The sequence below is a fragment of the Pseudokineococcus lusitanus genome, from assembly GCF_003751265.1.
Lineage (GTDB): Bacteria > Actinomycetota > Actinomycetes > Actinomycetales > Quadrisphaeraceae > Pseudokineococcus > Pseudokineococcus lusitanus.
In genome coordinates this window covers 1-57,671 of record NZ_RJKN01000004.1, presented here as the reverse complement: position 1 = coordinate 57,671, position 57,671 = coordinate 1, and the positions used below count along the sequence as shown (strand labels likewise).

General features: G+C 77.1%; 53 protein-coding genes (1 of these 53 running past the window's edge). 45 read left to right on the top strand and 8 right to left on the bottom strand.

Annotation, left to right across the window (positions count from 1 at the left end; all coding sequences use genetic code 11):
* The 17 genes from murD to EDC03_RS08350 form a co-directional block, all read left to right on the top strand.
* On the top strand, positions 1-1,578 hold the 3' portion of the coding sequence (gene murD / locus EDC03_RS08430; protein WP_123379801.1) for a UDP-N-acetylmuramoyl-L-alanine--D-glutamate ligase. Its footprint begins 39 nt before the window's first position; only the last 1,578 of its 1,617 coding nucleotides appear in the window; its start codon lies off the left edge, out of view; it ends in the stop codon at positions 1,576-1,578.
* 3 nt (positions 1,579-1,581) lie between these two features.
* Positions 1,582-2,868, top strand: coding sequence for a putative lipid II flippase FtsW (gene ftsW / locus EDC03_RS08425; protein ID WP_199720077.1), 1,287 nt, complete (start codon positions 1,582-1,584; stop codon positions 2,866-2,868).
* Positions 2,865-3,989: an undecaprenyldiphospho-muramoylpentapeptide beta-N-acetylglucosaminyltransferase gene (gene murG, locus EDC03_RS08420; protein ID WP_241967103.1), complete on the top strand. Its 1,125-nt coding sequence runs from the start codon at positions 2,865-2,867 to the stop codon at positions 3,987-3,989. The genes ftsW and murG overlap by 4 nt, the downstream gene beginning before the upstream one ends.
* A complete protein-coding gene (murC, locus tag EDC03_RS08415; protein ID WP_123379800.1) occupies positions 3,986-5,494 on the top strand; it encodes a UDP-N-acetylmuramate--L-alanine ligase in 1,509 nt (502 codons plus the stop codon). Before murG ends, murC begins: the two co-directional genes overlap by 4 nt.
* Before the next feature lie 74 nt (positions 5,495-5,568).
* Positions 5,569-6,594 (top strand): cell division protein FtsQ/DivIB, encoded by a 1,026-nt coding sequence (locus tag EDC03_RS08410; RefSeq protein ID WP_148058040.1) that lies wholly within the window; start codon positions 5,569-5,571, stop codon positions 6,592-6,594.
* Between the two features lie 304 nt (positions 6,595-6,898).
* Positions 6,899-8,149, top strand: coding sequence for a cell division protein FtsZ (gene ftsZ / locus EDC03_RS08405; RefSeq protein ID WP_123379798.1), 1,251 nt, complete (start codon positions 6,899-6,901; stop codon positions 8,147-8,149).
* Between the two features lie 92 nt (positions 8,150-8,241).
* A complete protein-coding gene (gene pgeF / locus EDC03_RS08400; RefSeq protein ID WP_123380069.1) occupies positions 8,242-8,976 on the top strand; it encodes a peptidoglycan editing factor PgeF in 735 nt (244 codons plus the stop codon).
* Complete coding sequence (locus tag EDC03_RS08395; protein ID WP_123379797.1) at positions 8,973-9,743, top strand: YggS family pyridoxal phosphate-dependent enzyme; 771 nt, start codon at positions 8,973-8,975, stop codon at positions 9,741-9,743. Before pgeF ends, EDC03_RS08395 begins: the two co-directional genes overlap by 4 nt.
* A gap of 145 nt (positions 9,744-9,888) precedes the next feature.
* Entirely contained in the window at positions 9,889-10,488 is a 600-nt protein-coding gene (locus tag EDC03_RS18405; protein ID WP_123379796.1) for a cell division protein SepF, read from the top strand.
* A 6-nt stretch (positions 10,489-10,494) separates the two neighbouring features.
* Positions 10,495-10,791: a YggT family protein gene (locus EDC03_RS08385; protein WP_123379795.1), complete on the top strand. Its 297-nt coding sequence runs from the start codon at positions 10,495-10,497 to the stop codon at positions 10,789-10,791.
* 151 nt (positions 10,792-10,942) lie between these two features.
* The gene (locus EDC03_RS08380; RefSeq protein WP_123379794.1) at positions 10,943-11,671 is read left to right on the top strand and encodes a DivIVA domain-containing protein; all 729 of its coding nucleotides are present in this window, start codon (positions 10,943-10,945) and stop codon (positions 11,669-11,671) included.
* Positions 11,672-11,799: 128 nt separating this feature from the next.
* A complete protein-coding gene (gene lspA / locus EDC03_RS08375) occupies positions 11,800-12,396 on the top strand; it encodes a signal peptidase II (RefSeq protein ID WP_123379793.1) in 597 nt (198 codons plus the stop codon).
* Between the two features lie 10 nt (positions 12,397-12,406).
* Positions 12,407-13,318 (top strand): RluA family pseudouridine synthase, encoded by a 912-nt coding sequence (locus tag EDC03_RS08370; RefSeq protein WP_123380068.1) that lies wholly within the window; start codon positions 12,407-12,409, stop codon positions 13,316-13,318.
* Positions 13,319-13,641: 323 nt separating this feature from the next.
* Positions 13,642-14,595 (top strand): sugar phosphate isomerase/epimerase family protein, encoded by a 954-nt coding sequence (locus EDC03_RS08365; protein ID WP_123379792.1) that lies wholly within the window; start codon positions 13,642-13,644, stop codon positions 14,593-14,595.
* A gap of 84 nt (positions 14,596-14,679) precedes the next feature.
* A complete protein-coding gene (locus tag EDC03_RS08360) occupies positions 14,680-16,785 on the top strand; it encodes a PQQ-dependent sugar dehydrogenase (RefSeq protein ID WP_123379791.1) in 2,106 nt (701 codons plus the stop codon).
* Positions 16,786-17,036: 251 nt separating this feature from the next.
* Positions 17,037-20,585 carry a DNA polymerase III subunit alpha gene (gene dnaE / locus EDC03_RS08355; RefSeq protein ID WP_123379790.1) on the top strand — a complete coding sequence of 1,183 codons (3,549 nt, stop codon included), beginning with the start codon at positions 17,037-17,039 and terminating at the stop codon, positions 20,583-20,585.
* A gap of 284 nt (positions 20,586-20,869) precedes the next feature.
* Positions 20,870-21,454: a hypothetical protein gene (locus EDC03_RS08350; protein ID WP_148058039.1), complete on the top strand. Its 585-nt coding sequence runs from the start codon at positions 20,870-20,872 to the stop codon at positions 21,452-21,454.
* A gap of 52 nt (positions 21,455-21,506) precedes the next feature.
* On the opposite strand, the gene EDC03_RS17595 is transcribed toward EDC03_RS08350, so the two are convergent.
* Entirely contained in the window at positions 21,507-22,166 is a 660-nt protein-coding gene (locus tag EDC03_RS17595) for an LON peptidase substrate-binding domain-containing protein (RefSeq protein ID WP_158674249.1), read from the bottom strand.
* 131 nt (positions 22,167-22,297) lie between these two features.
* A complete protein-coding gene (locus tag EDC03_RS08340) occupies positions 22,298-24,481 on the bottom strand; it encodes an HNH endonuclease signature motif containing protein (RefSeq protein ID WP_123379788.1) in 2,184 nt (727 codons plus the stop codon).
* Positions 24,482-24,774: 293 nt separating this feature from the next.
* Between EDC03_RS08340 and hisD the strand changes: the two genes are divergently transcribed.
* The 4 genes from hisD (at position 24,775) to EDC03_RS18400 (ending at position 28,677) form a co-directional block, all read left to right on the top strand.
* Positions 24,775-26,103 (top strand): histidinol dehydrogenase, encoded by a 1,329-nt coding sequence (hisD, locus tag EDC03_RS08335; RefSeq protein WP_123379787.1) that lies wholly within the window; start codon positions 24,775-24,777, stop codon positions 26,101-26,103.
* A 50-nt stretch (positions 26,104-26,153) separates the two neighbouring features.
* Entirely contained in the window at positions 26,154-27,326 is a 1,173-nt protein-coding gene (locus tag EDC03_RS08330; protein ID WP_123380066.1) for a histidinol-phosphate transaminase, read from the top strand.
* Positions 27,323-27,967 carry an imidazoleglycerol-phosphate dehydratase HisB gene (gene hisB, locus EDC03_RS08325; RefSeq protein WP_123379786.1) on the top strand — a complete coding sequence of 215 codons (645 nt, stop codon included), beginning with the start codon at positions 27,323-27,325 and terminating at the stop codon, positions 27,965-27,967. The genes EDC03_RS08330 and hisB overlap by 4 nt, the downstream gene beginning before the upstream one ends.
* A 191-nt stretch (positions 27,968-28,158) precedes the next feature.
* Positions 28,159-28,677 carry a hypothetical protein gene (locus tag EDC03_RS18400; protein ID WP_123379785.1) on the top strand — a complete coding sequence of 173 codons (519 nt, stop codon included), beginning with the start codon at positions 28,159-28,161 and terminating at the stop codon, positions 28,675-28,677.
* Here the strand turns inward: EDC03_RS18400 and EDC03_RS08315 are convergent.
* Positions 28,674-29,465, bottom strand: coding sequence for an amidohydrolase family protein (locus EDC03_RS08315; RefSeq protein WP_199720076.1), 792 nt, complete (start codon positions 29,463-29,465; stop codon positions 28,674-28,676). The two genes, EDC03_RS18400 and EDC03_RS08315, sit on opposite strands and share 4 nt — an antisense overlap.
* Complete coding sequence (locus EDC03_RS08310; RefSeq protein WP_123379784.1) at positions 29,462-31,840, bottom strand: ATP-binding cassette domain-containing protein; 2,379 nt, start codon at positions 31,838-31,840, stop codon at positions 29,462-29,464. The genes EDC03_RS08315 and EDC03_RS08310 overlap by 4 nt, the downstream gene beginning before the upstream one ends.
* A 115-nt stretch (positions 31,841-31,955) precedes the next feature.
* On the opposite strand from EDC03_RS08310, the gene hisH reads away from it, so the two are divergent.
* Together hisH and EDC03_RS17590 are read left to right on the top strand one after the other, a co-directional pair.
* Positions 31,956-32,603 carry an imidazole glycerol phosphate synthase subunit HisH gene (hisH, locus tag EDC03_RS08305; RefSeq protein ID WP_123379783.1) on the top strand — a complete coding sequence of 216 codons (648 nt, stop codon included), beginning with the start codon at positions 31,956-31,958 and terminating at the stop codon, positions 32,601-32,603.
* A complete protein-coding gene (locus tag EDC03_RS17590; RefSeq protein ID WP_158674248.1) occupies positions 32,600-32,776 on the top strand; it encodes a hypothetical protein in 177 nt (58 codons plus the stop codon). The genes hisH and EDC03_RS17590 overlap by 4 nt, the downstream gene beginning before the upstream one ends.
* Here the strand turns inward: EDC03_RS17590 and EDC03_RS08300 are convergent.
* Complete coding sequence (locus EDC03_RS08300; RefSeq protein ID WP_123379782.1) at positions 32,746-33,255, bottom strand: hypothetical protein; 510 nt, start codon at positions 33,253-33,255, stop codon at positions 32,746-32,748. The two genes, EDC03_RS17590 and EDC03_RS08300, sit on opposite strands and share 31 nt — an antisense overlap.
* Before the next feature lie 29 nt (positions 33,256-33,284).
* Here EDC03_RS08300 and priA point away from each other — a divergent pair, with 29 nt between their 5' ends.
* The 3 genes from priA to EDC03_RS08285 all read left to right on the top strand — a co-directional run bounded on the left by priA (position 33,285) and on the right by EDC03_RS08285 (position 35,588).
* Entirely contained in the window at positions 33,285-34,052 is a 768-nt protein-coding gene (priA, locus tag EDC03_RS08295) for a bifunctional 1-(5-phosphoribosyl)-5-((5-phosphoribosylamino)methylideneamino)imidazole-4-carboxamide isomerase/phosphoribosylanthranilate isomerase PriA (RefSeq protein WP_123379781.1), read from the top strand.
* Positions 34,049-34,849 carry an SseB family protein gene (locus EDC03_RS08290; RefSeq protein ID WP_123379780.1) on the top strand — a complete coding sequence of 267 codons (801 nt, stop codon included), beginning with the start codon at positions 34,049-34,051 and terminating at the stop codon, positions 34,847-34,849. Before priA ends, EDC03_RS08290 begins: the two co-directional genes overlap by 4 nt.
* A gap of 79 nt (positions 34,850-34,928) precedes the next feature.
* A complete protein-coding gene (locus EDC03_RS08285; RefSeq protein ID WP_123379779.1) occupies positions 34,929-35,588 on the top strand; it encodes an SDR family NAD(P)-dependent oxidoreductase in 660 nt (219 codons plus the stop codon).
* Here the strand turns inward: EDC03_RS08285 and EDC03_RS08280 are convergent.
* Positions 35,575-36,645, bottom strand: a complete 1,071-nt coding sequence (locus EDC03_RS08280; RefSeq protein ID WP_199720075.1) for an MsnO8 family LLM class oxidoreductase — start codon at positions 36,643-36,645, stop codon at positions 35,575-35,577. The two genes, EDC03_RS08285 and EDC03_RS08280, sit on opposite strands and share 14 nt — an antisense overlap.
* Positions 36,646-36,723: 78 nt before the next feature.
* Here EDC03_RS08280 and EDC03_RS08275 point away from each other — a divergent pair, with 78 nt between their 5' ends.
* The 3 genes from EDC03_RS08275 to EDC03_RS08265 all read left to right on the top strand — a co-directional run bounded on the left by EDC03_RS08275 (position 36,724) and on the right by EDC03_RS08265 (position 38,750).
* A complete protein-coding gene (locus EDC03_RS08275) occupies positions 36,724-36,969 on the top strand; it encodes an RNA-binding S4 domain-containing protein (protein WP_123380064.1) in 246 nt (81 codons plus the stop codon).
* Positions 36,970-37,101: 132 nt separating this feature from the next.
* Positions 37,102-38,229: a type III polyketide synthase gene (locus tag EDC03_RS08270; RefSeq protein WP_123379777.1), complete on the top strand. Its 1,128-nt coding sequence runs from the start codon at positions 37,102-37,104 to the stop codon at positions 38,227-38,229.
* Positions 38,226-38,750: an isoprenylcysteine carboxyl methyltransferase family protein gene (locus EDC03_RS08265; protein WP_241967099.1), complete on the top strand. Its 525-nt coding sequence runs from the start codon at positions 38,226-38,228 to the stop codon at positions 38,748-38,750. Before EDC03_RS08270 ends, EDC03_RS08265 begins: the two co-directional genes overlap by 4 nt.
* 19 nt (positions 38,751-38,769) lie before the next feature.
* Here EDC03_RS08265 and EDC03_RS08260 read toward each other — a convergent pair whose 3' ends face one another.
* Together EDC03_RS08260 and EDC03_RS08255 are read right to left on the bottom strand one after the other, a co-directional pair.
* A complete protein-coding gene (locus EDC03_RS08260; RefSeq protein ID WP_123380062.1) occupies positions 38,770-39,261 on the bottom strand; it encodes a Fur family transcriptional regulator in 492 nt (163 codons plus the stop codon).
* Complete coding sequence (locus EDC03_RS08255; protein ID WP_123379776.1) at positions 39,258-39,659, bottom strand: DUF1844 domain-containing protein; 402 nt, start codon at positions 39,657-39,659, stop codon at positions 39,258-39,260. Before EDC03_RS08255 ends, EDC03_RS08260 begins: the two co-directional genes overlap by 4 nt.
* Positions 39,660-39,969: 310 nt before the next feature.
* On the opposite strand from EDC03_RS08255, the gene infC reads away from it, so the two are divergent.
* From infC to tyrS, 16 genes are all read left to right on the top strand, one after another.
* The gene (gene infC, locus EDC03_RS08250; RefSeq protein WP_123380061.1) at positions 39,970-40,650 is read left to right on the top strand and encodes a translation initiation factor IF-3; all 681 of its coding nucleotides are present in this window, start codon (positions 39,970-39,972) and stop codon (positions 40,648-40,650) included.
* A 90-nt stretch (positions 40,651-40,740) separates the two neighbouring features.
* Entirely contained in the window at positions 40,741-40,935 is a 195-nt protein-coding gene (gene rpmI / locus EDC03_RS08245) for a 50S ribosomal protein L35 (protein ID WP_123379775.1), read from the top strand.
* 97 nt (positions 40,936-41,032) lie between these two features.
* Complete coding sequence (gene rplT, locus EDC03_RS08240; RefSeq protein WP_123379774.1) at positions 41,033-41,425, top strand: 50S ribosomal protein L20; 393 nt, start codon at positions 41,033-41,035, stop codon at positions 41,423-41,425.
* Positions 41,426-41,466: 41 nt separating this feature from the next.
* Positions 41,467-42,345: a TrmH family RNA methyltransferase gene (locus EDC03_RS08235; RefSeq protein ID WP_241967097.1), complete on the top strand. Its 879-nt coding sequence runs from the start codon at positions 41,467-41,469 to the stop codon at positions 42,343-42,345.
* Positions 42,342-43,532: a sensor histidine kinase gene (locus tag EDC03_RS08230; protein WP_123379773.1), complete on the top strand. Its 1,191-nt coding sequence runs from the start codon at positions 42,342-42,344 to the stop codon at positions 43,530-43,532. The genes EDC03_RS08235 and EDC03_RS08230 overlap by 4 nt, the downstream gene beginning before the upstream one ends.
* 68 nt (positions 43,533-43,600) lie before the next feature.
* Entirely contained in the window at positions 43,601-44,785 is a 1,185-nt protein-coding gene (pheS, locus tag EDC03_RS08225) for a phenylalanine--tRNA ligase subunit alpha (RefSeq protein WP_123379772.1), read from the top strand.
* Entirely contained in the window at positions 44,785-47,355 is a 2,571-nt protein-coding gene (gene pheT, locus EDC03_RS08220) for a phenylalanine--tRNA ligase subunit beta (RefSeq protein ID WP_123379771.1), read from the top strand. Before pheS ends, pheT begins: the two co-directional genes overlap by 1 nt.
* Positions 47,356-47,426: 71 nt before the next feature.
* Positions 47,427-48,470, top strand: a complete 1,044-nt coding sequence (argC, locus tag EDC03_RS08215) for an N-acetyl-gamma-glutamyl-phosphate reductase (protein ID WP_123380059.1) — start codon at positions 47,427-47,429, stop codon at positions 48,468-48,470.
* Entirely contained in the window at positions 48,467-49,618 is a 1,152-nt protein-coding gene (gene argJ, locus EDC03_RS08210) for a bifunctional glutamate N-acetyltransferase/amino-acid acetyltransferase ArgJ (protein ID WP_123379770.1), read from the top strand. Before argC ends, argJ begins: the two co-directional genes overlap by 4 nt.
* Complete coding sequence (gene argB, locus EDC03_RS08205) at positions 49,615-50,574, top strand: acetylglutamate kinase (protein ID WP_123379769.1); 960 nt, start codon at positions 49,615-49,617, stop codon at positions 50,572-50,574. The genes argJ and argB overlap by 4 nt, the downstream gene beginning before the upstream one ends.
* Positions 50,571-51,884 (top strand): acetylornithine transaminase, encoded by a 1,314-nt coding sequence (locus EDC03_RS08200; RefSeq protein ID WP_123379768.1) that lies wholly within the window; start codon positions 50,571-50,573, stop codon positions 51,882-51,884. The genes argB and EDC03_RS08200 overlap by 4 nt, the downstream gene beginning before the upstream one ends.
* Positions 51,881-52,435 carry an arginine repressor gene (locus EDC03_RS18560; protein WP_123379767.1) on the top strand — a complete coding sequence of 185 codons (555 nt, stop codon included), beginning with the start codon at positions 51,881-51,883 and terminating at the stop codon, positions 52,433-52,435. The genes EDC03_RS08200 and EDC03_RS18560 overlap by 4 nt, the downstream gene beginning before the upstream one ends.
* Positions 52,436-52,517: 82 nt before the next feature.
* Positions 52,518-53,723, top strand: a complete 1,206-nt coding sequence (locus EDC03_RS08190) for an argininosuccinate synthase (RefSeq protein WP_123379766.1) — start codon at positions 52,518-52,520, stop codon at positions 53,721-53,723.
* On the top strand, positions 53,716-55,188 hold the full coding sequence (gene argH, locus EDC03_RS08185) for an argininosuccinate lyase (protein ID WP_123379765.1): 1,473 nt from the start codon (positions 53,716-53,718) through the stop codon (positions 55,186-55,188). Before EDC03_RS08190 ends, argH begins: the two co-directional genes overlap by 8 nt.
* Positions 55,185-55,922: a DNA-3-methyladenine glycosylase gene (locus EDC03_RS08180; protein ID WP_123379764.1), complete on the top strand. Its 738-nt coding sequence runs from the start codon at positions 55,185-55,187 to the stop codon at positions 55,920-55,922. Before argH ends, EDC03_RS08180 begins: the two co-directional genes overlap by 4 nt.
* Before the next feature lie 10 nt (positions 55,923-55,932).
* Positions 55,933-57,198 carry a tyrosine--tRNA ligase gene (tyrS, locus tag EDC03_RS08175; protein ID WP_123379763.1) on the top strand — a complete coding sequence of 422 codons (1,266 nt, stop codon included), beginning with the start codon at positions 55,933-55,935 and terminating at the stop codon, positions 57,196-57,198.
* Positions 57,199-57,671: the final 473 nt, after the last annotated feature.

The following is a 57,671-nucleotide window of genomic DNA, read 5'->3' as shown; positions in this document are numbered from 1 at the left end:
CCCCGGACGGACGCCCTCGTCGACGCCGGCTCGGCGTGGGCGGGGCTGCGGGTCGTCGTCGCGGGGCTCGGCACGTCCGGGTTCGCGGCGGCCGACGCCCTCGCGCAGCGCGGGGCGCGCGTCCTCGTCGTCGACGCGCGCGACGGCGACGACGAGCGCGAGAAGGCCCGCGTCCTCGACGTCATGGACGTCCGGGCACAGCTCGGCGACGCCGCCGCGGGCGCCCTCGGCGGCGCGCTGCCGTCCGTCGACGGCGCCGTGCCCGACCTCGTCGTCACCTCGCCCGGCTGGCGCCCCGACGCCCGTCTGCTGGCCGGGGCCGCGGCCGCCGGCGTGCCCGTGTGGGGCGACGTCGAGCTGGCGTGGCGCCTGCAGCCGGCGCCCGGCGCCCGCGGCCGGGCGCCGTGGCTCGCCGTCACGGGCACCAACGGCAAGACGACGACGACGCGCATGCTCGCGGCGATGCTGTCCGCGGCGGGGCTGCGGACCGCGGCCGTCGGCAACGTCGGCGTCCCCGTCCTCCACGCCGTCGTCGACCCCGAGCCCTACGACGTCCTCGCGGTCGAGCTGTCCAGCTACCAGCTGCACTGGTCGGCGTCGGTCGCGGCGCAGTCGGCCGCCGTCCTCAACATCGCCCCGGACCACCTCGACTGGCACGGCGGCATGGACGCCTACGCCGCGGCGAAGGGCCGCGTCTACGAGGGCGTCGAGCGCGCCTGCGTCTACAACGTCGCCGACCCGGCCACCGAGGCCCTCGTGCGCGAGGCCGACGTCGTCGAGGGCGCCCGCGCCGTCGGCGTCACGCTGGGCATCCCCTCGGTCGGCATGCTCGGCGTCGTCGAGGACGTCCTCGCGGACCGCGCCTTCGTCACCGAGCGGCACGAGGCCGCGGCGGAGCTCGGCACCCTCGCCGACCTCGTGGGCGCCTCCGGCGGCACGGGGCCCGCCGCGCACGTCGTCGAGGACGCCCTGGCCGCCGCCGCGCTGGCCCGCTCGCACGGCGTGCCCCCGGCGGCGGTCCGCGCCGCCCTCCAGGGCTACCGGCCGGACGCGCACCGGATCGCCCTCGTCGCGGAGGCCGACGGCGTCCGCTGGGTCGACGACTCCAAGGCCACCAACCCGCACGCGGCGGCCGCCTCGCTCGCGGCCTACGACCCGGTCGTGTGGGTCGCCGGCGGGCTGCCCAAGGGCGCCGCCTTCGACGAGCTGGTGCGCCGCCACGCGGGACGCCTGCGCGGCGTGGTGCTCGTGGGGCTCGACCGCGAGCCGCTGCGCGGGGCGCTCCGGCGACACGCGCCCGACGTCCCCGTCGTCGAGGTGGACCCGTCGCACAGTGGGGGCGTGGCTGCGCCGACGACGACCTCCGCCGCGCCTCCGGGCGGCCCGGCCGACGACGCCCCCCGCGCCTCCGGCCGCGTCGTCATGGACCGCGCGGTCGCCGCCGCCGCAGGCCTCGCCCGCCCCGGCGACGTCGTGCTCCTGGCGCCGGCGTCCGCCTCGATGGACCAGTTCACCGACTACGGCGCCCGCGGCGACGCCTTCGCGGCGGCGGTGCGCGCCTCCCTCGGGCAGGGCTGAGCCGTGGCGCTGCGCACGCCCCCGCCCGCGCGCCCCCGCGAGGACGACGACGCCCCCTCGCTCCGGGAGCGCGTCGGCGGGACCGTCACCCACTGGGTGCAGCGGGCCGACACCCCGGCCACGAGCTTCTACCTGCTCGCGGCGACGACGGGCGTCCTCGTCGTCCTGGGCCTCGTCATGGTCCTGTCGAGCTCGAGCGTCGAGTCGATGGAGGCCGGCCGCTCGCCGTACTCGCAGTTCACGAGCCAGCTCGTCTTCGCCGTCCTCGGCGTCCCGCTGGCGTACGCGGCCTCCCGCGTCCCGGTGCACGTCTGGAAGGCGCTGGCCTGGCCGGCGGTGGGGCTGGCCGCCTGCCTCCAGGCGCTCGTCTTCACGCCGCTCGGGGTCGAGGTCAACGGCAACCGCAACTGGATCGGCGTCGGCAGCTTCACGCTGCAGCCGGCCGAGTTCGTCAAGCTCGCGCTCGCCGTCTGGTGCGCGGCGGTGCTGGTGCGCAAGGGCCCCCTCCTGCGCGACTGGCGGCACGTCGTCGTGCCGGTCGTGCCCGTCGGGGGCTTCGTCCTGGGCCTGGTGCTGCTCGGCCACGACCTCGGCACCGGGCTCGTCGTCATGGCGGTCGTCGTCGCCGCGCTGTGGGTCGGCGGGGTGCCGCTCAAGACGCTGGCCGTGCCCGGGGGAGCGCTCGCGCTCGTGGCGGGCGTCCTCGTGCTGAGCAGCCCGAACCGCATGCGGCGCATCGGCGACTGGCTCTCCGGGGACTGCGACGTCCTCGGGGCCTGCTACCAGTCCGCCCACGGCCTGGCCGCCCTCGCCGGGGGCGGCGTCACCGGGCTCGGCCTGGGCTCGAGCCGGGAGAAGTGGTCCTACCTGCCCGAGGCCCACAACGACTTCATCTTCTCGATCATCGGCGAGGAGCTGGGGCTCGTCGGGACCCTGCTGGTGCTCCTGCTCTTCGCCGCGCTGGCGGTCGGCTGCATGCGCGTCATCCGACGTCACCCCGACCCGTTCGCCAAGGTCGCGACGGCCGGCGTCATGGCGTGGGTCGTGGGCCAGGCGTGCATCAACATGGCGGTCGTGCTCGGCCTGCTCCCCGTCATCGGCGTCCCGCTGCCCTTCGTCAGCTCGGGCGGCTCCGCCCTCGTCGCCACGCTCCTCGCCATGGGGGTCGTCCTGTCCTTCGCCCGCACCGAGCCGGGGGCGGCCGAGCTCCTCGCCACCCGCGCCGGCGTCGTGCGCCGCTCGCTCGTCGTCGCGGCCTCGGCCCGCGGCGGCCGCCGGGGCGCCCGGTGAGCGCGGCCGGCGCCGCGGGGCGCCCGCCGTCGGTCCTGCTGGCCGGCGGCGGCACCGCCGGCCACGTCAACCCGATGCTCGCGCTCGCGGACGCCGTCCGCCGGCGCCACCCGGACGCGCACGTCCTCGCCCTCGGCACGGCGGAGGGGCTCGAGGCGCGGCTGGTGCCCGCCCGCGGCTACGAGCTGGCGCTGGTCCCGCGCGTGCCGCTGCCGCGGCGTCCCTCGCGCGCGCTGCTCTCCCTGCCCGGGCGCCTGGGCGAGGCCGTGAGCGCCGCCGACCGCGCGGTCGCCGGCTGCGGCCCCGACGGCGCGGACGTCGTCGTCGGCATGGGCGGTTACGTCGCCGTGCCCGCGTACCTCGCCGCCCGACGGCGCGGCGTGCCCGTCGTCGTCCACGAGCAGAACGCCCGCCCGGGCATCGCCAACAAGCTCGGCGCGCGGCTCACCCGCCACGTCGCGACGACGTTCCCCGGGACGCCCCTGCCGCACGCCGTCCGCGTCGGGCTCCCCATGAGCCCGGCCGTCGCGCACCTCGACCGCGGGGCGCTGCGGGCCGAGGCGCGGGCAGCCTTCGACCTCCACCCGGAGCGGCCGACGCTCCTCGTGTTCGGGGGGTCGCTCGGCGCGCAGCGCCTCAACGAGGCCGTCGCGGGGGCGTGGCCGGACCTCGCCGCGGCCGACGTCCAGGTGCTGCACCTCACGGGCGCCGGCAAGGAGGTGCCCGTGCTCGGCACGGGCGCCGACGGGCCGGTCCACCGGGTGCTGCCGTACACCGACCGCATGGACCTCGCGTACGCCGCCGCGGACGTGGCGCTCTGCCGTGCCGGCGCGGGCACCGTCTGCGAGGTCGGGGCCGTCGGCCTCCCCGCGGCGTTCGTGCCCCTGCCGATCGGCAACGGCGAGCAGCGGCGCAACGCCGAGCCCGTCGTCGGGGCGGGCGGCGCGCTGCTCGTCGACGACGCCGACCTGGACGCGGCGTGGCTCCGCGCCGAGCTGCTGCCCGTCCTCGCCGACCCCGCCCGCCGGGCGCGGATGGGCGCGGCGGCGCAGGCGAGCGCCGTGCGGGACGCCGACGACCGGCTGGCCGACCTCGTGCTCGCCGCGGCGGGCCGGGCATGAGCCCCGCCCCGGTCCCCGCGGCCGCCGACGACCTCCTCGGGGGCGACGTGCCGACGGTCTTCGACGTCGCCGCGCCCGTCCCGCCGGCCGACGACCTGGGCGGGGTGCACCTCGTCGGGGTCGGGGGCATCGGCATGTCCGGGATCGCCCGCGTGCTGCTCGCCCGCGGCCTGCGGGTCAGCGGCAGCGACGCCAAGGACCTCCCCGTCCTCGCGGTGCTGCGCGCCCTCGGCGGCGACGTCGGGGCAGGGTTCGACCCGGCCCGCCTCGAGGGCGCCGGCACGGTCGTCGCCGGCTCGGCGATCCGCCCGGACAACCCCGAGCTGCTCGCGGCGCGCGAGCGCGGGCTCCGGGTGCTGCACCGCTCGCAGGGCCTGCAGGCGCTCATGGCCGACCGCCGCGCCGTGGCCGTCGCCGGGACCAACGGCAAGACGACGACGACGTCGATGCTCGTCGTCACCCTGCAGCACGCGGGCCTCGACCCGTCCTTCGCCGTCGGCGGGGAGCTGACGGGGGCGGGCACCAACGCCCACGACGGGACCGGCGACCTGTTCGTCGCCGAGGCCGACGAGTCGGACGCCTCCTTCCTCGTCTACGCGCCCGAGCTGTCGGTCGTGACGAACGTCCAGCCCGACCACCTCGACCACTACGGGACGCCGGCGGCGGTCGAGCGGGCCTTCGGCGCCTTCGCCGGCCGGGTGCGGCCCGGCGGCACGCTCGTCGTCTGCGCCGACGACCCGGGCGCGGCCCGCCTCGCCGCGGCCGTCCGGGCCGCCGGCGCGCAGCGGCCCGGCCGGTGGCCGGCCGTCGTCACCTACGGGCTCGACGCCGCGGCGGACGTGCGCCTCGTCGACGTGGCGCCGGCGGGCGGCCGCATCTCGTTCCGGCTCCTCGAGGGGGACGTCGACCACGGGGTCGTCGACCTCGGGGTACCTGGCGTGCACAACGCCCTCGACGCGGCAGCGGCCTGGACGGCCGCCACCCGGCTCGGCGTCGACCCCGCCACGGCCCGCGCGGGCCTCGAGTCCTTCACGGGCACGCGCCGCCGGTTCGAGCCGCGCGGCACGGCCGACGGGGTGCGGGTCTACGACGACTACGCCCACAACCCCGCCAAGGTGGCGGCCGCGGTCGCCACGGGGCGGCAGGTGGCCGGGGCGGGGCGCCTCGTCGTCGTCTTCCAGCCGCACCTGTACAGCCGCACGCTCGACTTCGCCGCCGAGTTCGGCGCCGCGCTCGCCTCCGCCGACGAGGTCCTCGTCATGGACGTCTACGCCGCCCGGGAGGACCCCGTGCCCGGCGTGACCGGCGCGCTCGTCGCCGGCGCGGTGCCGCTGCCCGCCGAGCGCGTCACCTACCTGCCCTCGTGGGGCGACGCCGCCGGTGCCGCCGCGGGCCGCGCGCGGCCCGGCGACCTCGTCCTCACCGTCGGGGCCGGCGACGTGACGATGGTGGCCGCCGAGGTCCTCGACGTCCTCGCGCGCCGGGGGAGCGGGGGACCGGCGTGAGCGGTCGCCGTCCCGTCGCGCCGCGCGCACGCCCGGCGGCGCGGCCGTCCCGGGGCGAGCCCGTGGACGGGCCCGTGCAGCAGGGGCCCGCCGACGACGACCTCGCGGCCGCCGCGCCCGCGGACGGCGACGACCGTGCCCGGCCCCCCGTCCCCGCCCACCGGGGAGGCCTCCCGCCCCGTCCCCGGGGCGGCGGCGCCGCGCACGGCGGGACGCCGACCGCCCCCCGCGCGCCGGCCCCGCGGCCGGCGTCGGAGCGGGGCGGGCTGCCCGGCCGGGCCGCGCCCGTGCACCTGCGGCGCTCGACCCCCCGCTCCACGGCCGCCCCCTCGGGCGCGCCGCCCGCCGCCGTCGTCCGCACGCGGGGCCGGACGGTCACCGTCGACGCGGCGCGCCGCTTCGCCGAGCGGGCGCGCGAGCGCCGCCGTGCCGCGCTCAAGCCCGTCCTGCTCGCGCTCGCGGCGCTCGTCGTCGTCGGCGCCGTCGCCTGGGTGCTCCTCTGGTCGCCGCTGCTCGTCGTGCGCGACGTCGCCGTGCTGGGCCTGCAGCGTCTCGACCCGGCCCAGGTCGCGGCCGTCGTCGACCCCGCCCGCGACGTCCCGCTCGCCCGGGTGGACACGGGCGACCTCGAGGACCGCCTCGAGGCGCTGCCCCTCGTGCAGTCCGCCGTCGTCGGGCCGGTCTGGCCGTCGGGCCTGGAGGTCCGGGTCGTCGAGCGGGTGCCGGTGGCCGCCGTCGCCTCGCCGGACGGCGGCTTCGACGTCGTCGACCGCACCGGCACCACGGTGCAGACCTCGCCCGAGCCGCCGGCCGACGTCCCCGTCATCGACGTCGACGTGACGACGGCGGGGCCCGACACCGTCCAGGCCGTCACGCGGGTCCTCGACGAGCTGCCCGTGGCGCTGCGCGAGCAGGTCGCGGCGGCCGGGGGTGCGAGCCGGGACGGCGTCGTGCTGCGCCTGCGCGAGGGCGCCCAGGTGGTGTGGGGCGGCGCCGACCAGACGCCGCTCAAGGCCGAGGTGCTGACCGCGCTGCTGCAGCGCCCCGCCGCGCTCTACGACGTGAGCGCCCCGCGCGCCCCCGTCGTCCGCGCGGGCTGACGCCCGGACCACCCCCCTCGCCGCCGACGCCGCGTCCGCCCCTGCCCGCGGGCCGCCGGCGGAGGCACCGACGACCGGCGTCCCCGGGACCCGTGCCTGCCCCGCCCCGGGTCGCGGACCTGCCTCTCTCCCGGGCCCGGCGCGTCGCGGCGTGTCGGGCCGTGGCGGTCGACAGGGGTGCCGCGTGGCACCTACGGTCTCCCCAGCGCGCACCTGACATAACTCTTACCCTCGACCAGAGGGTGAAGGTTGGCCTCGGGAGCCGGACCGGCAGACGTCAGCTCACCAGCGAAGGGCTCCCCTCGTGGCATCACCCCAGAACTACCTCGCCGTCATCAAGGTCGTCGGCATCGGCGGCGGCGGCGTCAACGCCGTCAACCGGATGATCGAGGTCGGCCTCAAGGGCGTCGAGTTCATCGCCGTCAACACCGACGCCCAGGCGCTGCTGATGTCCGACGCCGACGTCAAGCTCGACGTCGGCCGCGAGCTCACGCGCGGGCTCGGCGCCGGCGCGGACCCCGAGGTCGGCCGTCGCGCCGCCGAGGACCACGCCGAGGAGATCGAGGAGGCGCTGCGCGGCGCCGACATGGTCTTCGTCACGGCAGGCGAGGGCGGCGGCACGGGCACCGGCGGCGCCCCCGTCGTGGCCCGGATCGCCCGCGAGCTCGGCGCCCTCACCATCGGCGTCGTCACGCGGCCCTTCACCTTCGAGGGACGCCGTCGCGCCAACCAGGCCGACAGCGGCATCGAGAGCCTCCGCGAGGAGGTCGACACCCTCATCGTCATCCCCAACGACCGGCTGCTGTCGATCAGCGACCGTGCGGTGAGCATGCTCGACGCCTTCCGCTCCGCCGACCAGGTCCTGCTGTCCGGCGTCCAGGGCATCACCGACCTCATCACCACGCCGGGCCTCATCAACCTCGACTTCGCCGACGTCAAGAGCGTCATGCAGGGCGCCGGCAGCGCCCTCATGGGCATCGGCTCGGCGCGCGGCGAGGACCGCGCCGTCCTCGCGTCCGAGGCGGCCATCTCCTCCCCGCTGCTCGAGGCGAGCATCGACGGCGCCCACGGCGTCCTGCTGTCCGTCCAGGGCGGCTCGGACCTCGGCCTCTTCGAGATCAACGAGGCGGCCCGGCTCGTGCAGGAGGCCGCGCACCCCGAGGCCAACATCATCTTCGGCGCCGTCATCGACGACGCCCTCGGCGACGAGGTCCGCGTCACCGTCATCGCGGCGGGCTTCGACAGCGGCACGCCGTCGCGCCGCCGGGACGAGCGCGGCCAGGCCGCCGCGCCGGCGGCCCAGCAGCGCCCCGCCCGCGGCGCCGCCCCGCAGCAGCGCCCCGCGCCCGTCGGCGGGGACGACGTCCCCACGTCGCCGTGGCCCGGCGCCCAGGGGTCCTCGCCCGCGGCGGCCCCGCAGCAGCAGGAGCGTCCCGCCCCCGCCGAGGCGCGCGAGGACGCCCAGCCCGCGCAGCCGCAGCCGCTCGACCAGGGCCCGGCCTGGGGCCGCGGGCAGCGCGACGACGACCTCGACGTCCCGGACTTCCTCCGCTGACGGCTTACGACGCCGCGGCGGCCCCGGCCGCCGCGGCACCCCCCGACGCCGGGCGTCCCCCGGCGACCGCCCCCCTCCCGTGGGCGCGGTCGCTGCCGGGGGCGCCCGGCGCCGTCGTCGCGCTCACGACGCGCGCGGGCGGCTCGCCGCCGCGCACGCCCCGCGGCCCGTACGACGGCCTCGACCTCGCCCTCCACGTCGGCGACGACCCCGTGGCCGTGCACGCCTCCCGCGACGCGCTGCGGGCGACGCTGGCGGCGCGCGGCGCGGGCTCGCTGACCTTCCTCGAGCAGGTCCACGGCGCGGACGTCGCCGTCGTGCGCGGGCCCGCCGCCGCGGGCGCGCCCGACCTCCCGGCCGTCGACGCGGCCGTCACGGCCACGCCGGGCGTGGCGCTCGCGGTGCTCGTGGCCGACTGCGTGCCGGTCCTGCTCGCCGACCCCGCGGCCGGCGTCGTCGGCGTCGCCCACGCGGGGCGGCGCGGCGCGGTCGCGGGCACGGCCCTGCGTGCGCTGGCGGCCATGGCCGACCTGGGCGCCCGCGACGTCGTGGCCGTCCTCGGCCCGAGCATCTGCGGGCGCTGCTACGAGGTCCCGGCGGCGCTGCGCGACGAGGTCGCCGCCACGGCGCCGGTCGCCGCGTCGACGACGTGGGACGGCGCGCCCGCCCTCGACGTCGCCGCCGTCGTCCTCGCCCAGCTGCGGGACGCGGGCGTCGCGGTCGAGCAGGTGCCGGGGTGCACCGCGGAGCGGCCGGACCTGTGGTCCTTCCGCCGTGACGGCGGCGCCTCCGGGCGCACCGCCGGCCTCGCCTGGGTGCCCGCGTGAGCGTCGCGCCCGGCGGGGCGGGGGAGCAGGGGGGCGCGGAGGGCGCCGTCGCGCGCCGCGAGGAGCTGGCCGCGGCCCTGCGTCGCCTCGACGACCGCGTCGCCGCCGCCTGCGCCGCGGCGGGCCGCGGGCGCGACGAGGTCGGCGTCGTCGTGACGACGAAGACGTGGCCCGCCTCCGACGTCCTCCACCTCGCCGCCCTCGGCGTCCGCGACGTCGGCGAGGCACGCGCCCAGGAGGCCGGCGCCAAGCGCGAGGAGGTGCTCGCGACGGGCGGGCCCGGGACGGGTGACCTCCGCTGGCACGCCCTCGGGCGGCTGCAGCGCAACAAGGCCGGTGCCGTCGCCGCCTGGGCCTCGCTCGTCCACTCCTGCGACAGCGAGCGGCTCGCCGCCGCCCTCGACCGCGGGGCGGGGGCGGCCGGGCGGGTGCTGCCCGTCCTCGTCCAGGTGGACCTCGACGGCGACGAGGGGGACGAGGCGCGCGGCGGGGTGCCCGTGCCGGGGCTGCCCGCCGTCGTCGACGCCGTCGCTGCCGCCGGCTCCCTGCGGCTCGACGGCGTCATGGCCGTCGCCCCCCGCGGCGCCGACCCGGCGGCCGCCTTCGCGCGGCTGGCGGACGCCGCCGCCCGTGTCCGGGCGGACCACCCGGGGGCCACGGTCCTCTCGGCGGGCATGAGCGACGACCTCGAGCAGGCCGTGGCGGCGGGCGCCACCCTCCTGCGTGTCGGGCGCGCCGTCCTCGGCGCCCGCCCGCCGCTCGGGTAGCGTCCCGCCCCGAGGTCGGCACACGTCGACGGGGCCGCCACGGGGCCCGGGCGGCACGGGCAGCACCACGGCCCTCGGCCCGCGACGACCCCTGCACCACCCCACTGACGAGACCGGCGGACCGCGAGGGCGGCGAGGGAGCGAGATGGCAGGCGCGCTGCGCAGGACGATGGTCTACCTGGGCCTGGCCGAGGAGGACCCCCGCGACGACGAGCTCGACGGCTACGAGGACGACCGCGGGGACCGGTCCGCCCGCGGCGACCGTCCCGAGGCCGCGGACGACCGCCGCGCCGACGCCGAGCGGGCCGCCGCCGGGCACACCGCCGGGCACGTCGCCGGCCACACCACCGGCCGCGCCACCGAGGTGCGCGAGCACCGGGCCGCCGTCACGCCGATCAACCGGGAGCGCTCCATGTCTCGTGTCGTGCCCGAGCCGCTGGGGGGCGACCTCAGCCGCATCACGACCATCCACCCGCGCAGCTACAACGAGGCCAAGGCCATCGGCGAGAGCTTCCGCGAGTCGGTTCCCGTCATCATGAACCTCACCGACATGGACGACGCCGACGCCAAGCGTCTCGTCGACTTCTCCGCGGGCCTCGTCTTCGGCCTCCGCGGCTCCATCGAGCGCGTGACGTCCAAGGTCTTCCTGCTGTCGCCGGCGCACGTCGAGGTGACGGCCGAGCAGGCCGGCCCCGGCCGGGCGACGAGCACGGCGGCGGCCAGCTCGTTCTTCAACCAGAGCTAGGGCGACGTGTCGGCGGTCTTCGCCCTCCTGGCGTTCCTCGTCCTGCTCTACCTCGTCCTGCTGCTGGGACGGCTCGTCCTCGACTGGGTGCAGCTGCTCTCCCGCGAGTGGCGCCCCACGGGCTTCGTCCTCGTCCTCGCCGAGCTCGTCTACTCGGCCACCGACCCGCCCCTGCGGGCGCTGCGCCGGGTCATCAAGCCCGTGCGCATCGGCCAGGTGCAGCTGGACCTCGCCTTCCTCGTGCTCTTCCTCGGGCTCGGCATCCTCCGCTCGGTGCTGACCCAGCTCTCTTTCACGACCTGACGCGGCCCCCGCGCCGCAGGACGACCCGGCCCGGGGCCTCCCGGGCCGGGTCGGCGCGTGCCCGGGGGGACCGCTACCGTCGGGACGCCCCGCGCCGCGCGGCGGCCCCCGGCACCCGCCCGGGGAGGAGCACGGGACGAGGACGGTGCGCATGGCGCTGACGCCCGAGATGGTGGCGAGCAAGACCTTCACCGCCAGCCGCATCCGCGACGGCGGCTACAACGTCAACGAGGTCGACGACTTCCTCGACGAGGTCGTCACCGAGCTCACGCGCCTGCGAACCGAGAACGACGGCCTGCGCGAGCAGCTCGCCGAGGCCGAGCGCCGCGCCGCCGACGGCGGGCAACCCGCCGCCGCGACGGGCGACGCCGCGACGACGGAGGACGCCACGCCGGCGGCGCCGCCCGCGCCGGAGGCCCCGGCCGTCGAGACGCCCGCCGTCCCCGAGCCGCCCGCCCCCGTGGAGGCCCCGGCCGCCCCGGCCGCCGCCCTCGCGGACGGCACCGGGACCTCGGCCGGCAGCGCCGCCGGGGTGCTCGCGCTGGCCCAGCGCCTGCACGACGAGCACGTGCGCGCCGGCGAGGAGGAGCGCGACCGTCTCGTCACGGGCGCGCGCACCGAGGCGGACCGCCTCGTCACGGAGGCCGAGGACACGCGGCGCACGACCCTCGAGCAGCTCGAGGAGCAGCGCGCCACCGAGCTCGGCGCCCTCGAGCGGGAGCGCTCCCTGCTCGAGCGCAAGATCGACGAGCTCCGCGGCTTCGAGCGCGACTACCGCAGCCGCCTGCGCGCCTACCTCGAGGGGCAGCTGCGCGACCTCGACGGCACGGCCGCGGTCGTGCCCGGCGGCGGCTCCGGCGGGACGGGCGGCAGCAGCTGACCACCGCACGCGACCGGCACGGCGAGGGCGCCGGCGGCGGGGGCGACGTCGTCCCCGCCGCCGGCGCGGCCCCCGCCGACCCGGCCCCCCGCCCGCCCCGACGGGCGCGCCGGGGCCTCGTCCTCCTCATGGCCCTCGTGGTCCTGCTCGTCTGGGGCACCGACCAGGTGACCAAGCTCCTCGCCGTCGACCGGCTCGTCGAGGGCGAGCCCGTCCCCGTCGTCGACGGCGTCCTCGACCTCTACCTCCTCTACAACCCCGGCGCCGCCTTCTCGCTGGGCACCGGGGCCACGCCGCTGCTGACGGCCTTCGCCGTCGTCGTGGTCGTCGGCGTCGCCGTCGTGGCCCGGCGGCTCGGCTCGCGCGCCTGGGCCCTCACGCTCGGCGTGCTCATGGGCGGGGCCCTGGGCAACCTCACCGACCGGCTGCTCCGCGAGCCCGGGCCGCTGCACGGGCACGTCGTCGACTTCCTGCGCCTGCCGCGCTGGCCCGTCTTCAACGTCGCCGACATCGCGGTGGTGACCGCGGCCGTCCTCGTCGTCCTGCTGACGCTGCGCGGCGTCGGCGTCGACGGCTCGAGGGAGGGGCGCGACGGCACGACCGGCACCCCCGACACCGACGGGGCCCCGGACGTCGCCGACGCCCGTGACGCCCGTGACGCCCGTGACGGGGACGCGGCCCCGACCGAGGGTCACGACGACGAGGGGGGCCCCCGCCGTGGGTGAGCTGCGCCAGATGCCCGTCCCCGACGGCCTCGTCGGCGAGCGCGTCGACGCCGCGCTGGCCCGCCTGCTCGGCCTGTCGCGGTCCCGGGCGGCCGAGGTCGCCGCCGCGGGCGGCGTCCGCGTCGACGGGCGCGAGCTCGGCAAGTCCGACCGCCTCGTCGGCGGCGGCTGGCTCGAGGTCGAGCTGCCCGACCCGCCGTCCGCCCCGGTCGTCGTGGCCGAGCCCGTGCCCGGGCTGCGCGTCGTCCACGACGACGACGACCTCGTCGTCGTCGACAAGCCCGTCGGGGTCGCCGCCCACCCGAGCCCCGGCTGGGACGGCCCCACGGTCGTCGGCGGGCTCGCCGGCGCGGGGTACCGCATCGCCACCTCGGGGGCGGCGGAGCGGCAGGGCGTCGTCCACCGGCTCGACGTCGGCACCTCGGGGCTGATGGTCGTCGCCAAGAGCGAGCGGGCGTACACCCTGCTCAAGCAGGCCTTCCGCGAGCGGACCGTGACGAAGACCTACCACGCGCTGGTCCAGGGCCACCCGGACCCGTCCGCCGGCACGGTCGACGCCCCCATCGGGCGGCACCCGTCCGCGAGCTCCGACCACCGCTTCGCCGTCGTCGAGGGCGGTCGGCCCAGCGTCACGCACTACTCGACGCTCGAGGCGCACCGGTCGGCGTCCCTGCTGGAGGTCCGGCTGGAGACGGGGCGCACGCACCAGATCCGTGTGCACATGTCGGCGCTGCGGCACCCGTGCGTGGGGGACCTCACCTACGGCGCGGACCCGACGCTCGCCGCGCGGCTCGGCGTCCGGCGCCAGTGGCTCCACGCCCTGCGGCTCGGCTTCGAGCACCCGGGCACCGGGCTGCCCGTGGTCTACGAGAGCACCTACCCCGAGGACCTCGCCGTCGCGCTGGAGCGCCTGCGCGGCTGAGGCGTGGGCGTCCACCGCCCCCCACGCCGACCGTCGGCCCGGCGCCGTCCCACCCCGCGGGACGGTGCCGGGCCGTCGTGCGTGCGACCTGCCTCACACCACGCCGTGCGTGGACGACCTCGTGCACGGCGTGTCGTCACCGACCGTGAGAAGCGGCACGCCGGGTCACCACTTCCGCATGATCGCGACGAAGTGCACCAGCGGGCGCCTTCACACATGTCGGACCCCTGGGCTACTTTCGTCAACGCGTCGGCCGAAGTGGTCCGACCCGCTCCACGAGGCGTCGACCGTCCGAGCACCGCTGCCGGACGAAGGAGAGAACCATGCAGAACGAGCCCGGCTCCACCACCCACGACGCTCCTTCCGGCTCCACCCGTCGCGGCCTCTTCAAGGCGGCCGCCGGTGCCGCCGCCCTCGCCGGCGCGGCCGGCGTCGCGGCCGCCCCCGCGGCCTCGGCCTCGGTCCAGCCCGGCGAGCGGGGCATCCCCGTGCGCCGCCGCAGCATCCAGCTGTACACGGTGCGCAACATCCTCAACGCCGACGTCGACCTGACGCTCCGGACCATCCGCGAGATCGGCTACCGCAACGTCGAGACCGCCGGCGCGCCGGCCGGGCTCTCGATCGCGCAGTTCCGCGACAAGCTCGACCAGTACGGCCTCAAGGCGACGTCGGCCCACATCGGGATCCCGCAGCCGTTCAACGAGGACGCGTGGAAGCAGTCGCTGGCCGACGCCCGCACCCTGGGCGCCACGTACGTCAACCACCCGTTCTTCGGGCAGGGCGCCAACGGGCCCGTCCGCGAGGCGGCGGCCTACGAGCAGCTGGCCAAGGACCTCAACCGGGCCGGCGAGCTCGCCAACGCGGCGCGCGTGCAGATGGGCTACCACAACCACCACGCCGAGTACTTCCGCATGAACGACGGCTCGGGCCGCACCGGCATGGACATCCTCTTCGCCAACACGCACGAGGACCTCGTCCACTTCGAGCTCGACCTGTTCTGGACCTACCGCGGTGCGGCGGACCCCGTGGACATCGTCCGCGCCAACCCGGGCCGCATCCGCCAGTTCCACGTCAAGGACATCAACGCGAACGCCACCTTCGAGGACGCGGGCCAGGGCCTGGCGGACTTCGACCGCGTCTTCCGCACCGCGGGCCGCGCGGGCCTCGTGGAGTTCATCGTCGAGCGCGACGACGCCGGCTCTGCTCCCCGGACCCCGGAGCAGGCGCTCGACACCGCCCGCGTGGGCTTCCAGTTCCTCGAGGCCTTCCGCTTCTGACCGGCTGACGCACCACCCCGGGGCGCTCGCACGAGCGCCCCGGGCCCGGCACCACCTCGCACCCCGTCGAAGGAGACGCCCCTCGTGCGCAAGCTCTTCCTCCCGATCGTGACGGCGGCGGCCGTCGTCGGCGGCCTCACGGCCGCCGTGCCCGCCGCCACCGCGAGCCCGACGGCCCCCGCCGTCGAGGCGCCCGACCAGAGCGCGTTCCAGAAGGTCACGCTCAACGACCGGCCCGGTGAGCCCATCTCCCTGGCCGTGCTGCCCGACGGCCGTGTGCTGCACACGGCGCGCGACGGCCGCGTGCTCATCCACGACCCGAAGACGGGCCTCAACCCCCTCGCCGCGCAGGTGCCCGTGTACCTGCACGACGAGGAGGGCCTGCAGGGCGTGGCGATCGACCCGAACTTCTCCAAGAACCGCTGGGTCTACCTCTACTACTCGCCCCTCGAGGGCGACACCCCCGAGGACGACCCGCTGACGCCGGACGTCAACGAGGGCGACGCGCCCTTCGACGCGACGCCCGAGCAGGTCGAGGCCTTCAAGGGCGAGATGCGCCTGTCGCGCTTCAAGCTCAAGGGCAACACCCTCGACCTCGCCACCGAGCAGATGATCATCGAGGTCCCCGTCGACCGCGGGATCTGCTGCCACGTCGGCGGCCAGATCGACTTCGACAGCCAGGGCAACCTGTACCTGACGACCGGTGACGACTCGAACCCCTTCGAGTCGGACGGCTACGTGCCGCTCGACGACCGCGAGGGCCGCCACCCGGCCTTCGACGCCCGCCGCACGTCGGCCAACACGAACGACCTGCGCGGCAAGCTCCTGCGCATCACGGTCGGGCGCGACGGCGGCTACACCATCCCCGAGGGCAACCTCTTCGCCGAGGGCACCGAGGGCACCCGCCCCGAGATCTACGCGATGGGCCTGCGCAACCCGTTCCGCTTCGCCGTGAACAAGCAGACCGACGAGGTCTACATGGCGGACTACTCGCCCGACGCCAGCCAGCCGGACCCGGAGCGCGGCCCCGCCGGCCACGGCCGGTGGATGGTCATCGACGAGCCCGCCAACTACGGCTGGCCCTTCTGCGTCGACCCGGACATGCCGTACATCGACTACGACTTCGGCACCGAGGAGTCGGGCGAGCCGTTCGACTGCGCGGCGCCGGTCAACGACTCGCGCTACAACACCGGTCTCACCGAGCTCCCCCCGGTGAAGAAGTCCGAGATCGTCTACGGCTACGGCGAGTCGGCCGAGTTCCCCGAGCTCGGCACCGGCGGCATCGGCCCGATGGCCGGCCCGGCGTACGACTACAACGAGCGCACCCGCTCGAAGATCAAGTGGCCCGAGTACTACGACGGCGCCGCCCTCTTCTACGAGTGGACGCGTGACTACGTCGGCGCGGTCCGCACCGGCGCCGACGGCGAGGTGACCTCCATCGAGGAGGCCGCGAGCGCCGCGGTGACCGTCGACGGCCCCATGGACATGGAGTTCGGCCCCGACGGCGCGCTCTACGTCCTCGAGTACGGCACCGGCTACTTCGCCGAGCTGCCCGAGGCGCAGCTGGCCCGCATCGACTACACCCGCGGCAACCGCACCCCAGAGCCCAAGGTGTCCGCCGACAAGGTCGAGGGGCAGACGCCCCTCACCGTGAAGTTCTCCAGCGAGGGCACGACGGACGCCGACGGCGACCGCCTCCGCTACCGCTGGGACTTCGACGCCGACGGCAAGGTCGACTCGACCCGCCCGAACCCGACCTTCACGTACGAGGAGGACGGCTCCTACGAGGCGACGCTCCGCGTCATCGACCGCACCGGCCGCTCGGCCGCCGCGTCGGTCCAGGTCATCGTGGGCAACGAGGCGCCCGTCGTGCGCTTCGTCACCCCGACGACGGGCGACACCTTCGCCTTCGGCGACGTGGTCCGCTACGAGCTGGAGATCACCGACGACCAGCCGGTGGACTGCAGCCGCGTGATCGTCAGCTACATCCTCGGCCACGACGACCACGGCCACCCGCTCACGGCGGCCCGCGGGTGCTCCGGCACCATCTCGACGCCGCTCGACACCGGTCACTCCGGGGAGGCCAACCTCCGTGGGGTCTTCCAGGCGACCTACACCGACGCCCCGGGCGAGGGCCTGCCGGCCCGCAGCGGGGTCGCCGAGGTCGTGCTCGAGCCCAGCAACGGCTGAGCCGCCCCCCGGGTGACCGGGGAGCACCAGCAGCACCGCACCAGCAGGAGGGGCGTCGCCGTCGGGCGGCGCCCCTCCCGCGCGTCCCGGGGGCGGCGGCCGGCCGCGGTCGCGCCGCCGTCCCGCCGGTGCGCGGCGGCACGGGCTGTCGGCGGGGCGACGTAGGCTCGTGGCCGTCCTCCGGCAGCCCCGTGCTGCACCGTCCCTGACCTCGCGCGCCGCCCGCGGCGCGCCGCCGGGAGGCCCCCCGCATGCCGTCGTCGTCCGCCGCCGGAGCCGACCAGTTCGTCCACCTCCACGTGCACACCGAGTACTCGATGCTCGACGGCGCCGCCCGGGTGGACGACCTCATGGCGGAGGCCGCCCGGCTCGGGATGCCCGCCCTCGCCACGACCGACCACGGCTTCGTCTTCGGGGCCTACGACTTCTGGCGCGCCGGGCAGAAGCACGGCGTCAAGCCGATCGTCGGGCTCGAGGCCTACGTCGCGCCGGGCACCCACCGCGGCGACCGCAGCCGCGTGAAGTGGGGCGCACAGGGCACCTCCAGCCGCGACGACGTCTCCGGCGGAGGCGCCTTCACGCACATGACGATGCTCGCCGAGAACACCGGGGGCATGCACAACCTCTTCCGGCTGGCCTCGCGGGCCTCGCTCGAGGGGCACTTCTACAAGCCGCGGATGGACCGCGAGATCCTCGCCGAGCACTCGGGCGGGCTCATCGCGACGACCGGCTGCCCCTCCTCGGAGGTCCAGACGCGGCTCCGGCTCGGCCAGTACCGGGAGGCCGTGCAGGCGGCGAGCGACTTCCGCGACATCTTCGGCGAGGGCAACTACTACTGCGAGCTCATGGACCACGGGCTCGAGATCGAGCGCCGGACCCGGGCCGACCTGCTCAAGCTGGCGCGCGAGCTGAAGCTGCCGCTCGTCGCGACGAACGACCTCCACTACACGCGGGCGGAGGACGCCACGGCGCACGCGGCGCTGCTGTGCGTGCAGTCGGGCTCGACCCTCGCCGACCCCAACCGCTTCAAGTTCGACGCCGACGACTTCTACCTCAAGAGCGCCGCCGAGATGCGCCGCACCTGGGCCGAGCTGCCGGAGGCGTGCGACAACACCCTCGCCATCGCCGAGCGCTGCGAGGTGCGCTTCACCGAGGGCAACGGCACGTACATGCCGCGCTTCCCGGTCCCCGAGGGCCACACCGAGCAGTCGTGGTTCGTCGCGGAGGTGCAGCGCGGCCTCGAGCGGCGCTACCCCGGGGGCATCCCGGCCGCGTCGCAGGCGCAGGCGGACTTCGAGTGCCAGGTCATCGCGCAGATGGGCTTCCCGGGCTACTTCCTCGTCGTCGCCGACTTCATCAACTGGTCCAAGGAGAACGGCATCCGGGTCGGTCCCGGCCGTGGCTCCGGCGCCGGCTCCATGGCGGCGTACGCCATGCGCATCACGGACCTCGACCCGCTGGCCCACGGCCTCATCTTCGAGCGCTTCCTCAACCCCGAGCGCGTCTCCATGCCCGACTTCGACGTCGACTTCGACGAGCGCCGGCGCGGCGAGGTCATCCGCTACGTCACCGAGAAGTACGGCAGCGACCGCGTCGCCCAGATCGTCACCTACGGCACCATCAAGGCCAAGCAGGCCCTCAAGGACTCCTCGCGCGTCCTCGGCTACCCCTTCGCCATGGGCGAGCGGCTCACGAAGGCCATGCCGCCCACGGTCATGGGCAAGGACATCCCGCTGTCGGGGATCTTCGACCCGGAGCACAAGCGGCACAAGGAGGCCGAGGAGTTCCGCCAGATCCACGCCTCGGACGCGGACGTCCAGAAGGTCGTCGGGACCGCCCGGGGGCTCGAGGGCCTCAAGCGGCAGTGGGGCGTCCACGCGGCCGGCGTCATCATGTCGAGCGAGCCGCTCGTCGACGTCATCCCCATCATGCGGCGCGAGCAGGACGGCGCCGTCATCACGCAGTTCGACTACCCGACCTGCGAGGGCCTCGGGCTCATCAAGATGGACTTCCTGGGGCTGCGCAACCTCACGGTCCTCGACGACGCCCTCAAGAACATCGTCAGCAACGGCGGCGAGCCGGTCGACCTCGAGTCGCTCACCCTCGACGACCCGACGACCTTCGCGCTCCTCCAGCGCGGCGACACCCTGGGTGTCTTCCAGCTGGACGGCGGCCCCATGCGGTCGCTGCTGCGCATGATGAAGCCCGACGTCTTCGAGGACATCTCCGCCGTCGGCGCGCTCTACCGCCCGGGACCCATGGGTGCGGGGTCGCACACGAACTACGCGCTGCGCAAGAACGGCCAGCAGGAGATCACCCCCATCCACCCCGAGCTGGCCGAGCCGCTCGCGGACGTGCTGGGGGAGACGTACGGCCTGATCGTGTACCAGGAGCAGGTCATGGCCATCGCGCAGAAGCTGGCCGGGTACTCGCTCGGCAAGGCCGACCTGCTGCGGCGCGCCATGGGCAAGAAGAAGCGCGAGGTGCTCGACGCCGAGTACATCGGCTTCCGCGACGGCATGGCGGCCAACGGCTACTCCGAGGCGGCCGTCAAGACGCTGTGGGACATCCTCCTGCCGTTCTCCGACTACGCCTTCAACAAGGCGCACTCGGCGGCGTACGGCGTCGTCTCCTACTGGACGGCGTTCCTCAAGGCCAACCACCCGGCCGAGTACATGGCCGCCCTGCTCACGAGCGTGCGCGACGACAAGGACAAGTCGGCGCTCTACCTCGGCGAGTGCCGGCGCATGCGCATCACCGTGCTGCCGCCGGACGTCAACTCCTCGATCGGGACGTACGCCGCCGTCGGGGCCGACATCCGCTTCGGCCTCGCGGCCATCCGCAACGTCGGCCAGAACGTCGTCGACGCGATCGTCGCGGCGCGCGAGGCGAAGGGCGCCTTCACGTCCTTCGAGGACTTCCTCCGCAAGGTCCCGGCGGTCGTCTGCAACAAGCGGACCATCGAGTCGCTCATCAAGGCGGGCGCCTTCGACTCCCTCGGCCACACGCGGCGGGGCCTCGCCGCGGTGCACGAGGTCTACGTCGACGCGGTCGTCGACGAGAAGCGCCAGGAGGCCATCGGCCAGGACTCGCTCTTCGGCGGCCTCGGCGACGACTCGGCCGTCCAGCTCGCGGCGCTGCCGCCGGTCGGGGACGGCGAGTGGGACAAGCGCGAGCTGCTCGCGAGCGAGCGCGCCATGCTCGGCCTCTACGTGTCCGACCACCCGCTCTTCGGGCTCGAGCACGTGCTGGCGTCCTCGGCCGACTGCTCCATCTCCTCCTTCGTCACGGACGAGTCCCGCCAGGACGGCTCCACGGTGACGATCGCGGGGATGGTCACGACCGTCACGCGGAAGATGACGAAGCAGGGCAACGCCTGGGCGATCGCCACGGTCGAGGACCTCGAGGGGTCGGTCGAGGTCCTCTTCTTCCCCAAGACGTACGCCGAGGTCATGCACGAGCTGCGCGAGGACCTCGTCTGCGTCGTCCGGGGCCGCGTCAACCGCCGCGACGACGTCCCCACCATCTACGCGTCGGAGATGTCGATCCCCGACACCTCGACGCCGGCGGGCGGGCCGCTCGTCATCGAGATGGCGACGAGCCGCTGCACGCCCCCGCGCGTGGAGAAGCTCAAGGACGTCCTGCTCATGCACGCCGGCGGCACCGAGGTGCACCTGCGCCTGCGCAGCTCGCCGGAGCGGGCGACCCTCATGCGCCTCGACAGCGCGCTCAAGGTGACCCCGTCGCCCTCGCTCTACGGCGACCTCAAGGCCCTGCTCGGGCCGTCGTGCCTGGCGTGAGCCACGACGGCGCCCTGGGTCGGGGCGGCCGGCCCGGCGTCGGCGGGGTGCCGGGCGCGGACGACGCGGACGGTGCGCACGGGCCCTCCGGCGCACATGGCCCGGCCGACGCGCACGCGGCCCCCGGCCCGGACGGCGCGGACGGCCGGTCCGGCACGCACGCCGCGACCGGAGCCGAGGGGCGCGCCGGCGCGGACCGTCCGACGGGGCCGCACGGGACGACCGACGCCCCGGCCGCGACGGCCGGGGCGGGGGCGCCCGGGGACCGTCCGGGGCGCGGCGCCGTGCGCAGCGCGGTCGCGCTGTGGGCGGTGCTCGTCGTCGTCGCCGCGCTCGCGTGGTGGCTCGCCGCCCCGCAGCCGCCGGTCCTCACCGACGGCGTCCGCCGCGTCTCGCCGGGGGAGCCGGAGCTGCTCGCCGCGCAGGACGGGTGGTTCGTCGCCGTCACCGCCGCCGCGGGCGCGGTCGGGGGCCTCGCGGTGCTCCGCCGTCGAGGCGGCCCGACGGCGTCGGCCGTCGTCGTCGGCCTCGTGGCCGCCGGCGTCGGAGCGGTCGTCGCCCGCGCGCTCGGCGGTGCCCTCGGGGGCGTCCTGGCGGGCCCGCGTCGTGCGCCGGCACTGCCGGCCGACGTCGCCGACCGTGTCGCCGAGGGCGTCACCGTCCAGGACGTGCCGGGGCTCGTGCTCTCGGCGGACGTGGCTCTCGTCGTCGCGCCGCTGGCCGTGGCACTCGTGGTCGTCGCCGTCCTCGTCGTCACCCTGCTGCGCTCCCCGGCCGAGGTGCGGGCCGAGGACCCCGACGCCGACGACGGCTCGGCGCCCGACCACCCGCGCGCCGAGCTCGACCGCCCCGCGTCCGACCGTCCCTGATCCGGCAGCGTCCCGGGCCCCCGCCGCGCGGCGGTCGCGGTCGGTGGCGCCCTCAGTTGGGGGTGGCGAAGGACAGGTCGGGCGACGTCTGCGGCAGCGCCCCCGTGGCCTCGAGCATCGCGTCCTCCCGCGCCAGCAGACGCAGCTCCGCGGTGAGCCGCGAGGTGGTGTCCGGCAGCGAGAGCAGGTGCTGCCGCTCGGGCAGGTCGAGCACCATGCCCGCCGTCACCAGGTAGGACACGACCTTGGGCGAGGTGATCGTCACGGCGTCGTCCTCGCCGTTGCCGAGCCGCGCGCGGTACGCCGCGAAGGCGGTGCGCACCCGGGCCGCGAGGGCCGGTGCGCGGTCGGCGTCGCCGTCCGGCTCGTCGAGCGGCGTCACCAGCCCGGTGGCCCACTCCGTGCCCGCCGTCTCGTCGAGACCGTGGAGCCGGAACCGCAGCGCCCCGCTCGTGACGATCTCGTAGCGACCGTCCTCGAGGGCGGTCATGTCACGGACGACGGCGGTCGTGCCCACGTCGTGGAGGGCGTCGGCGCCCTCCCGGACGTCCCGTCCGGGCTTGAGCGCCACGACGCCGAAGACCCGGCGCTGCGCCGGCAGCTCCTCGAGGTGACGGGCCAGGGCCCGGTAGCGCGGCTCGAAGACGTGCAGCGGCAGCACCAGGCCCGGCACGAGGACCGAGGGCAGGGGGAACAGCGGGAGGGGCTGCACCCGGCGAGCGTACGTCGCGAGCGCCGGACCGCACCGGGTGCCCGGCAGGGCCGACCGCCGGCCAGGCACCGGTCTCCCGGCGCTCCGCCGGCGCCCTCCGTGGTGACGTCCGCACCGCCTCGTCCACCACGTCAGAAGGGCGGCGGGTCGTCCTCCTCCTCGACCTGCGGCGCCGGCGGTCGGGGTGGCTGGCGGTGGTGGGTGGTCGCGGTGGCGGCGGCGCTGATGAGCAGGAGCGCGCCGGGCGAGGCCATGTCGACGGTCGGGTAGGTCGGCTGGGGGTGGTTCCCGCGGTCGTCCCAGCCGGCGGGCAGGGGCGTGCCGTCGGCGTCGCGGCTGGTGGTGGGTCGGGGGAGGAAGGGTGGTGCGGGGTCGTCGTGGACGAGGCCGAGGGGTGAGGTCCAGCGGGTGCCGAGGCCGTGCGGGTCGGTCGGGTCGTCGGTGGTGGGCTGGACGAGCCAGCCGTAGTGGGTGCGGCACTGGTGGTGCTTGCGGCAGCGGGGTCGCAGGTTGCACTCGCAGGTGGGTCCGCCGGCGCTGTGGGGGGTCTGGTGGTCGAGGTCGCAGCGGACCGAGGGTTGGGTGCAGCCGGGGTGGGTGCACTCGGGCAGGGCGGCGCGGATGTAGCGGGTCTGCTCGGTGGTGGGGACGTAGTCGGTGGGCAGACCCGCGAGGGGGCAGGTCGAAGCGCGCGGCGTCCCGTCGGCGGGAGAGTCGGTTCGCGACGCCCATCGCGGCGCGGCGGCACCCGGCTTGGCGGCACCCGGGGTTGGGGCACCGCGCGCGTTGGTGGTGGGCGCGTTGGCACCGCGCGCGTTGGTGGTGGGCGCGTTGGCACCGCGCGCGTTGGTGGTGGGCGCGTTGGTGGTGGGCGCGTTGGTGCCGGGCGTGGTGGTGCCGGGGGCGGTGGTGCCAGGCGGAGTCGTGCTCGGCGCGGGCGCGTCGGCGACGCGGGTGAGCTTGTCGGCGAGACCGGGCGGCACCTGGGCCGTGGTGGCCGGCGGTGGCTCGGGTGGTGTGCCCGTTCGACTGTCGTCCGGCGGGTCGGGCATCGCGTCGGCGCCCTTTGCCGGAGCTGGCGTGATCGGCGGTGTCGCCGGCGGACTGGCGTCGGGGGTGCCGGAGATGGGGAGGGCTTCCGCGGTCCGGGTGGTCGTGTCGTCGGTGGCTCGGGTGGTGGTCGTGCGGGTCGCGGTGGCGTCGAGGTGGTGGAGGTGTCCGTCGACGCCGAGGACCCTCCCGGTGAAGGGGTCGGTGAGGATCCGGCGGAAGGGGTGGCCGGCGGCGAGGAGCTCGCGGGCGACGTCGACGGGCACGGCGCCGTGGCCGGCCAACCACGCGGGCTCGTCGTCCAGGCCAAGCAGGGTGGGCAGGGACACGTTGAGCGTCGGGCCGTTGCACGGCCCGGCGTGCGCCCGACCATCCGAGCGCGGGTCGGCGCCGGTGACCAGGCCGACCAACGCGTCGAAGCGGCGGGCGTCCACGCCGCGCTGGTCGGGCAGACCGGTGGCATCGGTGGCCACCGGGTCCAGGCCCGCGGCGACCGCCGCGTGCGGGTCCGCCCCCGCGTGAGGGCCGGTGCGGGTGGTGGCCCACGTGGTCAGGCGGTGGAACAGCGCGGTGATGTCGGCGACCGGGCCGGTGGCGACGAGCTCGGCCGCGCCGTCGCCGAGCGGCTGGACGAGGACCCGACGGCGGCACGTCTCGTAGCGGAGGCGGCGGTTGGTGGCCTCGACCTCGAGCTGGGCCACGAGGGCGCGGACCTTGCGGGTGACACCAGGCGGGTCGAGACGCGGCAGGTCGGGAGCGAGGTGGGTGTCGACCCAGCGGGCCTGCTCCGGCGTCAGACCGGCAGTGCCCGTGACGACCGCGTGCGCCCGGGCGGGGCAGATGCCTCCGCTGCGTAGAGCGGCCCGGGTCTGCGGCAGGACGGTCGTGAGCGCCAGCGCGTCGGTGACCAGCCGCCGCGCCCCAGCGACGCCGACGTGCAGCGCGAGGGCGATCTCGGTGATGACCCCCTCGGCGGGGTCCCCGCCGAGCCGTCCGAAGCGGGCGGTCTCGACCGGGTCGCCGCCGACCGGGACGCCGAGGGCGGCGGCCGTCTCGTCGACGAGGTCGGCGACCAGACCCAGCAGCGCGGCGTGCTGGGTCGACGCAGCGGCGTGGGCGTCGCGGAGCCGGTCGAGGACGGCCCTGCCCGCACGGCGGGCGAGCGGCAGATCACCGACCGGGACGTCGAGCGGACCGACGGGGCCAGCGGGTGCGGGGGCGACGGCGTCGTCGCGCGACTCGTCGTCGGCCGGGTGCTGCGCCATCCTCGACCTCCCCCTCTCTCCGTCCGTCGAACAGGTGTTCGAAGTCTAGCGGGCGGGCCCGACAACGGCAGAGGTTGCTCACAGGCCTCGACGCGGCGACCAGGGCGCGGCACCGGCGCGAGCCCTGACGACGCCCGCCCGGCTGCCCGGCCTCGAGCCTCCTCCGCGCGCCTCGCCCCGCACCCGCCCCGCACCCACCCCAGCGCCCGCTCCGCGCCCGCACCCGCCCTCCACCCCGGCGGCCCCTCCCACGCCCGGAGGCCGCCCCGCCCCGCGGCCCTACGATCAGGCGCGTGATCCGACGCCTGGACCTGCGGGGCCGCGCCCTCGACGCGCGCGAGCTCCGCGGGACGCTGCCCCGCGCCGAGCAGGACGTGGAGTCCGCGCTCGACGCCGTCCGACCGGTCGTGGACGCCGTGCGCACCCGCGGCGCGGCGGCCCTGCGCGAGCTGGCCGAGCGCTTCGACGGCGTCCGCCCCGAGCACCTGCGCGTGCCCGCGGCGGCCCTGGCCGCCGCGCTCGAGGACCTCGACCCGGCCGTCCGCGCCGCCCTCGAGGAGTCCGTGCGCCGCGCCCGTCTCGTCCACGCCGAGCAGCGCCGCACCGACACCACCGTGCAGGTCGTCCCGGGCGGCACGGTCACCGAGCGCTGGGTCCCCGTCGGCCGGGTCGGGCTGTACGCGCCCGGCGGCGTGGCCGTCTACCCCAGCAGCGTCGTCATGAACGTCGTCCCGGCGCAGGAGGCCGGCGTCGCCGAGCTCGTCGTCGTCAGCCCGCCGCAGCGCGACCACGGCGGCCTCCCGCACCCCACCGTCCTCGCCGCGTGCGCCCTGCTCGGTGTGGACGAGGTGTACGCCGTCGGCGGCGCCCAGGCCGTCGCGATGCTCGCGCTCGGCGCCGACGAGGAGGACGGCACGCGCCTCTGCGCGCCCGTCGACATGGTCACGGGGCCGGGCAACCGCTACGTCGCCGCGGCGAAGCGCCTGCTCCGGGGCGTCGTCGGCATCGACGCCGAGGCCGGCCCCACCGAGGTCATGGTCCTCGCGGACGAAACCGCCGACCCCGTCCTCGTGGCCGCCGACATGATCAGCCAGGCCGAGCACGACGAGGTCGCGGCCGCCGTGCTCGTGACGACCTCGGAGGACCTCGCCGCGCGCGTCGAGGCCGAGCTGGAGCGGCAGGTGCCGCTGACGAAGCACACCGAGCGCGTCGGGACGGCGCTCGCCGGGCCGCAGTCCGCCGTCGTCCTCGTCGACGACGTCGACGGGCTGCTCGCCGTGGCCGACGGCTACGGCGCCGAGCACCTCGAGGTCCAGACCGCCGACGCGGCCGCGGTCGCCGCGCGCGTCCGCAACGCCGGCGCGATCTTCGTGGGGCCGTCGTCGCCCGTCTCCCTCGGCGACTACTGCGCCGGCTCGAACCACGTCCTGCCCACCGGCGGCTGCGCGTGCTTCTCCAGCGGACTCTCGGTCCAGACCTTCCTCCGCGGCATCCACGTCGTCGACTACTCCGCCGAGGCCCTCGCCGACGTCGCCCCGCACGTCGTCGCGCTCGCCGAGGCCGAGGACCTGCCCGGGCACGGCCAGGCCGTCACGGCACGCCTGCGCGGGGCCCCCGCGTGAGCGGCGACGCCGGGCCCACCGGCACGACGACCACCGACCCCGTGGCGGCCGTGGCGGCGGCGCCCGCGGACGACGCCGCCCGGGCGGCCGCCCTCGCCGACCTGCCCCTGCGCGACGTGCTCCGCGGCGTCGAGCCCTACGGCGCACCGCAGCTCGACGTCCCGGTGCTGCTCAACGTCAACGAGAACCCCGTGCCGCCGTCGGCCACGGTGGCCCGGGAGATGGGCGAGGCCGTCGCCGCGGCCGCCGTCGGCCTCAACCGCTACCCCGACCGCGAGTTCCTCGACCTCCGGGCCGACCTCGCGGACTTCCTCGCCCTGGAGTCGGGCGTGCGCCTGCCCCCGGAGCAGCTGTGGGCGGCCAACGGCTCGAACGAGGTCATGCTCCAGGTCCTGCAGGCCTTCGGCGGCGAGGGGCGGACCGCCGTCTCCTTCGCGCCGACCTACTCGATGTACCCGGAGTACGCCCGCGACACCGGGACCCGCTGGGTCGCCGGCCGCCGGCGCGACGACTTCACCCTCGACGCCGCGGCCGCCGTCGCCCTCGTCGAGCGCGAGCAGCCGTCGGTCGTCCTCCTCGCCTCGCCGAACAACCCGACGGGCACCGCCCTCCCGCGGGAGGTCGTCGAGGCCGTGTGCGACGCCGCGCCCGGGGTCGTCGTGGTCGACGAGGCCTACGCCGAGTTCCGCCGCGAGGGCGTCCCCAGCGCCCTCGAGCTGCTCGACCGGTACCCGCGCCTGGCCGTCAGCCGGACGATGAGCAAGGCCTTCAGCCTGGCCGGCGCCCGGGTCGGCTACCTCGCGGGCTCGCGGGCCGTCGTCGACGCCCTCCGCGTCGTCCGCCTGCCGTACCACCTGTCCGGCGTCACGCAGGCGGTCGCCCGGGTGGCCCTGCGCCACTCCGCCGAGCTGCTCCGCGGTGTGGACACGCTGCGTCGCGAGCGCGACGACCTCGTCACCTGGCTGCGCGGGCTCGGCCTCGAGGTCGCGGACTCGGACGCCAACTTCGTCCTCTTCGGACGCCTGGCCGACCGGCACGCCGCCTGGCAGGCGCTGCTCGACCGCGGCGTGCTCATCCGGGAGACCGGCCCCGACGGGTGGCTACGCGTCTCCGTGGGCACCCCCGTGGAGACCGCCGCCTTCCGCGACGCGCTCGTCGCCGTCCTCGCCACCCCCGCCGGCGCCCGCGCTGCCGGCCCCGACGCCCGGGAGGGCACCCGATGACCGAGACCGCCGCACCGGACGCCCGCCCGGCCCGTCGCGCCCGCGTCGAGCGCCGCACGAGCGAGTCGTCCGTCGTCGTCGAGGTGGACCTCGACGGCACGGGGGAGTCGCGCATCAGCACGGGGGTCGGCTTCTACGACCACATGCTCACCGCGCTCGCGCGCCACAGCCTCGTGGACCTCGTCGTCGAGGCCGAGGGCGACCTCCACATCGACGCGCACCACACCGTCGAGGACGTCGCCATCGTCCTCGGCCAGGCGTTCCGCCGGGCCATGGGCGACAAGCGCGGCCTCGTGCGCTTCGGCGACGCGACGGTGCCCCTCGACGAGGCGCTCGTCCAGGCCGTCGTCGACGTCTCCGGGCGCCCGTACTGCGTCCACTCCGGCGAGCCGGAGGGCCAGCAGTGGGTGCTCATCGGCGGCGGCCCCGGCAACACCCCGTACCTCGGCTCGCTGACGCGCCACGTCTTCGAGTCCTTCGCCTTCCACGCCCACATCGGCCTGCACGTGCGGGTCCTCGCGGGCCGCGACGCGCACCACGTCGTCGAGACGCAGTTCAAGGCGGTCGCCCGCGCGCTCAAGGCGGCGCTCGCGCACGACCCCCGCGTCCCGGGCGTCCCCAGCACGAAGGGCGCGCTCTGACGGGCGCGGCGGACGACGCCGCGGAGCACGCCGGCGTCCCCGACGGGCGCGTCGTCCTCGTCGCGCCCGTCACCGACGCCGGCCGGCTGGCCGGCGCGCTGGCCCTCGCCCGGGTCGTCGCCGACGTCGCCCCCCTCGACGGCCGCGGCTGCCTCGTCGCGGCGCCCGCGGGGGCCGACCCCGAGGCCGTCGTGCGGGGCACCTCCCTGGCGCTGGGGACGGCGCCCGTCCTCGTGCTGCGCTCGGACGTCGGCGCGGGCGGCGGCACCGTGCGCGTCGAGCAGTGGCGCCGCGGGCGTCGTGACGAGGGCGCCGACGCCGTCCGCTCGCCCGGGCTGGTCCTCGCGGGCCTGCCCGACGACGCCGAGCGGGTCGTCCACGGCGCCGTCGCCGTCGCCGACCTCCCGGGCGCCACGACGAGCGCCGGCCTCGGCCGGGTGGCGGCCGCCCGGGCCGCCACCGGGGGCGCGGGCGTCGCCGGCGCCGGGCTGGGGGCCCCGCGGCCGCCGTCGCCCGTCCTGCCGGCCGTCCTCGCCGTGGCGGGCCTCCTCGTGCTCCTCCTCGAGGTGGCGCAGCTGCTCTCCGGCCGCGGGTCGGCCCTGGTCGCCGCCGTCGCCCTGCTCGGCGTCGTGCTCGGCACCGCGGCCGCCGTCCGTCGGCGCGCCGCCGCCCGCCCGGCCGGCCCGCCCCCGGCGGCCGACGACCGCTAGGAGCCGTCCGGCCGCAGCCGGTACAGGGCGACGGCGTTGTCGTGCAGCACCGCCCGCGCGTGCTCGCCGGCCTCCTCGACGAGCAGGTCGAGGTCGGCGTCCTCGAAGGGGCGCGGCGCGCGCGTCGAGGGCAGGTCCGTGCCCGCGACGAGAGCGGTCGGGTCGACCGCCAGCACCGCCCGGACCGCCTCGCGGACGTCGAGCCCCACCCGCCCGAAGCCGGTGGCCTTGACCCGCACGCCCCGGGCGACGAGCGCCAGGAGGTGCGGCAGGCCGTCACGGTGCAGGCCGAGGTGGTCGACGACGACGGCCGGGAGTGCGCCGACGACCGGTGCCAGCCCGTCGAGGTCGCGCGCGTCGACGTACAGCTCGGTGTGCAGGCCGGCGACGTCGTGCGCCCGCCGGGCCAGCCGGTCGAGGTCGGCCGGGCCCACGGGCCCGCCCCGGCGCAGGTTGACGCGGACGGCCCGGACCCGGTGCGCCGCCAGCCGCCGGAGCTCATCGTCCGGGACGTCCGGCGCGACCTGCGTCACCCCGACGAAGCCCGGCCCGAGCCGCTCCAGCGCGTCGAGGAGGTACGTCTGGTCCGTGCCCTGGAACGACCCCGAGACGACGGCGCCGCCCACGACGCCGAGCCCCGCCGTCCGCCGGCGGTAGTCCGCCACGGTGAAGGGCGCGGGCACGTAGCCGTCGTTCGGCACGATCGGGAAGCGCGGGTCGACGACGTGCAGGTGGGCGTCGACGAAGGGCAGCCCGCCGCGCGCCGCACCGGCGCCCGCGGACGTCACCGGGCGGCGCCCGCGAGGTAGGCGGCGAGGTGCTGCCCCGTCAGCGTCGTCGCGTCCGCGACGAGCTCCGCCGGCGTGCCCTCGAAGACGACGCGGCCGCCGTCGTGCCCGGCGCCGGGGCCCATGTCGACGACGCGGTCCGCGTGGGCGACGACCGCCTGGTGGTGCTCGACGACGACCACGGAGGTGCCGTCGTCGACGAGGCGGTCGAGCAGGCCGAGCAGGTGCTCGACGTCGGCGAGGTGCAGGCCGGTCGTCGGCTCGTCGAGGACGAGGACGCCGCCGGGGGAGGCCATCGCGGTGGCGAGGCGCAGGCGCTGGCGCTCGCCGCCGGACAGCGTCGTCAGCGGCTGCCCCAGGCGGAGGTACCCGAGCCCCACGGCATCGAGGCGGGCGAGGACGGCGTGGGCGGCGGGCACGCGGGACTCCCCGGCGGCGAAGAAGCCGACGGCCTCGGCCACCGGCATTTCGAGCACCTCGCTGATGTCCTTGCCGCCCAGGCGGTGCTCGAGGACGGACGCGTCGAAGCGGCGGCCCTCGCACGCCTCGCACGTCGTCGAGACGCCGCCGCCGACGGCGAGGTCGACGTAGACGACGCCCGCGCCGGAGCACACGGGGCAGGCGCCCGCCGAGTTGGCGCTGAAGAGGGCGGGCTTCACGCCGTTGGCCTTCGCGAACGCCTTGCGGACCGGCTCCAGCAGCCCCGTCCACGTCGCGGGGTTGCTGCGGCGCGAGCCCTTGATGGGCGTCTGGTCGACCCGGACGACCGGGCGCCCGTCGACCTCCCGGGACAGCGACCCGTGGACGAGTGAGCTCTTGCCCGACCCGGCGACGCCGGTGACGACGAGCAGCACCCCCAGCGGCAGGTCGACGTCGACGTCGCGCAGGTTGTGGCGCGTGGCGCCCCGCACCGGGAGGACGCCCGTCGGCGTGCGCACCTCGGCCTTGAGCGGCGTCCGGTCGGCGAGGTGGCGGCCCGTCAGCGTGCTGCTCGCCCGCAGCTCCTCGACCGTGCCCTCGAAGCACACCGTGCCGCCCGCGGAGCCCGCGCCGGGGCCCAGGTCGACGACGTGGTCGGCCACGGCGACGACCTCGGGCTTGTGCTCGACGACGAGGACGGTGTTGCCCTTGTCCCGCAGCCGCCGCAGCAGCGCCGTGAGCCGCTCGACGTCGTGGGGGTGGAGCCCGCTGCTCGGCTCGTCGAAGACGTACGTGACGTCGGTCAGCGAGGAGCCGAGGTGGCGGACCATCTTCGTGCGCTGGGACTCGCCGCCGGAGAGCGTGCCGGTGGCGCGGTCGAGGGTGAGGTAGCCCAGGCCGACCTCGACGAAGGAGTCGAGCAGCCCCTGCAGCGCGCCGAGGAGCGGTGCGACGGAGGGCTCCTCGAGCCCGCGCACCCAGGCGGCGACGTCCGTGACCTGCAGGGCGCAGACGTCGGCGATGCTCAGGCCGGCCACGCGGGACGAGCGCGCGCCCTCCGACAGGCGGGTGCCGTCGCAGGCCGGGCACGGCGCGAAGGTGGCGGCCCGCTCGACGAAGGCGCGGACGTGCGGCTGCAGCGCGTCGACGTCCTTGGACAGGAACGACTTCCGGATCTTGGGGACGAGCCCCTCGTAGGTGAGGTTGATGCCGTCGACGGAGACCTTCGTCGGCTCGCGGTGGAGCAGGTCGTGCAGCTCGGTCTCGGTGAACTCGCTGACCGGCTTGTCGGGGTCGAAGAAGCCGCAGCCGGCCCAGATCCGCGCGTACCAGCCCTCCGTGCTGTAGCCGGGGACCGTGATGGCGCCCTCGTTGAGCGACAGCGACGCGTCGAAGAGCGCGGTCAGGTCGAGGTCGTCGACCCGGCCGAGGCCCTCGCACCGCGGGCACATGCCGCCGGTCACGGTGAAGCTCTTGTGCACGGCCTTGCCGTCCCCGACCTTCAGCGCGCCGCTGCCGCTGGCCGAGGCCACGTTGAACGAGTAGGCCTGCGGCCCGCCGAGGTGGGGCTGCCCGAGCCGGCTGAAGAGGATCCGCAGCATCGCGCCCGCGTCCGTCGCCGTCCCGACGGTCGAGCGGGCGTTGGCGCCCATGCGCTCCTGGTCCACGACGATCGCCGTCGTGAGGCCGTCGAGGACGTCGACGTCGGGCCGCGCGCGGCCGGGCATGAGGCCCTGGAGGAAGGCGCTGTAGGTCTCGTCGACGAGCCGCTGCGACTCGGCGGCGATCGTCCCGAAGACCAGCGAGCTCTTGCCCGAGCCGGACACGCCCGTGAAGACGGTCAGCCGCCGCTTGGGCAGCTCGACGGAGACGTCGCGGAGGTTGTTCTCGCGGGCGCCGTGCACCCGGAGCAGGTCGTGGCCGTCGGCGGGGTGCACCGGGGGAGCAGCAGCCATGGGGGACCTCCGCAGGAGAGTGGGCGTCCTCGCGACGGCCCGCCCGGCTTCCTACCGCACGCCCCCGACGCCCGGGCCCGGACGCCGCGACCGGTGCCCCGCCTAGGCTGGTGGGGTGACCTCCCCGCGCGTCGTCGTCCTCGACCACGGCTCGGGCAACGTGCGCTCGGCCGTCCGCGCCCTGGAGGCCACCGGGGCCGACGTGGAGCTGACCGGCGACCGGGCGGCCGCGCTGGCCGCCGACGGCCTCGTCGTCCCCGGCGTCGGCGCCTTCGCGGCCGTCGCCCGCGACCTGCGGTCGGTGGGCGGGCACGAGGTCGTCGCCGAGCGGCTCGCGGCCGGGCGCCCCGTCCTCGGCGTCTGCGTCGGGCTGCAGGTCCTGTTCGGCCGCGGCCTCGAGCACGCCGACGACGAGGGCTCCGCCGCCGAGGGCCTCGGCCTCTGGCCCGGCGACGTCGCCCGGCTGCCCGCCGCCGTCGTCCCCCACATGGGGTGGAACACCGTCGAGGCACCGCGTGGCTCGGTCCTCTTCGGCGACGACCCGGACCCCGACGAGCGGTACTACTTCGTCCACTCCTTCGGGGTGCAGCGCTGGGAGGGCCCCGCGTCGGCCCGCGTCACGTGGGCCGAGCACGGCGCCCGCTTCGTCGCCGCCGTCGAGGACGGCCCCCTGTCCGCCACCCAGTTCCACCCCGAGAAGTCCGGCGACGCCGGGCAGCGCCTGCTGCGCCGCTGGGTCGCAGCGCTCGGAGGTGCGGCGTGAGCGACCTCGTCGTCGGGCTGCTGCTGGCGCTGCTCGCCTCCTTCCTCGTCGGCGGCGTGCTGTCGCTGCGGCGCCAGGGCCTCGTCGTGGGAGCGGTCGTCTGCGGCCTCCTCGCGCTCGCCGCGACGGCGGGGGCCGCGCTCTACCTCGTGCCGGTGGCGCTGGCGCGCTGAGCGGCCGCGGCTCCGGCACGGGCCAGGTGCACGGGGAGCACGGAGAGCGCGAAGCCGGCGGCGACGAGGAGGCCCAGCCGGTGGTGCGCCGACGGTCGGCGGCGCAGGAGCCGGCGCCGCGGCACCTCCCCGGCGAGCCCGACGACCGTCCAGGCCGCGGACACGGCCACGGAACGCACGAGGTACGCCCGCTCGTGGGGCGGGTAGGGCTCGGCGGCCAGGGCCTGGGGCCCTCCGGGGTGCCGGAGCGCCGTGGCTCCCTCCTGGACGGCGAGCGCCGCCAGCCAGGCCGCCGACACGACGGCCCGCCGACGTCGACGGCCCGGTCGCGGGTCGGCGTCGGTCCCGTACCAGGTCCCCACGAGCACGCCGTCGAGCACGGCGGGCACGACGCCGCGCAGCGCCGTGGTGGGGCGGTGACAGGCCCCTCGTGCCTCCGCGACGACGCGACGGGCGGCGGGGACGGCGGCCGGGCTCATGGCCGGAGGGTAGGGCGGCGGCTGCCAGGATGACCCGCGTGAGCGAGAGCGACCAGACCCCCGGCGCGGCCCCGCGCCTCCAGCTGCTGCCCGCCGTCGACGTCGCCGACGGCCAGGCCGTCCGCCTCGTCCAGGGCGAGGCCGGCTCCGAGACCGGCTACGGCGACCCGCTCGACGCGGCGCTGGCGTGGCAGGAGGGCGGGGCGGAGTGGATCCACCTCGTCGACCTCGACGCCGCCTTCGGCCGCGGCTCGAACGCCGACCTGCTCGCCGACGTCGTCGGCCGCCTCGACGTCGACGTCGAGCTGTCCGGCGGGATCCGCGACGACGCCTCCCTCGCCCGGGCGCTCGCGACCGGCTGCCGCCGCGTGAACCTCGGCACGGCCGCGCTGGAGGACCCGGGCTGGACGCGGCGGGCCGTCGCCGAGCACGGCGACCGCATCGCCGTCGGGCTCGACGTCCGCGGCACGACCCTGGCCGCCCGCGGGTGGACGCAGGAGGGCGGCGACCTCTGGGAGGTCCTCGCGCGCCTGGACGCCGACGGCTGCGCCCGCTACGTCGTCACCGACGTGACCAAGGACGGCACCCTGCGCGGGCCGAACGTCGAGCTGCTGCAGCAGGTCTGCGCCGCGACCGACAAGCCGGTCGTCGCCTCTGGCGGCGTCTCCAGCCTCGACGACCTCCGCGCGCTGCGGGGTCTCGTCGGCGCCGGCGTCGAGGGCGCCATCGTCGGGAAGGCCCTCTACGCGCAGGCGTTCACGCTGCCCGAGGCGCTGGACGTCGCCGGACGGCCGTGACGGGCCCGGCCCACGCCCCGCACGGCGGCCACGACCCCGCGGCGGGCGCCGACTCGGGCGGCGTCCCCTGGGCCGGCCGCACCCTGACGCCCAGCCCCTTCGCCGGGGACGACGGCGGCGCCGACCCGCGCGTCGCCGCCGCGCTCGCGGCGCGGGCCGCCGCCCTCGCGGTCGGGGCGCCGGCCGACGAGGGGCTCACCGACGTCGTCGCCGCCCTCGCGGGCACCCGCGTCTTCGTCCCCGTCGTCGCCGTGGCCGGCGCGACGGAGGAGTCCTCCCTCACCGGCCTCACGACCGACGCCGGGGCGGACATGGCCGTCGTCAGCCTCGAGGCGCCCGACGGGCGGCGGGCGATGCCCGTCTTCTCCTCCGCCGCAGCGCTCGCCGCCTGGCGCGGCGCCGCCCGGCCCGTGCCGTCGGAGGTCGAGCGCGCCGCGCTGTCGGCCTCCGCCGAGGGCTGCCCGCTGCTGCTGCTCGACCCCGGCTCGGACGGCTCGGCCCTGCTGCCGCGGCCGGCGGTCGAGGCTCTCGCGCAACGGCTCCCGTGGCAGCCGTCGTGGCGGCGGGACGACGTCGCCGTGGTCGCCCGCACCGCGGCGGCCGACGAGCCGGCCGTGCGGGTCGTCCGGGTCGAGCGGGGCCGGCGCGCCGAGACGGCCGTCGTCCTCGCCCTCGCACCGGGTCTCGACCGCGCCGCGCTCGACGCGCTCCTCGGCCGGGTGCAGCAGCGCCTCGCGGCCGAGCCCCTCGTCGCCGCGGCGGTCGACTCGCTCGAGCTGCGCGTCGTCGCCGCCTGACGTCGGCCGACCCGCCGGGCCGGCGGCCGACGCCGCCGCGGCGGGAACAAGGGCCGGCGGGGCCCCGTTGGGCGCCCCCATGACGACGCTCGCCATCATCGGCGCCGGCCGGGGCCTCGGCCTCGCCGTCGCCCGCCGCTTCGCCGCCGAGGGCTTCTCCGTGGCCCTGCTGTCCCGCACGGCCTCCCGGGTGGAGGCGCTCGCCGCCGACCTCGCCGCGGAGGGCGTGCAGGCACGCGGCTACGCCGCCGACGTGCGCGACCCCGCGTCGCTCGCCCGTGCGCTCGAGCGCGCGACGGAGGAGCTCGGCCCGGTCGAGGTGCTGCAGTACAGCCCGCTGCCGCAGAAGGACTTCATGCGACCCGTGCTCGAGACGACGCCGGAGGACCTGCGGGGCCCGGTGGAGTTCTCCGTCTACGGGTCGGTCGCCGCCGTGCACCAGGTGCTGCCCGGCATGCGGCACCTCGGCCGGGGGACCGTCCTCTTCGTCAACGGCGGCTCCGCCGTGACGCCGGGCCGAGCGGTGACGGGCACGAGCGTCGCCTTCGCCGGCCAGGCCGCCTACGCGCAGCTGCTGCACGAGGAGCTGCGGGACGAGGGCGTCCACGTGGCCCAGCTCGTCATCGGCGGCCGGATCGTCGAGGGCGACCCCGAGAAGGACCCGGCGGTGCTCGCGGACCACCTCTGGTCGCTGCACACGGGCCGCGACCGCTTCCGCCTGCAGATCAGCGCCGACTGAGCGCCCGGGCCCCGGCGGCCGCGACCGCCGGGGCCGACAGCGCCGCCACCGCCGCGTCCGAGCGGTCCAGCGCCGCCCGGTCGGTGGTGCTCGCGGTGAGGACGAGCTCGGACGCGCCGGTCCGCGCGACGAGGCGGGCCAGCACCTCCTCGACGTGCGCCGGTGTCCCCGCGACCACGCCTGCGAGGGCCGCGGCGAGGTGGCGCTCCTGCGCCCCCGTCGGCACCCGCCCCACGACGTCGTCGAGCGGCGCCAGCGGCGGGAAGCTGCCCGTCGTCCGAGCGTCGACGTGCGCCCACGCCTCGGGCAGCGCCAGGGCGGCCGCCTCCTCGGCGGTCGGCGCGGCGAGGACGTCGACCGCCGCGAGGACCTCCGGCGCGGCGGGTCCGTCCGGTGCGGCGACGAAGCCCGCGCGGTAGCCCTCCAGCGCGGCGCGGGCCCGGGCCGCGGCGTCCGTGCCGTCGTCCTCACCGGCGAGCGCCGTGACGAGCGGCCCGCCGACGACGACGGGCAGCCCGAGCCGGGCGGCCAGCCGCAGGCCGCCGCCGGTCGCCAGGAGCAGCACCGGCGGGGCGGGCACCGCCGGCCGGAGCGTCACCGGCGCGTCGCCGCGGAGGAGGGCGAGGAGCTCGCGCAGGTCCTCCTCGACCGCCGCGTCGCCGGTCCGGTCCGGCGCCGTCCCGTGGCGGCCGAGCGCGGCCCGGACCGGGGCGGTGAAGCCGGGGGAGCGGCCGAGCCCCAGGTCCACCCGGCCGGGGTGCAGCGCCTCGAGCGTCGCGGCCTGTTCGGCGACGACGAGCGGCTGGTGGTGCGGCAGCATCACGCCCGCGGAGCCCACCCGGACGTGCCGCGTCGCGGCGAGGACGGCCGCCATGAGCACGGCCGGGGCCGAGCCGACGACACCGGGCACCGCGTGGTGCTCGGCGACGAGCACCCGCCGCAGGCCGCGGGCCTCCGCCCGCCGCGCCCGGACGACGACGCCCGCCAGCGCCGCGGCGTCCGACTCCCCGTCGCGGGCGCGGGCACGGTCGAGGAGCGAGAGCGGCACGTCGAGCACGTCCCGTCCAACCGGGCCCGGCCCGGCCTGCTTCCGCGGTCGTCCGCGGGACCGCCGTCGCCGGGGGACGATGGGACGGTGAGCGAGACCCCCGCCCCCGTCCCCGACCGGCCGGACCTCCCCGAGGTCCCCACGGACGGCGCCATCCGTCTCGGCCAGCTGCTCAAGCTCGCCTCCCTCGTCGAGACGGGCGCCGACGCCAAGGAGGCCCTCGGGGCCGGGGCGGTGCGGGTCAACGGCGAGGTGGAGTCCCGGCGCGGGCGGCAGCTGGTCCGCGGGGACGTCGTCGAGGTCGACGGCGCCCGCGGCGTGCGCGTCGGCTGACCCCGGGTGCGCCCCCGGCGCCCCGCCCCGCGGCGGGCCCCCGCGCGCCCGAGCGGGGCCGGCGTCGCAGGATGGGGCGTCCGCCGGTGCAGCCCGCGACGGCGGGCGAGCGCAGCGAGGAGCCCAGACGCCATGTCCCGCATCGTCTCCGTCGGCACGGCGGTCCCGCCGCGCACCGACGACCAGGCCGACATCACCGACGCCTTCGCGGAGGTGATCTCCTCGACCGGCGAGCTCGACGGCACCCGGCGCGGCCTCCTGCACCGCCTGCACGGCAACACCGGCGTCCGCACCCGGCACCTCGCCCTGCCGCTGCAGGAGTACCGCACGCTCGACGGCTTCCGCGACGCCAACGACGCCTACCTCCGCGTCGGCGTCGAGCTGGGCGAGCGGGCCGTCCGCACCGCGCTCGAGCAGGTGGGCCTCGCGCCCGAGGACGTCGACGTCCTCGTGCTCGCGAGCACGACCGGCGTCGCGGCGCCCTCGCTCGACGCCCGGCTCGTCGGCCCCCTCGGCCTGCGCCCCGACGTCCGCCGGCTCCCGCTCTTCGGCCTCGGCTGCGTCGCCGGCGCGGCGGGGGTGGCCCGCGTCGACGACCTGCTGCGCGGTGACCCGGACGCCGTCGCCGTCCTCCTGTCCGTCGAGCTGTGCTCGCTGACGGTCCAGCGGGACGACACGTCGACCGCGAACCTCGTGGCCTCCGGGCTCTTCGGCGACGGCGCCGCGGCCGTCGTCCTCGTCGGCGACCGCCGCGCGGCGGCGCTGGGCCTGCCCGGCCTCGACGTCACGGCGAGCCGCAGCCGCTTCTACCCGGACACCGCCGGCGTCATGGGCTGGGACGTCGGCGGGACGGGCTTCAAGATCGTCCTCACGACGAGCGTCACCGACGTCGTCCGCGACTACCTCGCCGACGACGTCGCCGGCTTCCTCGCCCTCCACGGCGTCGACCACGACGACGTCGACCGCTGGGTCGGCCATCCGGGCGGCCCCAAGGTGCTCGAGGCGGTCACCGAGGTGCTCGGGCTGCCCGACGGGGCGCTGCGGAACTCGTGGGAGGACCTCGCGGACAACGGCAACATGTCGTCGGCGTCGGTCCTGTCGGTCCTCGCGCGCCACCTCGCCGACCCGCCGCCCGAGGGCAGCACCGGCGTCATGTTCGCCATGGGCCCCGGCTTCTGCTCGGAGCTCGTGCTGCTGCGGTGGTCGGGCGCCGACGTGCCGGCCGGGGCGGGCGCGACGGCGGGGGCCACCGCGTCGTGAGCGTCGCCCTCTACGCCGTCGTCGTCGTGCTCGTCGCCGTCGAGCGGCTCGTCGAGCTCGTCATCTCGAGGCGGAACCTCGCGTGGGCCATGGCCCGCGGGGGCGTGGAGACCGGCCGCCGGCACTTCCCCGTCATGGTGGCCCTGCACACGGCCCTGCTCGTGGCCTGCCTCGTCGAGGTGGTCGCGCTGGACCGGCCGTTCGTGCCGTGGCTCGGCTGGACGATGCTCGTCGTCCTGCTGCTCACCGAGGCCACGCGGGCCTGGGTCATCGCCACCCTGGGGCGGCAGTGGAACACCCGGGTCGTCGTCGTCCCGGGCATGCGGCGCGTCACCCGCGGCCCCTACCGCTTCCTGCGCCACCCCAACTACGTCATCGTCGCGGCCGAGGGCGTCGCGCTGCCGCTGATCCACACCGCGTGGGTCACCGCGCTCGTCTTCACGGTGCTCAACGCGGCCCTGCTGCTCCTGTGGCGGATCCCCGCCGAGGAGCGGGCGCTGGCCCGGCTCCGGTCCGCCTGAGGACCTGCGGGAGCAGGTCTCAGGCGTCCGGCGCCGTGGCGAGGAGGGCAGGCGTCGCGGCGCAGGCCGCGCACGTGCCCCAGTAGATGACCTCCGCCTCGTCGACGACGAAGCCGTCGACGGGCCCGCCGGACGCACCGGGGACGAGGCACGGGGCGGCCCCGACGGCGCAGTCGACGTCACGCACCTCGCCGCACGCGCGGCAGACGAGGTGGTGGTGGTTGTCGCCGACCCGCAGCTCGAAGCGCGCGGGGGACCCGGCGGGCTCGATGCGGCGCACGAGGCGGGCCCGCCCGAGCGCCGCGAGGACGTCGTAGACCGCCTGCACGGACACCCGGCCCAGCCGCTCGCGCACCGCCCGCACGACGTCGTCGGCGTCGGCGTGCGGCGCGCCGCGCAGCACCTCGAGGACGGCGACCCGCTGGTCCGTGACCCGCAGCCCGCTCCCGCGCAGGAGGGCCGGGGCGTCCGGCGCGGCGGGGACGGTCGTGCCGGCCGGCCCGGGCGTCAGCGGACCGCTCCGGTCAGCCGCTCGCCCGGCCCGTCGCCCGGGGCGTCCGGCACGACCGACGCCTCGCGGAAGGCGAGCTGGAGGGACCGCAGCCCGTCGCGCAGCGCGCGGGCGTGCTGGTTGCCGAGGTCGGGGGCCGCGGCCGTCACGAGGCCGGCCAGGGCGGTGATGAGCACACGGGCCTCGGCGAGGTCCAGGTGGGCCGCGGCGTCGGCGTCCTCGGCGAGGCCGCACTTGACGGCCGCCGCGCTCATGAGGTGGACGGCCGCCGTCGTGATGACCTCGACGGAGGGCACCTCCGCGATGTCCCGGAGCTCCGCGCCGCCGGTGGCGGCCGGGGGGAGGGCCTCGGTGGTCCCCTGGGCCGGCGGGCTGCTCGTCGTGGGGGTGGCGTCCATGGCTGCTACTCTCCCATGCAGACCGCCCGCGCCTGCCCGCCCCCTCGCCAGGGGGCGCCGGGAGCGGGACGCCAAGCGGAGGCCAGCCTCCCACCCGCGAGCGACCTCGGACGACTGCCCCGGCAGCCGGCCCGCAGGTGGCCGGGTCCCGGTCCGTGCGGCCCCGGCCGTGCGTGCGCCCCGTGGCGCGCCCCGGCAGGGGTGCCCGCGGGCTACCGGACCCCGGGTGGGGCGTCACCGCCGACGCGACCACGGCCCGGGGGACCGCCCCGGCCGCGGCGGTACCGCACGCACGACGAGGGAGCAGCACATCAGCGAACCGCGCATCAACGACCGGATCCGCGTCCCCGAGGTCCGCCTGGTCGGTCCCGGCGGGGAGCAGGTCGGGATCGTCCGCGTCGAGGACGCCCTCCGCCTGGCCCAGGAGGCCGACCTCGACCTGGTCGAGGTCGCCCCGCAGGCGCGACCGCCCGTCTGCAAGCTCATGGACTTCGGCAAGTTCAAGTACGAGGCCGACATGAAGGCGCGCGAGGCGCGCAAGAACCAGGCCAACACGGTGCTGAAGACCGTGCGCCTGCGCCTGAAGATCGACCCGCACGACTACGCCACGAAGAAGGGCCAGGCCGAGAAGTTCCTCTCCGCGGGGGACAAGGTCAAGGTCATGATCATGTTCCGCGGCCGCGAGCAGTCGCGGCCGGAGATGGGCTACCGCCTCCTCCAGCGCATGGCGACCGACGTCGGCGAGCTCGGCTCGGTCGAGAGCGCGCCGATGCAGGACGGCCGCAACATGGTCATGGTCATCGGCCCGCACCGGAAGAAGGCGGAGGCGAAGGCCGAGGCCAAGGCCGAGCAGCGGCGCCGCAAGGACGCCGAGGCGTCGGCGGCCGCCCCGGCGGAGCCCGAGGCCGAGGACGTGGCCGAGGACGCCCCGGCGACCGCGGACGCGACGACCACGGCCGCGCCGGCCGCGGACGGGTCCGCGACGGCCTGAGCACCACCGCAGCACCACGACGTCCCGGCCGCCCCGGCGGCCGGTGAGCACACCCCCAGCACCAGCACGACCGAGACGAGGAGCGGCACCATGCCGAAGAACAAGACCCACAGCGGTGCCAAGAAGCGTCTGCGCCTCACGGGCACCGGCAAGGTGATGCGCGAGCGCGCAGGCCGTCGCCACCTCTTCGAGGGCAAGTCCTCCCGCGTCACCCGCCGCCTGGCGGGCGACGTCGAGGTCGCCGGCGCCGACGCGAAGCGCGCCCGCCGCCTCCTCGGGAAGTGAGCCGCGGCGTCGGCCCCCGGCCGGCGCCCGCCCCCGAGCACCGCACCACCACCGAACCCCCGGCCCGTAGGGCCGACGACGTACCGAGGAGCACCACGTGGCACGCGTGAAGCGGGCGGTCAACGCCCAGAAGAAGCGCCGGGAGGTCCTGGAGCAGGCCAGCGGCTACCGCGGTCAGCGCTCGCGGCTGTACCGCAAGGCCAAGGAGCAGGTCACCCACTCGCTGGTCTACGCCTACCGCGACCGCAAGGCGCGCAAGGGCGACTTCCGCCGGCTGTGGATCCAGCGCATCAACGCGGGCGCCCGCGCCCACGGCATGACCTACAACCGCTTCGTCCAGGGCCTCAAGGCCGCGGGCGTCGAGGTCGACCGCCGCATGCTCGCCGAGCTCGCGGTCCACGACGAGGCGGCCTTCGCGCAGCTCGTCGAGCTGGCCCGCGCCAACGTGCCGGCCCAGACCTCGCAGCCGGCCGCCGGCGCGGCGGCCTGAGGCACGCCACGAGCGCGACGACGGGGCGTCCCGACGCCGCCGTGCTGACCAGCCCCCGCGCCGAGCGGGTGCGGTCGGTGCGGCGGCTGGCGGGGCGCCCCGCCCGCGTCCGGGCCGGGCTCTTCCTCGCGGAGGGGCCCCAGGCCGTGCGCGAGGCGGTGCCCGCGGGCGCCGTCCGCGACCTCTACGGCACGCCGGAGGCGCTGGCCCGGCACGACGACGTCGTCGCCGCCGCCCTCGAGCGGGGCGTGCCCGTCCGGCCCTGCACCGACGAGGTGCTCGCCGCGATGGCCGACACCGTCACCCCGCAGGGGCTCGTGGCCGTCTGCCGTCCCGTCGACGTCCCCCTCGCCGAGGTGCTCGCCGCCTCCCCGCGGCTCGTCGCGGTCCTCCACGAGGTCCGCGACCCCGGGAACGCCGGCACCGTCCTGCGCGCCGCCGACGCGGCCGGCGCGGACGCCGTCGTCCTCACGGCGGGCAGCGTCGACCCGTACAACCCCAAGTGCGTCCGCTCGACGGCGGGCAGCCTCTTCCACCTCCCCGTCGTCGTGGGCGCGGACCTCGACGCCGCGCTCGCAGGTCTGCGGGACGCCGGCTGCGCCGTCCTGGCCGCCGACGGCGAGGGCGACGTCGACCTCGACGACCTGTCCGACCGCGCCGACGCCGCCCGCCTCGGCCTCGCGGAGGACGGCGGCCCCCTCGCCGGGCCCGTCGCGTGGGTGTTCGGCACCGAGGCGCAGGGCCTCCCGCCCGCGGCCCTCGCGCTGGCCGACGACGTCGTCCGGGTCCCGGTCCACGGGCGGGCGGAGAGCCTCAACCTCGCCACGGCCGCGACGGTGTGCCTCTACGCCGCCGCCCGCGGGGGGCGCCAGGGCCGCCGGGCCGGGGACCTGCCGGCCGGCGCGACGGGTCCCGCGTGAGCGTCCCCGACGGCGTCACGGCGCTGGACCCCGCGGACGTGCCCGACGGCCTCGTCGTGGCGGACGCCGACGCCCGGGTCGTCGTCGTCACCCGCGAGGCGGAGCGCTGCCTCGGCCTGGCCGCGGCCGACCTCCTCGGCCGCGACGTCCGCGAGGCGCTGCCCTGGCAGGACGCCTCCGGGCGCCGCTGGTGGGCGTGCACGGACCCCTGGGGCGGCCTCGCCACCCGCCGCGGGCACCGCGAGCGCCTGCTCGTGCAGCCGGGCGGGCGCGAGCTGCTCGTCGCCGCGCGGTACGTGCGCCCGGGCCGCGGCGAGCCCGTGAGCCGCGTCGTCCTGTCGCTGCGGACCACGGGGGAGCGGCGCCGGACGCAGGAGGACTCGGCCGGCCTCATCGCGACGGTGGCGCACGAGCTCCGCTCGCCACTCACGAGCGTCAAGGGCTTCACCTCGACGCTCCTGCGGCGCTGGGACCGCTTCACCGACGAGCAGAAGCAGCTCATGCTCCGGACGGTCGAGCACGACGCCGACCGCGTCACCCGCCTCATCACCGAGCTCCTCGACATCTCCCGCATCGACGCGGGGCGGCTCGAGGTGCGCACGCTGCCGCTCGACGTCGGCGAGGCGCTGCGGGCCCACGCCGGACGGGCCGTCGCCTCGGGCCTCGACCCGGCGCGCGTCGAGGTCGTGGCGCCGCCCGCCGCCGACCTGCCCGAGGTCTGGGTCGACCGCGACCGGCTGGACCAGGTCCTCGGCAACCTCGTCGAGAACGCCGTCCGGCACGGCGACGGCCTCGTCCGCCTCTCCCTCGGCACCGGCCCGCTGACGGCGGAGGCGCTCGACGACGAGCCGCGCGCCGACGCCGAGGCCGTCGTCGTCTGCGTCGAGGACGCGGGCCGCGGGATCGCCGAGGAGCACATCCCCAACGTCTTCTCGAAGTTCTGGCGCGGGGAGAGCCGGGGCGGCACGGGCCTCGGGCTCTACGTCGTCCGCGGCCTCGTCGAGGCGCACGGCGGCCGCATCGTCGTCCGGCGCTCCGACCTCGGCGGCGCCCGCTTCGTCCTCACCCTGCCGACGGGCGACCCGACCGCCGACGCGCACGCCGACCTCCTCGCCGACCTCGGCGCCGACCTCCCGGCCGGCCCGCGGACGGCGGGCGTGCCCGTCGTCCGCCCGCACGCCGGCTGAGCCCCCTCCACCGGCGCGGGGGAAAGGGGGGCGAGGCCCGGCGGGCGACCTCCCTAGACTCTGCCCCCGTGCCCGACCCCACCGAGACCCCCGAGCCCGCCGAGGACGCGACCGCCGTCGACCCCCGGGACGCCGCGGCCGTCGGGGCGGCGGAGGAGGCCGCGCTCGCCGCGCTGGCCGCCGCGCCGGACCTCGACGCCCTCACCGCCGTCGTGCGGGCCCACACCGGCGAGCGGAGCCCGCTCTCGCTGGCCAACCGCGCCATCGGGTCCCTGCCCGGGCCGGAGAAGGCCGCCGCCGGCAAGAGCGTCGGGCAGGCCCGTCGGCGGGTCTCCGCCGCGGCCGCCGAGCGGCGCGAGGCGCTCGAGGCCGAGCGCGACGCCGCCGTCCTCGTCACGGAGGCGCAGGACCTCACGCAGCCGACCGCGCGCCTGCCGCGCGGGGCGCGCCACCCCCTCAGCGGGCTCGTCGACCGGGTCGAGGACTTCTTCACCGGGCTCGGCTGGGACGTCCTCGAGGGACCCGAGGTCGAGGCGGGGTGGTTCAACTTCGACGCCCTCAACTTCGGGCCCGACCACCCGGCCCGCCAGATGCAGGACACCTTCTTCGTCGAGCCGGCGGAGGCCGGGCTCGTGCTGCGCACCCACACCTCGCCGGTCCAGGCGCGGGCGCTGCTCGACCACGGGGCGCCCCTCTACGTCGCGGTGCCCGGCCGGGTCTTCCGCACCGACGAGCTCGACGCCACCCACACCCCCGTCTTCACGCAGGTCGAGGGCCTCGCGGTCGACGAGCACCTGACGATGGCGCACCTGCGCGGCACGCTCGACGCGCTCGCCGTCGCCCTCCTGGGCGAGGGCACGACGACGCGCCTGCGGCCCGCGTTCTTCCCCTTCACCGAGCCGAGCGCGGAGCTCGACGTGCGCTGCCCGCAGTGCGAGGGCACGGGCCGCACGGCGCCCGGCTCCGCGGCGGCGGTCGGCGCCGCGACGGCCGCCGAGGACGCGTCGTCCACCCGCACCGACGAGGTGCCGTGCCGCACCTGCGGCGCGACCGGCTGGATCGAGTGGGGCGGCTGCGGGATGGTCAACCCCCACGTGCTGCGCGCCGCGGGCGTGGACCCGGAGCGCTTCTCCGGCTTCGCCTTCGGGATGGGGATCGAGCGCACCCTGATGTTCCGCAACCTGGTGGGAGACATGCGCGACATGGTCGAGGGCGACGTCCGCTTCAGCCGTCAGCTCGGGGGCGACCTCTGATGCGGGTCGGGGTGGGCTGGCTCGCCGAGGTCACCGACGTCGACCGGACGGGCACGCCGCGGGAGGTCGCCGAGCGCGTCGCCGCGGTGCTCGTGCGCGTGGGCCTGGAGGAGGAGGGGCTCTCGGGCGGCGACGTGACCGGGCCCGTCGTCGTCGGCCGCGTGCTGTCCGCGGAGCCGGAGCCGCAGAAGAACGGCAAGACGATCCACTGGTGCCAGGTCGACGTCGGCGAGGCCGAGCCCCGCGGGATCGTCTGCGGCGCCTCCAACTTCGGCGCGGGCGACCGCGTGGTGGTCAGCCTGCCCGGTGCCGTGCTGCCGGGGGGCTTCGCCATCGCGCCGCGCCGCACGTACGGGCACGTGTCCGACGGGATGATCTGCTCGGCCGCCGAGCTGGGCCTGGGCGACGACGGCGCGGACGGCATCGTCGTCCTCACCGAGCTGCTCGGGGCGGCGGCGGACGGCGTGCGGCCCGGCGACGACGCCGTCGCGCTCCTCGGCCTCGACGACCACGTCGTCGAGGTCAACGTCACCCCCGACCGCGGCTACGCGCTGAGCGTCCGCGGCCTCGGGCGCGAGCACGCCCACGGCCGCCGCCTGGACGTGGCGACCGCCTTCCGCGACCCCGTGGCCGACGTCGCCACGGCCCCGCCCGGCGGCAGCCGCGGCGTCGTCCTCGCCGACGACGGTCTCGACGGGCGGCCGGGCGCGACCCGGTTCACGACCCGGCTCGTGCGCGGGGTCGACCCCGCCCGCCCGACGCCGTGGTGGCTGCGCCGCCGGCTCGTCCAGGCGGGCGTGCGACCGGTCTCGGTCGTCGTCGACGTCACCAACTACGTCATGCTCCTCATCGGCCAGCCGCTCCACGCCTACGACGCGGCCCGCCTCGACGGCGACCTCGTCGTCCGGCGCGCGCGGGCGGGCGAGCGCCTCGTCACGCTCGACGACGTGGACCGGGCGCTCGACCCCGAGGACCTCGTCATCGCCGACGGGACGGACGGCGCCCGCGCCGTCGGGCTGGCCGGCGTCATGGGCGGTGCGTCGACGGAGGTGACGGGCGCCACGCGCGACGTCGTCCTCGAGGCGGCCTGCTTCGACCCGGTGTCCGTCGCGCGCACCGCGCGCCGGCACAAGCTGCCCAGCGAGGCGAGCCGCCGGTTCGAGCGGGGGGTCGACCCCGCGCTCGCGGCGGCCGCGTCGCAGCTGGCCGTCGACCTCCTCGTGGCCCACGCCGGCGGGGAGCCGGAGGAGGGGCTCGTCGACGTCGGCGACGTCGTCCGCCCCGCGCCGGTCCGCCTGCCCCTCGGCGAGGCCGAGCGCCTCGTCGGCGTCGCGTACACCGCCGAGGACGTCACGGGGGCGCTGGCGCAGGTGGGCTGCTCCGTCGCCCCCGCGGGCGCCGACGACGTCGTCGAGGTGACGCCGCCGACGTGGCGGCCGGACCTGCTCCAGGCCGCCGACCTCGTCGAGGAGGTGGCCCGCCTGCACGGCTACGACGCCATCGGCTCGGAGCTGCCGCGCGCCCTGCCCGGCACGGCCGGCCAGGGCGGTCTCCCGCCGCGGCGCCGCGCCGTCCGCGCGGTGACGCGGGCGCTCGTGGCCGCCGGCCTCGTGGAGGTCCTCAGCTACCCCTTCGTCGCGCCGGGCCGCGCCGACGAGCTGGGGCTGCCCGCCGACGACGAGCGTCGCCATGCCCTGCGCCTGCTCAACCCGCTGCGCGAGGAGGAGCCCCTCCTGCGCACGAGCCTCCTCGCGACGCTGCCGGACACGTTGCGCCGCAACGTCGGCCGCGGCGCCGAGGACGTGGCGCTGCTCGAGGTCGGCGCCGTGACGCGGCCCGGGCCGCACCGCGACGTCGCCCCGCCGCCGAGCCCCTCGACGGCCCGCCGCCCGACGACCGAGGAGGAGGCCGCCGTCCGCGCGGCCGTGCCGGCGCAGCCGCTGCACCTCGCGGCGCTGCTGTCCGGCCGTCGGGTGCCCAAGGACTGGGAGGGCGCCGGCCGCGCCGTCGACGCGCGCGACGCCGTCGAGCTCGCCCTGCTCGTCGGCGAGGTCCTCGGCGTCCCCCTGGCCCCCGTCGCCGACCCCGACCGCGCGCCCTTCCACCCGGGGCGCTGCGTCGGGCTGCACCTGCCGACGGGCGACGTCGTCGGGCACGCGGGCGAGCTGGCCCCGCGGGCCGTGGCCGCGCTGGGGCTGCCCGCCCGCACGGTGGGCCTCGAGCTCGACCTCGACGCGCTCGTCGCGGCCCTGCCGGGGCCGAGGCGGGCCGCGCCGGTCCCCGTCGTCCCCGTCGTCAAGCAGGACGTCGCCCTCGTCGTCGACGCCGACGTGCCGGCCGCCGCCGTCGGGCGCGCCCTGCGCGGGGGCGCCGGGGCGTACGCCGAGGAGGTCCGCCTCGTCGACGTCTACGAGGGCGAGCAGGTCGGCGAGGGCCGCCGCTCCCTGGCGTGGGCCCTGCGCCTGCGGGCCCGCGACCGCACCCTGACGACCGCCGAGGCGTCCGAGGTGCGGGAGGCCGCCGTCGCCGCCGCGGCCGCCGCGACCGGGGCGGTGCTGCGCGGCACCTGACGCCGGGCCCGGGCGGCCGCCACGACCACCCGTGCATGCATGACCATCCGTGGGTGTGTATGGTCATGCACATGGTGCAGGTGGCGGTCGCCGGGGCGAGCGGGTACGCGGGGGCGGAGGTGTGCCGCCTCCTCCTCGGCCACCCGGACGTGACGGTGGGGGCGCTGACGGCGGGCTCCAGCGCGGGCTCGGCGCTGGGGGAGCACGCCCCGCACCTCCTGCCGCTCGCGGACCGGGTGCTCGGCCCGACCGACGCGGAGACCCTCGCGGGCGCGGACGTCGTGGTCCTCGCCCTCCCGCACGGCGCCTCCGGGCCCCTGGCGGCCGAGCTGGGCGACGGCGTCCTCGTCGTTGACGCCGCCGCCGACCACCGGCTCGTCGACCCCGCCGCGTGGGAGGCCTTCTACGGCAGCGACCACGCCGGGACCTGGCCGTACGCGCTCCCCGAGCTGCTGCTGGCCGGGGGAGGGCGGCAGCGCGACGCCCTCGTCGGCGCGCGCCGCCTCGCGGTGCCGGGCTGCTACCCGACGGCGTGCGTCCTGGCGCTGGCCCCGGGGATGGCCGCGGGCGTCTGCGAGCCCGAGGACGTCGTCGTCGTCGCCGCGTCGGGCACGTCCGGCGCGGGGCGCGCCGCCAAGGTCGGGATGCTCGGCGCCGAGGTCATGGGCTCGATGTCCCCCTACGGCGTCGGGGGCGTGCACCGGCACACGCCCGAGGTCGAGCAGGGCCTCTCGCAGGCCGCCGGCCGGCCCGTCACCGTCTCCTTCACCCCGACCCTCGCGCCCATGCCGCGCGGCATCCTCGCGACCGCGACGGCGCACGCCGCCCCGGGCGCCACGGCGTCCGCCGTGCGCGCCGCGTGGGAGGACGCCTACGCGGACGAGCCCTTCGTCCACCTCCTGCCGCCGGGCCGCTGGCCGCGGACCAAGGACGTCGCCGGCTCGAACGCCGTCCACCTCCAGGTGGCGCTCGACGAGCGGGTCGGCCGCGTCGTCGCGGTCGCCGCCGTCGACAACCTGGTCAAGGGCACCGCGGGGGCCGCCGTGCAGGGGATGAACCTCGCGCTGGGCCTGCCGGAGAGCACCGGTCTGCCGCTCGTCGGGCTCGCGCCGTGAGCGTCACCGCGCCCGCGGGCTTCCGGGCGGCCGGCGTCACCGCCGGGCTCAAGCCCAGCGGCCGCCCCGACGTCGCGCTCGTCGTCAACGACGGGCCGCAGGACTCCCTCGCCGCCGTCTTCACCTCCAACCGGTGCAAGGCCGCGCCCGTGCTGTGGTCCGAGGTCGTCGCGCGCGGCGGCCGCGGCCGGGCGGTCGTCCTCAACTCCGGCGGCGCCAACTGCTACACGGGCCCCGAGGGCTTCGCGACGACGCATGGCACCGCCGAGCACGTCGCCGGGCTGCTCGGGGTCGGCGCCGGCGAGGTGGTCGTCTGCTCCACCGGCATCATCGGCGAGCAGCTCGACCGGCCCCGCCTGCTGGCCGGGGTGGACGCCGCCGCGGCCGCGCTGGGGGCCGACGGCGGGCACGACGCCGCGGTCGCCGTCATGACGACGGACACCCGTCCCAAGGAGGCCGTCGCGGCCGGCGACGGCTGGACGGCGGGCGGTCTCGCCAAGGGCGCCGGCATGCTCGCCCCGGCGCTCGCGACGATGCTCGTCGTCCTCACCACCGACGCGGTCGTCACCCCCGCCGACGCCGACGCGGCCCTGCGCCGGGCGACCGCGCTGACCTTCGACCGCCTCGACTCCGACGGCTGCCAGTCGACCAACGACACCGTCGTGCTCCTCGCGAGCGGTGCCTCCGGCGTCACCGCGGACGCCGACGCCCTCGCCGCGGTGCTGACGCCGCTGTGCGACGACCTCGCGACGCAGCTCCTCGGCGACGCCGAGGGCAGCGAGCACGACGTCTCGATCACCGTGCGCGGCGCGGCGTCCGAGGCGGACGCGCTGGAGGTCGGCCGCGCCGTCGCGCGCAGCAACCTCCTCAAGACCGCGATCTTCGGCCGCGACCCCAACTGGGGCCGCGTCATGGCGGCGGTCGGCACGACGTCGGCCGCCTTCGACCCCGCCGTGCTCGACGTCTCCTTCAACGGCGTCGCGGTGTGCCGGGACGGCGGCGTGGGGGAGCCGCGCCACCTCGTGGACCTCACCGCCCGCGCCGTGACGATCGACGTGGACCTCAAGGAAGGGCAGGCGCAGGCGACCGTGCGCACCAACGACCTCACGCACGCCTACGTGCACGAGAACTCGGCGTACACGACGTGACCGCCGCCGAGCCCCTCCCGGGCGACCCGGCCGCCGGCCTGTCCGCCGGCGCCAAGGCCGCCGTCCTCGTCGAGGCCCTGCCGTGGCTGCAGCGCTTCGCGGGCGAGGTCGTCGTCGTCAAGTACGGCGGCAACGCCATGACCGACGACCGGCTGCGCCGCGCCTTCGCCGCCGACATGGTCTTCCTGCGCTCGGTGGGCGTGCGGCCCGTCGTCGTCCACGGCGGCGGCCCGCAGATCTCCTCGATGCTCGACCGGCTCGGCATCGAGAGCGAGTTCCGCGGCGGCCTGCGCGTCACCTCGCCCGAGGCGATGGACGTCGTCCGCATGGTGCTCGTCGGCCAGGTCGGCCGGGAGCTCGTGGGGATGCTCAACGCCCACGGCCCCCTCGCGGTCGGCCTGTCCGGCGAGGACGCCGGCCTGCTGCGCGCCGTGCGGCGGGAGGCGGTCGTCGACGGCCGTCCCGTGGACGTCGGGCTCGTCGGCGACGTCGTCGAGGTCGACCCCACGGCCGTCCTCGACCTCCTGGAGGCCGGCCGGATCCCCGTCGTCGCGACGGTGGCCCCCGAGGTCGCGGGCACGGCCGACGGTGCCGAGGGGGTCGTCGTCGACGACGACCTCGCCGCGGGCGCGGTCCTCAACGTCAACGCGGACACGGCCGCCGCGGCCATCGCCGCGGCGCTCGGCGCGGCCAAGCTCGTCGTCCTCACGGACGTCGAGGGGCTCTACGCCGACTGGCCCGACCGGTCCTCGCTCGTCCGGTCGATCACGACGGGCGAGCTCGAGGGGCTCCTGCCCACGCTCGACGCCGGGATGATCCCCAAGATGGAGGCCTGCCTGCGGGCCGTGCAGTCCGGCGTCCCGCAGGCCACCGTGCTCGACGGCCGCGTGGAGCACGCCGTGCTGCTCGAGGTCTTCACGCCCGAGGGCGTCGGCACCCAGGTGGTGCCCGGATGAGCGCCCCCGCCTCCACCCCCGTCGGCGGCGACGCCGGGCGCGCGCTCGCCGAGGTGCCCGGCCTCGAGGCCCTGCAGCACCCCGGCGACGTGGCCACCCGCTACGCGGGCGCCCTCATGGGCACCTACGGCACGCCGCAGCGGGTCCTCGTCCGCGGCGAGGGCGCGTGGGTCTGGGACGACCGGGGCCGGCGCTACCTCGACCTCCTCGCGGGCATCGCCGTCAACGCCCTCGGCCACGCGCACCCGGTGCTGACGGCGGCCGTGACGGCGCAGATGGCGACGCTGGGCCACGTCTCCAACTTCTTCGCGACGGGCCCGCAGGTCGCCCTCGCCGAGCGCCTCCTCGAGCTGCTCGGGGCGCCGTCCGGCAGCCGGGTCTTCCTCTGCAGCAGCGGGGCCGAGGCCAACGAGGGCGCCTTCAAGATGGCGCGCCGCACCGGCCGGCCCACCGTCCTGGCGCTCGAGGGCGGCTTCCACGGCCGCACGATGGGTGCGCTCGCGATGACGGCCAAGCAGGCCATCCGCGCCCCCTTCGAGCCGCTGCCGGGCGGCGTGCGGCACCTCCCGCACGGCGACGTCGACGCGCTGGAGGCGGCGCTCGCCGGGGAGGCCGGGCGCTCCGTCGCGGCGCTCGTCGTCGAACCGGTGCAGGGGGAGGCCGGGGTCAGGCCGCTGCCCGAGGGCTACCTCGCGCGGGCCCGTGCCCTCACCGCCGAGGCCGGCGCCCTGCTCGTCGTCGACGAGGTCCAGACGGGCATCGGCCGCACCGGCCGCTGGTTCGCCTCCGCCGGTCCCGACGGCCGGGTGGACGCCGACGTCGTCACCCTCGCCAAGGGGCTCGGCGGCGGGCTGCCCGTCGGTGCCGTCGTCGGGCTCGGCGAGGGGCCGGGCGCGCTGCTCGGCGCCGGTCAGCACGGCACGACCTTCGGCGGCAACCCCGTGTGCGCCGCCGCCGCGCTCGCCGTCCTCCACGTCGTCGAGCGCGACGGCCTCGTCGACCGGGCCGCGTCCCTCGGCGCCCGGTGGGCCGCCGACCTCGCGTCCGTCGACGACCCCACCGGCCTGCTCGCGGGGGTCCGCGGCGAGGGGCTGCTCCTCGCGCTGCGGCTCGCGCGCCCCGAGGCCCCGGCCGTGGCCGCGGCCGCCCTCGACGCGGGCTTCGTCGTCAACGCCGTGGCGCCCGACGCCGTCCGGCTCGCCCCGCCACTGGTCCTCACCGACGAGCAGGCCGACTCCTTCACGGCGGCCCTGCCCGGGGTCCTCGCCGCGGCCGACGCGGCCTCCTCCGCGCCCGGGGCGACGCCGTGAGCGACGCCGCGGAGACGCCGGCCGCCGCGCAGGGCGGCCGGGCCGCGACCCGGACGGCCCGCCAGGCGCTCGTCGTCGACCTCCTGCGCTCGCGGCCCGTGCGCTCGCAGCCCGAGCTCGCCGGCCTGCTCGCCGCGGCGGGCACCGAGGTGACCCAGGCGACGCTCTCGCGCGACCTCGTGGAGATCGGCGCGCAGAAGGTCCGCGACCCCGAGCACGGCCTCGTCTACGCCGTCCCGGGCGAGGGCGGGGACCGGCGGCCCGTCGCCGCGCAGGCGCCCGGCACGTCCCTGGCCCGCCTCGCCCGGCTGTGCGAGGAGCTGCTCGTCACCGCCGAGGCCTCCGGGCCCTTCGTCGTCGTCCGCACGCCCCCGGGCGCCGCGCAGTACCTCGCCCAGGCGCTCGACACGGCGGTCCTGCCCGAGGTCCTCGGGACCATCGCCGGTGACGACACCGTCCTCGTCATCGGCCGCGGCGACGGCGAGGCCACGGCCCGCCGGCTGCTCGACCTCGCGGCGGGGCGCACGAGCGCCGCGCCGCCACCAGACTGACCCGCCGGACCCCCGCGCGGTGCGCCCCGCCGCACCGCCCGCAGCACCAGACCACCAGCACCCACGCCCCCAAGGAGCACCCGTGACCGACCGCGTCGTCCTCGCCTACTCGGGAGGGCTCGACACCTCCGTGGCCATCGGCTGGATCGCCGAGCGCACCGGCGCCGAGGTGGTGGCCGTGGCCGTCGACGTCGGCCAGGGCGGCGAGGACCTCGACGTCATCCGGCAGCGCGCGCTCGCCTGCGGCGCCGTCGAGGCCGAGGTCGCCGACGCCCGCGACGAGTTCGCCGACGAGTACTGCCTGCCGGCGCTGCAGGCGGGCGCGCTCTACATGGACCGCTACCCGCTCGTGTCGGCCATCTCGCGCCCCGTCATCGTCAAGCACCTCGTGGCCGCCGCCCGCCAGCACGGCGCGTCCGTCGTCGCCCACGGCTGCACCGGCAAGGGCAACGACCAGGTGCGGTTCGAGGTCGGCATCCAGAGCCTCGCGCCGGAGCTGTCCTGCATCGCCCCGGTCCGCGACCTGGCCCTCACCCGCGACAAGGCCATCGAGTTCGCGCAGGCCCACGAGCTGCCCATCGAGACGACGAAGAACAACCCGTTCTCCATCGACCAGAACGTCTGGGGCCGCGCCGTCGAGACGGGCTTCCTCGAGGACATCTGGAACGCGCCGACGAAGGACGTCTACAGCTACACCGAGGAGCCGGGCCAGTCCCCGGGCCCGGACGAGGTCGTCGTCGCCTTCGAGCGCGGCGTCCCGGTGGCCGTCGACGGCCGCCGCGTCACGGTGCTGCAGGCGATCGAGGAGCTCAACCGCCGCGCGGGCGCCCAGGGCGTCGGGCGGATCGACATGGTCGAGGACCGCCTCGTGGGCATCAAGAGCCGCGAGGTCTACGAGGCGCCGGGCGCCATCGCGCTGCTGACGGCGCACGAGGAGCTCGAGAACGTCACCCTCGAGCGCGACCTCGCCCGCTTCAAGCGCGGGGTCTCCCAGCGCTGGTCCGAGCTCGTCTACGACGGCCTGTGGTTCTCGCCGCTGAAGCGCGCCCTCGACGTCTTCGTCGCGGAGAGCCAGGAGCACGTCACCGGCGAGGTGCGGATGACGCTGCACGCCGGCAGCGCCGTCGTCACCGGCCGCCGCAGCGCGACGAGCCTCTACGACTTCTCGCTCGCCACCTACGACTCGGGCGACACCTTCGACCAGTCGCTGGCCAAGGGCTTCGTCGACATCTGGGGCCTGCCGAGCAAGATCGCCGCCGGGCGCGACCAGCGCGCCACCCGTGGCTGAGGCGGCCGGGGCGTCGGGCGCGACCGCCGGGGGGACCGGGGAGGGGCGCCTGTGGGGCGCCCGCTTCGCCGGCGGCAGCGCCGACGCGCTGACCGAGCTCTCGCGCTCGACGCACTTCGACTGGCGGCTGGCGCGGCACGACCTCGCCGGCTCCCGGGCGCACGCCCGGGTCCTCCACGGCGCGGGCCTGCTGACGGCGGAGCAGCTCGACGGCATGCTCGCCGCGCTCGACGGCCTCGAGGCCGACGTCGTGGCGGGCACCTTCGGGCCGCTGCCCTCGGACGAGGACGTGCACGGCGCGCTCGAGCGAGGGCTGCTCGAGCGGGCCGGCGCGGACCTCGGCGGCCGCCTGCGCGCGGGGCGCTCGCGCAACGACCAGATCGCCACCCTCGTGCGCTCGTGGCTGCGCGAGGAGCTGCGCGTCGTCGCGGGCCTCCTCCTCGACCTCGTCGACGCGCTCGCCGACCAGGCGGCCGCCCACCCGACGGCGCCCATGCCGGGGCGGACGCACCTGCAGCACGCCCAGCCGCTGCTGCTCGCGCACCACCTGCTCGCCCACGCGTGGCCGCTGCTGCGCGACGTCGAGCGCCTGCGCGACTGGGACGCCCGTGCCGCCCGGTCGCCGTACGGCTCGGGGGCCCTCGCGGGCTCGTCGCTGGGGCTGGACCCGGCGGCCGTGGCGGCCGAGCTCGGCTTCGACGGCCCGGTCGAGAACTCCGTCGACGGGACGGCGTCGCGCGACGTCGTCGCCGAGGCCTGCTTCGTCCTGGCCATGGCGGGGGTGGACCTGTCGCGGCTGTCGGAGGAGGTCGTCCTCTGGGCGACGAAGGAGTTCTCCTTCGTCGTGCTCGACGACGCCTACTCGACGGGGTCGAGCATCATGCCCCAGAAGAAGAACCCCGACGTGGCCGAGCTGGCCCGCGGCAAGGCCGGCCGCCTCGTCGGCGACCTCGTCGGCCTGCTGACGACGCTCAAGGGCCTCCCGCTCGCGTACAACCGCGACCTGCAGGAGGACAAGGAGCCGGTGTTCGACGCCGTCGACACCCTGCAGGTGCTGCTGCCCGCGGTGACGGGGATGGTGGCGACGCTCGTCTTCCGCACCGACCGGATGGCCGAGCTGGCGCCCCAGGGCTTCTCCCTGGCGACCGACGTCGCGGACTGGCTCGTGCGGGCGGGGGTCCCCTTCCGCGAGGCCCACGAGGTGGCGGGCGCCTGCGTGCGCCGCTGCGAGGAGCGGGGCGTCGAGCTCGCCGACCTCACGGACGACGACCTCGCGGCCGTCTCCGGGCACCTCACGCCCGCCGTGCGCGAGGTGCTGACCGTCGAGGGGTCGATCGCCTCGCGCGACGCCGTCGGCGGGACGGCGCCCGTCCGCGTGGCCGAGCAGCTGGCGGCCGCGCGGGAGCGCAGCGCCGGGCTGCGGGCGTGGGCCGAGCGTCTGCCCGGGGCCCCGGCGCCCGCGTGACCCCGCGCCCCCCGGTCGTCCCCGCGGGGCTCCCGGGGCCCGTGCCCCGGGACGCCCTCGCGGGGCCCGTGCTCGAGGTGGCGGCCGACCTGCTCGGCTGCCACCTCGCGCACACGACGGCGGAGGGGACCGTCGTCGTGCGGCTCACCGAGGTCGAGGCGTACGCGGGCCCGGGCGACCCCGGGTCGCACGCCGCCCGGGGTCCGACGCCGCGCACGGCCGTGATGTTCGGCCCGCCGGGGCACCTCTACGTCTACCGCTCGTACGGGCTGCACTGGTGCGTCAACGTCGTCGCCGGGCCGGACGGGACGGCGTCCGCGGTCCTGCTGCGGGCGGGCGAGGTCGTCGCCGGGCACGCGCTGGCGCGGAGCCGTCGGCCTACGGCCCGCGAGGACCGCGACCTGGCGCGGGGGCCGGCACGCCTCACCGTCGCCCTGGGCGTCGACGGGTCGTCCGACGGGCACGACCTCCTCGCCGGCGGCCCGCCGTGGTTGCTCGGGCGCGGGGCCGACGTCGTCGACGCCGCCCGGGTGCGTCGTGGGCCCCGGACGGGCGTCTCCGGGGAGGGCGGCGACGGCGCCCGCTACCCCTGGCGCCTGCACCTCGCGGACGAGCCGTCCGTGTCGCCCTACCGTCGCGCCGCACCGCGACGGCGTCCCGCGACGGCCGGGGCGGCGGCGCCGGGCTCTGGCAGGCTGGACGGGCCGTCCACGACCGTGGGCGGCGCATCGTGAGGGGTGTGGCGTGACGAACGTGCTCGACGAGCTGCGGTGGCGCGGGCTGCTGGGGCAGTCCACCGACGAGGAGGCGCTGCACGGCGCCCTGGCGCAGCCGCTGACCTTCTACGCCGGCTTCGACCCGACGGCGCCGAGCCTCCACATCGGCCATCTCGTCCAGCTGCTGGTGGCCCGCCGCCTCCAGCGCGCGGGGCACCACCCGCTCCTGCTCGTCGGAGGGGCCACCGGGCTCATCGGCGACCCGAAGCCGACCTCCGAGCGGCAGCTCAACGACGCCGACGTCGTCGCCGGCTGGGTGGAGCGGCTGCGGGGGCAGATCGCGCCGTACGTGGACCTCGACGGCCCGGCCGCGGGGCGGCTCGTCAACAACCTCGACTGGACGTCGCAGATGTCGGCCGTCGACCTGCTGCGGGACGTGGGCCGCCACTTCCGGGTCGGGCGGATGCTCGCCAAGGAGGCCGTCGCCGCGCGGATGGCGAGCGACGAGGGCATCGGCTTCGCCGAGTTCAGCTACCAGGTCCTCCAGGCCAACGACTACCTCGAGCTGCACCGCCGGTACGGGTGCACGCTGCAGTTCGGGGGGAGCGACCAGTGGGGGAACATCACCGCCGGCGTGGACCTCGTCCACCGGGTGGCGCGGACGCCGGTGCACGGCTTCACGGTGCCGCTCCTGACGAAGGCCGACGGGACGAAGTTCGGGAAGACCGAGACGGGCACCGTCTGGGTGGACCCGGCGCTCACCTCGCCCTACGCCTTCCACCAGTTCTGGCTGCGGTCGGACGACGCCTCCGTGGGGCGGTACCTGCGCGTGGTCACCGACCGGGGGCCGGAGGAGATCGCGGAGCTGGAACGCGCCACGGAGGAGCGCCCGGGGGCCCGGGAGGCGCAGCGTGCCCTCGCGCACGACGTCACCGCGCTCGTCCACGGGGAGGCCGCCGTCGTCGCCGCGGAGGCCGCGGCCGCCGCCCTCTTCGGGCGGGGGGAGCTGGCGTCCCTCGACGAGCCGACGCTGCGGGCCGCGCTCGCCGAGCTGCCCCAGGTCTCCGTGGGGGAGGGCGCCAGGACGGTGGTGGAGCTCCTCGCCGCCAGCGGGCTGAGCCCGAGCCGGTCGGCGGCCCGCCGCGCCGTCGCGGACGGCGGCGCGTACGTCAACAACGCGGCCGTCGTCGACGGCGACGCCGAGCTCGACCCCGGGCAGCTGCTCCACGGACGGTGGGCCGTGCTCCGCCGCGGCAAGCGGACCCTCGCCGCGGTCGACGCCGCGCCCCGCTGACCCGCCCCGGGCCGGCGTCCGCCCCGGGGGAGCCCCTCGGCGGATGCCCGGTCCGTCGCGCGGGTGAGGCGGCGGGCCCCCGATTTGCCGAGGGCCGCCCCCGTGACCTACCTTTCTCGACGTCGCCCGGCAGGGAGGGACGGACACCGCGAGGTGGCCGGTCCCACCGGGCAGGCCGCCCCCGCAGCCCCGGTCCTCGGACCGCCGCTCGGGGAGCCCCAGAGGTCACGACCCGCTCCGGCGGGGCCGCTCGCCGGCTGGGGTAACGTACGGAGCACGAACTGCCTCCCGGACAGGGTCGGCCTCATGGGGCCGGGTTCCGCGGTGCAGGTCCGTTCCTTGAGAACTCAACAGCGTACCGAAGTCGAATGCCATTTTGTCGGCTGCGGGTTGTCTGGTTGTCCCGTCCGGGGTGGCTGGGTGGTCGTGGTCGGCTTTTTTGCAGTATCTCGGGTGCTCGTCTCGCCAGTGGG

Excerpts from the sequence above, each read along its gene's own strand:
- EDC03_RS08370 (WP_123380068.1), top strand. The coding sequence starts at position 12,407 with ATGCCCGTCCCCGACGGCCTCGTCGGCGAGCGCGTCGACGCCGCGCTG.
- murC (WP_123379800.1), top strand. The coding sequence starts at position 3,986 with ATGAGCCCCGCCCCGGTCCCCGCGGCCGCCGACGACCTCCTCGGGGGC.
- hisB (WP_123379786.1), top strand. The coding sequence starts at position 27,323 with ATGACCGAGACCGCCGCACCGGACGCCCGCCCGGCCCGTCGCGCCCGC.
- EDC03_RS08365 (WP_123379792.1), top strand. The coding sequence starts at position 13,642 with ATGCAGAACGAGCCCGGCTCCACCACCCACGACGCTCCTTCCGGCTCC.
- EDC03_RS08285 (WP_123379779.1), top strand. The coding sequence starts at position 34,929 with ATGACGACGCTCGCCATCATCGGCGCCGGCCGGGGCCTCGGCCTCGCC.
- EDC03_RS08380 (WP_123379794.1), top strand. The coding sequence starts at position 10,943 with ATGGCGCTGACGCCCGAGATGGTGGCGAGCAAGACCTTCACCGCCAGC.
- EDC03_RS08340 (WP_123379788.1), bottom strand. The coding sequence starts at position 24,481 with ATGGCGCAGCACCCGGCCGACGACGAGTCGCGCGACGACGCCGTCGCC.
- priA (WP_123379781.1), top strand. The coding sequence starts at position 33,285 with ATGACCCGCGTGAGCGAGAGCGACCAGACCCCCGGCGCGGCCCCGCGC.
- pheT (WP_123379771.1), top strand. The coding sequence starts at position 44,785 with ATGCGGGTCGGGGTGGGCTGGCTCGCCGAGGTCACCGACGTCGACCGG.
- EDC03_RS08255 (WP_123379776.1), bottom strand. The coding sequence starts at position 39,659 with ATGGACGCCACCCCCACGACGAGCAGCCCGCCGGCCCAGGGGACCACC.
- EDC03_RS08270 (WP_123379777.1), top strand. The coding sequence starts at position 37,102 with ATGTCCCGCATCGTCTCCGTCGGCACGGCGGTCCCGCCGCGCACCGAC.
- EDC03_RS08300 (WP_123379782.1), bottom strand. The coding sequence starts at position 33,255 with ATGAGCCCGGCCGCCGTCCCCGCCGCCCGTCGCGTCGTCGCGGAGGCA.
- EDC03_RS08310 (WP_123379784.1), bottom strand. The coding sequence starts at position 31,840 with ATGGCTGCTGCTCCCCCGGTGCACCCCGCCGACGGCCACGACCTGCTC.
- dnaE (WP_123379790.1), top strand. The coding sequence starts at position 17,037 with ATGCCGTCGTCGTCCGCCGCCGGAGCCGACCAGTTCGTCCACCTCCAC.
- argC (WP_123380059.1), top strand. The coding sequence starts at position 47,427 with ATGGTGCAGGTGGCGGTCGCCGGGGCGAGCGGGTACGCGGGGGCGGAG.
- lspA (WP_123379793.1), top strand. The coding sequence starts at position 11,800 with ATGGCCCTCGTGGTCCTGCTCGTCTGGGGCACCGACCAGGTGACCAAG.
- EDC03_RS08200 (WP_123379768.1), top strand. The coding sequence starts at position 50,571 with ATGAGCGCCCCCGCCTCCACCCCCGTCGGCGGCGACGCCGGGCGCGCG.
- EDC03_RS18405 (WP_123379796.1), top strand. The coding sequence starts at position 9,889 with ATGGCAGGCGCGCTGCGCAGGACGATGGTCTACCTGGGCCTGGCCGAG.
- rpmI (WP_123379775.1), top strand. The coding sequence starts at position 40,741 with ATGCCGAAGAACAAGACCCACAGCGGTGCCAAGAAGCGTCTGCGCCTC.